This window comes from Francisella sp. SYW-9, from assembly GCF_008711465.1.
Taxonomy (GTDB): Bacteria; Pseudomonadota; Gammaproteobacteria; order Francisellales; family Francisellaceae; genus Francisella.
The window spans coordinates 57,672-115,342 of sequence record NZ_VXKQ01000005.1; the positions used below are offsets into that span (position 1 = coordinate 57,672).

Genomic DNA, 57,671 nt, shown 5'->3' on the forward strand with positions numbered 1-57,671 from the left:
GACTTAGCAAAATTCACAATTAAGAAGCATGGGTGGCGCCCTTTATTACTTGAAAGGGATAATTTTGTTCCAAAATTAAATGATCTTGTAGCAGAATTAAATAATATAACTAGTTTTATAGGTATTTAGATATGAATATCCCTGAAAGTATAAAAAATAAGATGAAAGCATTTACTCATGCTATACGTTATGGGAATTCAAGTGATAAAACTATACAAATGTATAGGGACTTTATAATACATAATATTTCGAGTGTTTTGGAGAATACTTTTCCATATTTTAGTTCCTATTCATCACATAATATGAAAAAACAGATTATAGAAATTTTCCTAGAACAAAACTCTTCTTTTGATCCTTCTTTTCACCAAATAGCAACTGAGTTATTAAGATGTTCAAGGAGTGTAGAAATGCCAGAACAACTATCTAAGTTGATGGAGTTTGAGTGGTTACTTTTTTCTATAGAAATATCTGAATCTAAAGTTATTAAAAGTAGTCGAATAAACGAAGATATTAATTTCTCTGATATAAAAGAAATCAATATAAATCCAACACTTGAGTTTATATTGTTACCATTTGATGCAAGTGCGCTTGACCGCAATCTAGATATTAGCAAAGAGCAAATTTATATCGCTTATCGTAATTCAGATCATTATATCTATTATCAAAACTTATCACAGATAGAGTTTGCAATGGTAAGTTCAATATCAGAGAAAAATGTTGAAACTTTCGAATTAGCAGATTTTAAAAGCCTAGATGATGATTATAAAAAATATCTTATGAAGCAGTTAGTAGCATGGAATAATCAGGATATAATTACCCTATCAATATGAGGTTATTTAAGTCCTAATTTTATAAGATCATGCATAGTTACAACTCCAAGAATATGATTGTTACTATCGACTACTGCAAGACTCATAATTTCAAACTCCTCCATCTTTTCTAAGGCTGTCATAGCCATATCATTTTTTGATACAGTTTTAGGGTGTTTACTCATTACATTAGAAATTGGAATATGTGAGTCAAAATTATCAGATTCAAATATTCTACGTAAATCACCATCTGTGAAAATACCAAGCAGTATGCCATCTTCGGAGGTAACAAGAGTATTTCCTATTCCTTTATTGCTTATCTCGAGTATAGCTTTACGAATTGTGTCAGAAGGGCTTATTTGAGGTATTTCAGATCCTTTACGCATAATATTTTCAACTCTTAAAATTAGTTTTCTTCCAAGAGCTCCACTTGGATGTGAGAATGCAAAATCTTCAGCAGAGAAATTTTTTGCTTTAAGTAAAGCAATAGCTAAAGCATCTCCTAATACTAAGGTAGCTGTTGTGCTAGATGTCGGAGCTAAGTTTAATGGACAAGCTTCTTTATCTACACCAAGATCCAAATACACATCACTATTTTTTGCCATTAGAGATTCAGGGTTACTAGTTATTGAAATAACAGGGATATTTAAATGTTTAATCATTGGCATTAATCCCATTATCTCACTTGAATTTCCGGAGTTAGATATAGCTATTAGTACATCATTAGAAGTGATCATACCAAAATCACCATGTCCAGCCTCACCAGGGTGTACAAAAAATGCTGGAGTTCCCGTACTAGCAAGAGTTGCTGCCATTTTTTTTCCGATATGGCCAGATTTCCCCATTCCTGTAACGACAACACGCCCTTTATTGTTTGCTAGAATGATATCACAAGCTTTTTTGAAGTTTTCGCTAATAGAATCTTTTAGATTTTGTAATGCTTCTATTTCCATTTCAAAGGTTTTTTTTGCATTCTCTATATGACTCATTTGGTAGTTATCCTCTATTTTAAAATGTGTATAAGTTAAGAATCTTTAAGTTTTAAAAATACTAATTTACTCAAATATTTTATACTGTTATGCTAAAATTATCTTTAATATTTTATACATAAAAAATAAAAATTATGACAAAGTTTCAAATTAATCCCTCTATTTTATCTGCAGATTTGGCTAGATTAGGTGATGATGTCAAGGATGTATTAGAAGCAGGCGCTGATAATATTCATTTTGATGTTATGGATAATCACTATGTACCAAACCTTACATTTGGTCCAATGGTACTAAAAGCATTGAGAGATTATGGAATTAATTCAGGTATGGATGTTCACCTTATGGTAAAGCCAGTAGATAGTCTTATAGAGAGCTTTGCTAAAGCAGGTGCTAGTAGTATAGTCTTTCATCCAGAAGCTAGTGAACATATAGATAGAAGCTTACAACTTATTAAATCATTTGGAATTGATGCAGGTCTTGCATTAAACCCTGCCACAAACATTGATTGTTTAAAATATGTTGAAAGTCATATTGATAGAGTTTTGATAATGTCTGTAAACCCTGGCTTTGGTGGACAAAAATTTATTCCTGCGATGCTTGATAAGTCTAAAGAAGTCTCCAAATGGATCAAATCTACAGGTAGAGATATTTTATTAGAGATAGATGGAGGCGTTAACCCAAATAATATTGCAGAAATCGCAAGTTGTGGAGTAAATGCTTTTGTCGCAGGTTCAGCTATTTTTAACTCCGAGAGCTATAAAAATACAATAGAGTCGATGAGGAGTGAGCTTGATAAAGTATAATAACTCGCTTATTAATTTAAAAATATTTGAGGTAATAGTTTCTGTAATAATAGTGTTGCTAAGCTATTTTATACCGTTGCATCTTTTAAACTATGAAACTAGTAACTTTAGTAGTTTTGACTTTTTAATTATTTTTATAATAGTTACTTCCTTATTTGTGTTCTTAACTGGTGAGTATACAAATGGGGAAAAAATATCAAAATCAAGAAATATTTTAAAAGTGTTTTTATGTTGTTGTTCAATAGCTATTATTGTAACAGCACTAGCCTTTTTCTTGAGAGGATTTTCTTTTCCAAGAAGTTTGATCTTATTCGGTTTTACTATCCAAGTAGTTTTATTATCTATGTCTAGAGTCTTTTTCAGATGCCTAATGAGAAGAACCATAGAAAACAATATACTTGTTTTGGGGCTAAATGAAGAAAGACAATGGATGTTTGAAAAAGCAAAAGATTGCAAGTTACCTAAAGAAGTTATATTAGGTTATCTAAGTTTAGATCATAGTGAGATTAGCTTGTCTGATATTATTGATAAATATACAAAGGTTTTTATTTCAGATAAAGGCTTGAAGAGGATGTTAGATACTGATCTATCATTATTAAGTAAATATAGTGTAGAAATAGTTCTTATTCCAAGAAAATATGAGATATCTATATGGGGAGCTGTACTTGTACCTTTGGGAGATAGTATGGCAATGAGTGTTAAAAATTTTGGATTATCTTTTGAAGCACAGGTTACAAAAAGAGTTTTTGATATTATTTTAAGCTGTTTTTTTATTTTAGTAACATCTCCGATAATGCTTATAACAGCATTAGCTATTTTTTTAGAAGATAGAAAATCTCCCTTCTTTGTCCAAGAGCGAGTCACTAAAGACAATGTGAAATTTAAGCTTGTTAAGTTCAGAAGTATGCAATTTAATGCAGAGTCTAGTATTGGGGCTGTTTGGGCATCTGAGTTTGATAGTAGAATCACAAAAGTTGGCAAAATAATTAGACCTATATGGATTGATGAGCTACCTCAGTTTTTTAATGTATTAATGGGAGATATGTCAATAGTTGGTCCTCGCCCAGAGAGACAGGAATTGATAGAGAAATTTACAAGAGATACTCCAGAATTTACGTATAGAACTAAAGTTAAAGCAGGTATTACAGGGTATGCTCAGGTTCTTACAAATTATGAAACACTGCCTGAAAATAAATTAAAACTAGATCTAATTTATATTCGTAGATGGAGTTTTATTTTTGATTTGCTTATTATTATTGAAACAGTAAGAGTAATTTGTAGAAAAGTTATAAGTTTCTTTTTACCTAAAAGAAAAGTTGAAAATATAAAAGTAAAAGAAATAAAAAATAAAAATTATATAGAGTATATTTATGAGTAAAAAAATATTAGTAACAGGTGGTGTAGGATATATAGGTAGTCATACTGTAGTAGAACTTCTAAATAGAGATTATGAAGTAATAGTGGTAGATAACCTTTCAAATAGTAAAATATCCGTAGTAGACAGAGTTAAGACTATAGCAAGTAGGGATTTTGATTTTTATCAAGTAGATCTGTTGGATAAGCCTAATTTAGAGAGTATTTTTCAAAAGCATAAAATTGATGCTGTAATACATTTTGCAGGCTTTAAAGCTGTTGGTGAGAGTGTAGAGAAACCTTTAGAGTATTATCATAATAATATTCAAGGAACTATAAATTTGCTTGAGCTGATGCAGGACTATAAAGTATATGATTTTGTCTTTAGTTCATCAGCAACTGTTTATGGGATGAATAATGAACCTCCATTTACAGAGAATATGCCTCTTAGCACTACAAATCCTTATGGTGCTACAAAATTGATGTTAGAGGAAATCTTGAAAGATCTTCAGAATGCTAATAATAAATTTAATATTACTTGCTTAAGGTATTTTAATCCTGTAGGAGCTCATAAGAGTGGAATGATAGGAGAAGATCCTCAAGGAATACCAAATAACCTTATGCCATATGTAGGTCTGGTTGGATCTGGTAAATTAGCTAAGCTTAGTATTTTTGGTGGAGATTATGCCACAATAGATGGTACTGGGGTAAGAGATTATATCCATGTGGTAGATTTAGCGATTGGTCATATTTTAGCATTAGAAAAATTAGCGCAAGCTAACCCTGCTTTGAGAGTTTATAATTTAGGTTCAGGTAATGGTTACTCTGTATTAGAGCTTGTTAAAGCTTATGAAAAAGCATTAGGTAAAGAAATACCATATCAAATAGTAAATAGGCGAGCAGGTGATATTGCTGCAAGTTTTGCAGATGTTTCTAAAGCTAAGAAAGAACTTGGTTTTGAAACAAAAAAAAGTATAGATGATATCTGTCAGGATATAGTTAGATGGCAGGAGTTTGCACATAAGAATGATGTCTAATATCTTGAAAAATAAGTTTTAAAGGCAATGTTAAGAAGTTTCTGCTATGTATGAAAGTGTATCAAGTCAGGAAAAATTACGATCTAATATAATGGAATCTATGGTTATCTTGACGTCTAACTATAAAAATAATACAGATTTAGTTGTAAAAGATTATTTATCTAAAGCAATTAAGGAACTTCTATGGCTCTTAATTTAAAGTTATCAGAAGGTTTTAAAAGGTATTCTGCTAATACTGGATGGTTGTTTATTGGCAATATATCAAGGATGCTAGCATCTTTAGTTGTTGGTATATGGGTTGCTAGATATTTAGGCCCAAAAGAATTTGGTGTCTTAAACTATGCTACAAGTTTTGTAGCTCTTTTTAGTATAATTACGACTTTGGGGTTAGATAGTATAGTTGTTAGAGAATTAGTAAAAGATTTAAGTAAATCAAATACTATTTTAGGGACTGCATTTGGTCTTAAATTTATAGGATTTTTTGCATTACTAATAATATTGTCTAGTGTCCTCTATCTCTCCGATGAAAGTATCTATACAAAAAGTATCATTTTAATAGTAGCCTTGTCTACTATGATGCAAAGTTTTAATGTATTAGATTTTTATTTTCAAAGTCAGGTAAAGAGTAAATTTGTTGCATTTGCAAATTTAATTTCCCTCGTAATATCATCAATTACAAAAATAGCACTTATATTGTGTGGTGCTAAATTAATCTATTTTGCTATGGTTGTTGTTCTAGATAGCTTTACTTTATCGTTAGGATTTATATATTTTTATCAATCTGAAAAATTTGGGAATATCAAGAAGTGGCGATTTAAGTTTGCAGTTGCAAAATCATTATTAAGAGATAGTTGGCCATTGATTTTGAGTGGTTTAGCAATATCTATATATATGAATATAGATCAGGTTATGATAAATCATATGTTAGGAGCAGAAGAAGTTGGACAATTTGCTGCGGCTGTAAAAATTAGTACAGTTTGGTATTTTGTGCCAACAGTTATATGTTCATCGTTGTTTCCTGCTATTATCAATGCAAAAAAAGTAAGTGAAGATCTGTATTATACTAGACTTCAGCGGCTTTATGATCTTATGGTATGGATGGCGATAGCTATTGCACTGCCAATGACATTTATGAGTGATTGGGTAGTTAATTTGCTCTATGGACAAGAGTATAATCAAGCAGGTAGTGTACTTATGATTCATATTTGGGCTGGGGTTTTTGTAGCTCTTGGGGTTGCTAGTAGCAGATGGCTTTTAACTGAGAATTTACAAATATTTTCTACGATAAATACTTTTATTGGAGCTCTTATTAATATTTTACTTAATTGTATTTTTATTAAAAATATTGGAATACAAGGAGCTGCACTAGCTACTTTAATATCATACTTTATGGCTGTGTATCTCAGTCTCTTATTTTGGCAAAAAACTAGAAAGAACTTTTTCTGTTTATCAAAAAGTTTTTTGATTTTGAGGATATTAAATGTTAAAAAAAATTGTTAAAGCGGTTTTACCTAAGATAGTTAAAGAGAAATTGAGCTATTTTAGAAACACTTACTTAGATGGGTATGCTACCAAATCATACTCGCAAGAGGGTGAAGATTTAATTTTAAAAAGGATTTTTGAATATAAAGAAAAAGGCTTTTATGTCGATGTTGGTGCTCATCATCCTAAAAGGTTCTCTAATACCTATCTTTTTTATAAAAAAGGTTGGAGTGGAATGAATATAGATGCTATGCCTGGTAGCATGAAGCTATTTAGCAAGCTGCGACCAAGAGATATAAATATAGAAAAGCCAATTTCGGATAAAATACAGACTCTAACTTATTATGCCTTTAATGAACCAGCATTAAATGGCTTCTCAAAAGAAATATCAGAAGAAAGAGGTGGTCAGAGCAATTACTTCATAAAATTTACAAAAGACCTTCAAACATTAACTCTAGCAGAAGTTCTTAATCAAAGCTTATCTGAGCATCAAAAAATAGATTTTTTGTCTATTGATGTTGAGGGTTTGGATTTTATTGTGCTTAAATCTCATGATTTTGAAAAATATAGACCAAAAGTTATATTGATTGAGATTCTAAAAAGTAATTTAACAGATGTTTTTGATAATGAGATAGTAAAATTTTTATATACTAAAAATTATTTAGTATATGCAAAATCAGTAAATACGGTATTTTTTATATGTGAAAATTTTTATAAAGAAAGGTATCTATGAAAATAACAATAGTTGGCTTAGGTTATGTAGGTTTAAGTAATGGTATATTACTGGCACAAAATAACGAAGTGTGCTTTTTGGATATTAATCAAAATAAGGTTGATTTGCTTAATAGTAAAATATCACCAATAAAAGATGAGTATATAGAGCATTATTTACAAGAAAAGGAGCTTAACTATATAGCGACTACTGATATGCACAAAGCATATCAAGATGCTGAATATATTGTTATATCTGTACCTACAGACTATGATGATACTACAGATACTTTTGATGTTTCTATTCTAAATGCTGTTATCAAAGATTGTATAGAAATATCGCCAAACTCCACTATTATAATTAAATCAACGGTTCCAATAGGGTTTACAAGTTTATTAAAGCAAGAATTAGGCGTAAGTAATATTATATTCTCACCAGAGTTCCTAAGAGAAGGAAAAGCTCTGTATGATAATCTATATCCTAGTCGGATAATAATGGGAGATAAGTCAAAGCAAGTCCAAGCTTTTGCTAACTTACTAAAAGAGGGAACTCTAAAAGAACATGTTCCTATATTGTGCATGGAATCAACAGAGGCAGAGGCTGTAAAGCTTTTTGCTAATACCTACTTAGCAATGCGAGTAGCATATTTTAACGAGCTTGATACCTATGCTGAATCACATAATTTGAATACTCAAGATATTATCAAAGGAGTTTGTTTAGATCCTAGAATAGGGGATTATTATAATAATCCTAGTTTTGGCTATGGAGGTTATTGTTTACCAAAAGATACTAAGCAGCTAAAAGCAAATTATTTAAACATACCTAATAATTTGATTAGTGCAATCGTACAGTCTAATCAAACACGCAAAGACTTTATCACACAGCAGATATTAGACAGAAATCCAAATGTTGTTGGCATATATAGGCTGGTAATGAAAGAAGGCAGTGATAATTTTAGGAAGTCTGCAGTTTTTGATATTATTGATAAATTAGTTAAATCTAATGTTAAAGTCATAGTATATGAGCCAATATTAAAAGTCATTGATAATAACTTTATTAAAGTTGATTGTTTAAAGACTTTTAAAAGTCTTTGTGATTTAATTATTACTAATAGAAATGATAAAGATCTACTTGATATAGAGCATAAAGTTTACACAAGAGATTTATTTAAAAAAGATTAGTCTAAAGAAAATGCAGAAATTAGCGCCTATAGTATTATTTGTTTATAATCGTCCATGGCATACACAACAAACAATTGAAGCTTTACAGAAGAATAAACTTGCTATAGATAGTGAATTATTTATATATTCTGATGCTCCTAAAAATGAATATGCTATAGAGAAAGTCCAACAGGTACGAAATTATATTAAAACTATCAAAGGTTTTAGAAAAGTAACTATTATAGAAAGAGAAAAAAACTGGGGACTTGCGGATTCTATAATTGACGGAGTTACTAAGATAGCTAATCAGTATGGCAGAATAATAGTTCTCGAAGATGATATTGTTGCAAGCCCATATTTTTTGAAATTTATGAATGATGCTTTGGAGTTTTATCAAAATGAAGATAAGGTTTGGCATATAAGTGGTTGGAACTACCCAATTAATACAGAAAGCTTAGATGATACATTTCTATGGAGAGTAATGAATTGCTGGGGTTGGGCTACTTGGGCAAATAGGTGGCAGCACTATGAAAAAAATGTCGATAAAATTACAGGCGAGTTTACTCATGAAGATATAAAAAGATTCAATCTTGATGGGGTTGAAAATTTTTGGGGACAAGTTGTTTCAAACAAAGAGGGCAAAATTAATACTTGGGCTATTTTCTGGTATGCTACTATTTTTAAAAATAGTGGTTTATGTTTAAATCCAGCAAAGACATTTGTTGAAAATATTGGGCATGATTCTTCAGGTGAACATTGTGGGGATTCAGATAGCTATCAAAATAACGATTTAAATCAAAAAGAGAGTATAGAATTTACAATAGAAATTAAAGAATTAATTTTTGCCTTATCTCAAGTGAAAAACTTTTATTTACTCTCAAGAAAGTCGTACTACAAAAGAGTAATAGATAAAATATTAAAACTATTTACAGGTAGAAAGGCTAGTTAATGAATATAGTTCTAAAAGATAAAAATTTAACAAATATAGAAAAAGATGAAATAGAAAAACTTCTTGAAAGAAAAAAAGAGAATTTTGATGATTTAGAACAAATGTGGTTTTTGATGGATCTTGTTTGGGATTATTATGGGTGTGATAGCAAAAATTTAGACTGGGAAAAAATAGGTAAGTTTTACTCTCATCCTGTATGGCTTTTAAATGGTCTCTTTATAGAACAACATAATGTTTCTATGGAGCATCGTCATGCTATAAGTGACTGGATAGTTCAAAATAAGTTTAAAGGTGTAGTTGATTATGGTGGTGGCTTTGGAACACTAGCAAGATTAATTGCTCAGAAAAATAAAACTATTAAAATGAATATATATGAACCACATCCTAGTGATTTTGGTTTGAGAAGAGCATCTGAGTTTAGTAATATTCATTTTGTTGATAAGCTAAGCGAGAGCTATGATTGCTTAGTTTCTACAGATGTTTTAGAGCATGTTCCAGATCCTTTAAAAGACTTTGCGTCTATGATTAAGAGCGTTAAGCAAGATGGATATTTAATTATAGCTAACTGTTTTTATCCCGTAATTAAGTGTCATTTACCACGAACTTTTCATTTTAGATATACATTTAATCAATTTGCTAAAATGATGGGGCTTGAAGTAGTAGGTTTACTTGAGGGTAGTCATGCAACTATTTATAAAAAAGTTGAAGAAAAAAAAACAAATTGGTTAAAAATTAGACTATTTGAAAAACTATCTAAAATAGTCTTTCCAATTATTGAACTTTTAAAAACTATTTTAAGACCTATAAAACGAGCTTTTAAAAAATGAAAATCTTAATAGTCAACTACACTGATATTTATGGAGGTGCTGGAAAAGCAGCTTATAGATTACATCAGTCTCTACTAGACATAGGTATTGATAGTCAGATGTTAGTTATGAATAAAAGAGGCGATGACTATACTGTATTAGCTCCAGAATCTAATCTTGAAAAACTGTCTGCATTTTTTAAGCCTAGAGTTGAGCAAGCACTTATAAAAAAAAGGTATAAAAATAAATTAAAAGAAGTCTTTAGTTCCGCAAATATTTCATCAAAGAATCTTGTAAAAAAAATTAATTCTATAAATCCAGATATTGTACATTTGCATTGGATTAATGGGGCAATGCTGAAAGTAGAAGATATAGCTAAGATCAAAGCTTCGATCGTGTGGTCACTTCATGATATGTGGGCTTTTACAGGAGGATGTCACTATACTAATGGATGTGAAAATTATATAAAAGGCTGTGGAAATTGTCCTATACTTTCTAGTGATAATAGAAAAGATTTAAGCAATAAAACATTCAAAAGAAAACAAAGGGTATATCAACATAAAAGTATGACTATTATTGGACTTAGTCAGTGGTTAAATAAAACTGCTAGTGAAAGTCCTTTGTTAAAAGAACAGGAGCATAAGAATTTACCTAACCCTATAAATACACAAAGCTATAAACAATTTGACAAATATATATCAAGACAACTTTGGAATTTACCCAGTAATAAGAAGTTAATACTTTTTGGAGCAATGAGTGCAACAAGTGATCCTAGAAAGGGGTTTGAAGAATTAAATCTTGCTCTAAAAGAAATGTTGGAGACATCAAATAATATTGAACTAGTAATAGTAGGTAGTAGTAAGCCTAAAAATCCACCACAGTTTAATTTTAAGACACACTATTTAGGAATACTAAGTGATGATGTTAGCCTGGCAACTTTGTATAGTGCTGTGGATGTAGCTGTTGTACCTAGTAAACAAGAGAATTTATCAAATATGATTATGGAAAACTTATCTTGTGGTACTCCTATTGTAGCTTTTGATATAGGTGGTAATAGTGATATGATAGAACATAAAAGTAATGGTTATTTAGCAAAAGCATTTGATAGCCATGATTTGGCCAATGGCATAGAGTGGGTTTTGAACAACGAGGGTTATGATAACCTTTGTAAAAATGCTCGAGCAAAAGTGTTAAACGAGTTTGATAATAGGATAGTGGTTAAGAAATATATTAGGTTATATCAAGAAGTACTAAGTGATGGAAAATAATAAGAGGAAGAGAGGCTGGCTACGACTTCAAAATATACAAAAACAATCACAAGAAAAAGAACCTTTAATTACAGTTATAACTGTTGTTTATAATGGTGAAAATCATCTAGAGGAAACCATTCAAAGTGTGATAAATCAAACATATAAACATGTTGAGTATATTATTATTGATGGGGGCTCTACAGATAGTACTCTTGATATTATCAAAAAATATGAGTCGCAAGTTGATTATTGGATAAGCGAGCCTGATGGTGGTATCTATGATGCCATGAATAAAGGTATTAGCCTAGCTAATGGTGATGTTATTGGACTAATTAACTCTGATGATTGGTATGAAGTTGATACAGTTGAAAAAGTTGTTCACGAATATATTGCTTCTGACAAACAAACTATTTTTTATGGGTATTTAAGAATTGTACCCGACAGTAAAAAATCTTTTATTTTAAATCAATCAAAAAACTTAAAGTTACTGAAAAAAGGAATGATTTTAGATCATCCAACTATATTTGTCCCTAAAAAAATATATATTAAGTATGGTCTTTTTTCAATAGATTATAAAATAGTTTCTGACTGGGACTTAATGCTGAGGTTTTATTTATTAGGGGTTACATTTGTGCAAGTTAAATCAATACTTGCAAATTTTAGATTAGGTGGAGTTAGTTTTACTATTGATAAAAATGCAATTGAAGAAAAACATAAAGTAAGGAAAAGTTATAAGCTATATCGCTTTATAGATAAGTATTATGTGTATGATTTATTAAAGTTAGTTTTTTTTGGAAAATATGTTTCAAAAGTATCTTTAATAAAACAATCTTTTTTTAGGAAGCTAAAGTGAAAATATCAACAATAATTCCACTCTATAATGCAAAAGATACGATTGTAGCTACGATAAATTCAGTTATAAATCAAAGCTACAGTGAATCGATTGAAATAATAGTAGTTAATGATGGCTCGACGGATGGGTGTGAAAAACTTGTAGAAAAGTTAATATCTGAGAATGATACAAATAGAATTATTAAACTTATAAATAAACCAAATGGTGGTGTTTCTAGTGCTAGAAATAGGGGCATTAAAGAAGCAAGTGGCAAGTGGATAGCATTTTTGGATAGCGATGATGTTTGGCATATTCAAAAGCTACAAATTGTTTTAGATATTTTAGAAGCAAACAGTATTGAAATATTGGGACATTCCTATACTTTAGACAATAATATAAATCGAAGATTTCAAAGTAAAATTCCAAAAGAAATTTCATTTATCTCTTTATTGATTAGAAACTTCGCAGTGACTCCTAGTGTTGTAGTTAAAAAGGATATCTTGGAATACTTTGATGAAAGTATGAGATATACTGAAGACCATGAGCTTTGGCTTAGATTAGCTTTGAAAAATAAAGTTTACTTTGTGGATCTTCCACTTGTTAGACTAGCTCGATCACAGCTTGCAAAAGGAGGGCTTAGTTCAAATAAGTGGCTTATGAGAAAAGGCGAGATAAAAATGTTTGTAAAAATAGCTAAACTCAAAAAGTGGTTAACTCCATTTATACCATTGTTGATATTTTTTTCATTACTAAAGCATCTTAGGGCGAGGCTAAAGAGTTTTCTATGAATATAGAAATATATTTTTTTGGAATTAATGAAATTTTATAAAAAGGTCCTGAAATAATGTTTAAAATAGCAGTCTTATTAGCAACATATAATGGTAGAGAATATATTAGTGAGCAAGTTGATAGTATTTTGAATCAAGTACGTGTTGATGTAACTATATTTGTAAGTGACGACCTGTCTACTGATGGAACAAAAAAAATATTAGAGAAGGTATCTGTAACGAACAGCAATGTTATAATACTTGAAGATGTTGGTAAATTTGGTGGGGCATCAAAAAATTTTTATAGACTTATTAAGGATGTAGATTTTTCTGATTTTGACTATATATCTTTAGCAGACCAAGATGATATTTGGTATGTAGATAAACTTATTAATTCTATAAATTGTATAAAGGAGCAAAATGTAGATGGTTATTCTGCAGATGTTTTAGCTTTTTGGGAAGATGGTAAAGAATTAATATTAAAAAAAGCAAATGCCCAAGCAAGGTATGACCATATATTTGAGCCAGCGGGTCCGGGATGCACTTATGTTTTAAGTCAAAAATTAGCAATGGAAGTAAAATTTTTTGTAGTAGATAAATGGCATGAGGTAAATAAAATAGATTTCCATGACTGGGTAATATATGCATTTGCAAGAGAAAATGGATATGGCTGGTATATAGACAAAAAAATTAGTATGCGATATAGGCAGCACAATTCTAATCAACTTGGTGCAAATAATGGTATAAAAGCTTTAACTAAGAGATTTAAGCTTGTTTTCTCTTCGTGGTATAGAAATGAGACAATAAAAATAATAAAGGTACTTAATCTCGAGCTTAAATATAAATTTTCACTGTATATTTTAGAAAAAAGTTACTTATATAACATACTTCTATCAAAATATGCTTTTAATTTTAGAAGAAATAAAAAAGAAAAAATAATTTTATTCATTTTAATTTTGATAGGTATTTATTAATAAAAATAGAGAATAATACTTGTGTAATGGTACTACGAAAAAATACCTACAACTGTAAAAAATGTCTCAAATTTACAAAAATAATATTATAAGTAAAATTATAAAATCATTAAATGGTAAATTATATAATATAGTTAATAAATATAGGAAACTTAGATATGAAAACCTACATATTTGACTTGGATAATACACTTTATCCTTATAATAATGGCTTATTTGATAGCCAAATGGCTAGAATGAGTGATTATATTAAACTTAAACTAAACATTTCAGATACTGAAAAAGCTAATGCAATCCGTGATGAGCTATATTATGAATTTGGTTCTACAATGCTGGGTATGATGAGATATCATAATATAGAGCCAAAAGAGTTTCTAGATTTTATAGATGATATAGAGATTAGTCACTTTAAACCAAATGAGAAGCTAAATAAATATATAAATGATCTAAGAAAAGAAAATCGTACTTATATTTTTACAAATGCTTCTAATTTTCATACAGATAGAGTATTAAAACAATTTGGTTTAAATAATAGTTTTGATGGGATCTTAACTATTGAAGATACAAGTCTAGTCTCTAAACCAAAAACAAAATATTTTGATATAGGTAGAGGTAAGTTTGATATCGACTTTACCAACTCTATCTTCTTTGAAGACTCTTCACACAATTTAGTGCCAGCTAAGTACCTAGGGATGAAAACTGTATTAGTCCATGCTGATGATCATAAATCAGAGGCTAATTTTTACGAAAATCAAGAAATAGACTACTATGTCAAAGATGTAGAGTCTTTTTTTGAAGGTAATTATTTAGCTAGAAGGTAGTTATATAGCTAATAACTTTGCTGTTTACCCACAGAGGTGGGTATTCTTTGGATTTGTGGCCTATGCTTATATAATTAAATTAATCCCTTAAATAGCTTTACCATGGCGTAACAGTTATCTTTTTATTTAAACCACAATTCATTTTTGATTTGATTCTTTCTAAGCTTTCAGACGTTTGTAATCCAGATTTTGCATCAGAGTATTGGATTACATGACTTGCATTAATCAAAGCAAATTTCATAGAGTCTTCGATACTATTTCCTTTATATATGTTGGCACAAAATGTTGAACTAAATGCATCACCAGCTCCTAGTGTATTTAGAACATTCTTAATGCGTAATGATTCACTATGGTATATTTTGTCTTTAGTAGCAGCATAGACGCCATTTGCACCATCTGTCACCATAATTAGCCTGACTCCAAGATCTAAACATATTTTAAAAAAGTCTTTTAGTCTAAAAGTAGCATTTAAAAAGTCTCTGCTATCTTCGGTATGAGTTGTTTCTAATCTATCTTTTGACTCAGCAATATCTTGATCATCAGTAGAAAGTAAAGAAAGCATAAGTTTTTGAGCCTCTTGATAGTTTAAAACTAATATGTCTATACCAAACATTGAGTCTTTTATAAAACTCTCTCCAACACTTAGTTGGCTTGAGCCAGGGTTAATAGCTACTTTTGTGTTATTCTCTGAGGCAAGTTTAACTATCTCAGGTAGTCTAGCTGCGGAAGACTTACTTAGAGAAGTTATATATATGAAGTCACTATCTATAATTGTCTGAGATGGTAAGTCATCTTTTAGTATATCTTTGTTTGCACCTCTATATGCAAAAATAGTTCTATCACCACTTAACGTTGGAATTACGTAAGATGTAGCTGTACCATAATTATTAGAGTATCTAATATTTGATATATCAATACCAAATTCTTTAAGTTCTTGAGATATTTTTTCGCCGGTAATATCTTTACCTATTTTTCCAAAGAAGCTAACGTCAATACCTTGCTTTTTGAAAGAAACAGCGGCATTAGTAGCGCCACCACCAGAAAAAGAGTTATGTTCTTTAACTTCTATTTTTGCACCTTCTTCAAGTAACATAAAAGACTGGGTAGTATCTTTTTTTTGCATGTTCATAGTGAACATTTCTTCATATTCAATAATTGTATCTAGTGTTGCACCACCAATAGTTAGGGCTTTTAGAGTTTTCATTTTATAAATTTATAGACAAATATATTATATTGGTAGATAGCATATCATCAAATAATAAATGCGTAAATATATTAAATACCTTAAAGATTTGAAAAAATAAACCTTTTTTATAGAAAAATTATTCATTAATTAGTATTATTTTATCAAAATGTTATTTTACTACATAATTTTTTATATATTATAGGGAGATTTTAAAAATGCCTTCTAAACCAGTCAAAAAGGATCATCGTGGATTTATTATGCCTATTGGAGGCGGAGAAGATAAGTTTGCAAGTCCTACAGTGTTAGAGAAGTTTATAGAGTTATCAGGTGGTGAGAATGCTAAAATAGCTGTTATACCTACTGCATCTAAATTACCAGATACGGGTGATATATATGTAGATATTTTTACAAAGATGGGTGTAAAAGATGTTTATAACCTAAAAATTGAGACACGTCTTGAAGCAACTTCTAATAAAGAGTATCAAGATTTACTTTCTCAATGCACGGGTATATTTATGACAGGAGGCAATCAGTTACTTCTTTCAACAACTCTTGGTGGTACTCCAATAGCCCAACTTATCCGTAGATTAAATGCAAAAGGTGTTAATGTTGCTGGTACATCAGCAGGCGCAGCGTTTATTTCAGGCTTTATGATTGCCGGAGGTCAGGCTGGATTAATGCCTAGATGTAATATGGTTAATCTAGCTCCAGGTCTTGGTCTGACAAATAAGCTTTTAGTTGACCAACATTTTTCGCAAAGAGATAGATTAGGTAGACTTCTTGCAGCATTATCATATAACCCATATATGGTGGGGGTAGGTATTGATGAAGATACTGCAGCGTTACTAAACTCTGATAACGTAATTGAAGTCGTCGGATCAGGTATGGTGACAATTATTGATTTCTCACACTTAAAGCATTCATCATTACATAATGCTCGTAATAATGCGCCAATTAGTTTAGTGGATATTCGTATGCACATGCTACTAGAAGGACAAAAATTTGATCTAAATACCTGCTTAGTTGAATACTAATCATAAAAATTCTTTTATAATCCCTATAAGTCAGTCAGATTATAATTATTAACATTAAATAGGGTGAAAATATGCAAAAAATTATAATTCATGGTGGTTGTGGTGCAAGAGAGGACAAAAATACTTCTTTTGTTGATTATCATCAACATTTATTACCAATAGTTGAAAAATCTTATGAGTATCTCAGACAAGTTGATGATGCTAATCAAGTAGCTGTATTTGCTGCAAAACTATTAGAAGATGATGAAATCTTTAATGCTGGTACAGGTTCTAGAGTACAGCAAGATGGCCAAATAAGAATGTCTGCATCTATTATAGATAGCCAAAATAAAAAATTTGCAGGTGTAATTAATATTCAAAATATTAAAAATCCAATAGAAGTTGCTAATCGTTTAATGCTACAGCATCACAGTGTATTAGCAGCAGATCAAGCTACTACATTTGCTCACGATATTATGAAGCTTCCTAAATACAACCCTATGACAGAAAAAAGATATCAAGAATATCTTGAGCTAAAAAAAGGTTATACAGGAACTATAGGCGTGGTTGTTTTAGATTCTAAAGGAAAAATATGTGCTGTGACTTCAACCGGTGGAGCTGGGTTTGAATATCCAGGTCGTGTAGGAGATAGTCCTACAGTTGCTGGTAACTTTGCAAATGAAGATATGGGTATATCTTGTACTGGTATCGGCGAACATATCCTAAATCAAGCTGTAGGAGCTAAAATTGCTACTAGAGTAAAAGATGGTATGGGCCTGTCTGAAGCAGTTGATAAATCAATAGCAGAAAGTAATAAGTTAGGTGACTACGTTGGTCTTATCGCGATAGATAAAAAAGGTAATATTTGCTCTGGATCTACATCAGTTGCACAAGCATTATATGCTTATGCAGATGGAGAAAAGATAAAAACTTTCTATGATGAAAAAATCTTATAAAAATATGTTGACTTAACAGCAAGAGTAAGTAATAATATACGTCATTGGCCTGATAGCTCAGTCGGTAGAGCAGAGGATTGAAAATCCTCGTGTCGGTGGTTCGATTCCGCCTCAGGCCACCATTAAATGAAATTGTCGGAGCATAGCGCAGCTTGGTAGCGCATCTGGTTTGGGACCAGAGGGTCGGGGGTTCAAATCCCTCTGCTCCGACCATTATTTGTGCGTCCGTAGCTCATCTGGATAGAGCATCGGCCTTCTAAGCCGAGGGTAGCAGGTTCGAATCCTGCCGGACGTGCCATTACAATTAGCAATTTGTAATGGTGGTTGTAGCTCAGTTGGTAGAGCCCCGGATTGTGATTCCGGTTGTCGTGGGTTCAAGTCCCATCAATCACCCCAGTTATTGCGGACGTGGCGAAATTGGTAGACGCACTGGATTTAGGTTCCAGCGGGCAACCGTGGGAGTTCGAGTCTCCCCGTCCGCACCACACTTTACTTTTACTCAAATAAAAATTATCTTGCAATGTTGTCTATCTGAGTATAAAGTACATTCTTTATAATACTCTCTCATTTTTGATTTAATGAATAAGCTTTCAAAAAAGCATATTATATTTGCTTCAGCTAGTACAATCGTCGAATGGTATGATTTTATGCTTTTTGCATATTTAACACCTGTTATTGCCCATATATTTTTTCCTGATGTTGGTAAATATACAGCTATATTAATGACTTTTGGAGTTTTTGCTGCAGGATTTTTTATGGGGCCTATTGGAAGTGTTGTAATGGGTAGTTTTGGTGACAGATTAGGTAGAAAGAAAGCTTTGGTTGTATCAATAGTTATGATGATAGTTCCAATGTTTGTTATTACCTGTTTACCAACGTACGGTAGTATAGGAGTTTTAGCCCCATTTGTATTAGTGATTATGAGGCTTCTTCAGGGATTTTCTATTGGTGGTTCTTATGGGGGCGTTATGGTTTTTATGATTGAGTCTGCCAAGCCAAACCGAAGAGCCTTTGTAGCAAGTTTTGCAACTATGTCATCAGGTACAGGAGTTTTTCTAGCATCTTTAGTTGCTATGTTAATATTTGGGGTATTTAGTCAAGATGCTCTAAATTTATGGGGTTGGAGATTAGGGTATGCTATAGGACTTATCTTAGCGCTAGTTTCTTTGCTTATGAGACTGTCAATCCCCGAGAGCTACTCTTTTGAAGAGCTCGAAAAGCAAGGCGAGATATGTAGCAAACCAGTCAGAGAGATGTTTAAAAAGCAGACAAAACCATTGTTTTTAGCTATCTCATTATCAGCATATGCAAATATTATTTACTATTTGGTTCTTTCATATTTACAATCTCATTTTACAGAATTACATTATTCTGAATTTACATCTTTAGCTATTGTTACAGTATTTAGTTTATTATTTTCATTTTTAGCACCCTTATGGGGGTTTATAAGTGATTGTATAGGTCGAAAGCCTCTAATAAAACTTTCTATACTTACTTATCTTTTCCTATCGTACCCAAGTTTTATAATAATGGAACAAGGCTTGTTTGGTTTAATTATTTCAATGGTAATATTAAGTATTCCTTTAATGGCTGTATGGGGAGCTTATGGTGCTTTTGCTCCAGAATTATTTAAAACAAAGTATCGCTATAGTGGTAATGCTCTAAGTTATAATATTGGGAATTCTTTTTTTGGAGGTACGATTCCTTTTATTGCGACATCACTAGTAGTTTCAACAGCGAATTTGCAAGCACCTGCATGGCTTTTAATTGTAGCGTCAATAGTAATGATTCCTATTGTCTATTTGATGCCTGAAACTAGGTAAAAAATATATTAAATCAAGATCTAATATAAATAATTTGTAAGCTTTGTATATAAAAATTTAAATGCTATACTTTTGTTAGATATGCTAGCTAAATAGGTGACTAATTTGGATTTTTGGTTAATTATAGGCGTTTTTATAATTCTATGTTTATATTTGATAATCGAGAATATAATTCACAATATCAGTATTAAGAGTATTCCTATTAGAATTCATGTAAATGGGACTAGAGGTAAATCAAGTGTAGCTAGGCTTATTGCTGCTGGAGTTAGAGCTGGTGGATATACAACTGTAGCGAAAACTACAGGAACTTTGGCAAGGTATATTGATGTAGATGGTTCAGAGACACCAGTTTTTAGAATAGGTTTTAGTAATATTGCCGAGCAAGTTAAGATTATGTTCAAGGCAAAAAGGGCAAAGGCAGATGCTATTATAATTGAATGCATGGCATTACAACCTTTGTTACAAGCTTTGTGTGAGCTTAAACTAATAAAAGCGACGCATGGTGTACTAACAAATGCTCGTCCTGATCACTTAGATGTTATGGGGCCTACAGAAAGAGATGTTGCTAAGGCATTAGCAGGAACAGTTCCAGTAAAATCAAAATATTTTACAGCCGAAGATATTCATTTGGATTTCTTTGACTATGTTTGTAAAGATAGAAACACTCAATTAATACCAGCTACAGCAGATGATGCTGAGAAGATATCTGATGATGAAATTAATAAATTTGTTTATTCAGAGTTTAAGATAAACGTTGCTTTAGCCTTAAAAGTTACAGATGATCTTGGTATTCCTCGTGATGTCGCACTTAAAGGTATGTGGGAAGCGACACCAGATCCAGGAGCGATGACTGAGTATAACTTTGATATCAAAGATTCTGAGATGAACTTTGCTAACGCTTTTGCTGCTAATGATCCTGTATCTACTAAAATGCTTTGGGATAAGCTTTTTGAAAAGTATCGTGACTGTGAGAAGAAGGTTCTTGTCGTAAACTGTAGAGCAGACAGAGAAGATAGATCTAAGCAAATTGCAGAAGCTATCTTAGGTTGGGAAAAGCCTGATTTAGTTGCTCTTATTGGTACAGGGACAGATGTTTTTGTATCTTTTTATAAAAAATATGCTAAGTCTTTAGGAGCAGAAACTTCGCAAGTTATAGTCTGCGAAGATATGAAGCCTATAGAGATACTTGAGAAAGTTTATGCTACGCAAAAAGCAAAGTCTTATATGCTTGTTGGCGTAGGAAATATTAAAGATATAGGTATGGATTTGGTTGATTATTGTGATCAAAGTCACAAAAATAAACATGATTTATAGTTTTTAGAATATACAGAGGAGAAAATATGGATCCATTAACGCTCTCGATCGGGATTGGTTTAATAGTTGGGCTAGTTTTTGTATCGCTTTTAGGTTTATCTACAGGTGGTATGGTTGTACCTGGGTATTTTGCTTTAGAAATGGGGGCTCCTGATAGGGTTATTGTCACTATTTTAATATCAATAGTAATATTTGGTATAGTTAGACTAATGTCAAAGTTTATGATTATATATGGTAGAAGAAGAATTGCTATTACAGTACTACTATCTTTCATACTAGGAACTATATGTAATGCTTTGTTCTCACAGTATTTAACTACTAGTTTTTATTCTAATAACCTTCAGGTAATAGGATATATTATTCCAGGGCTTATAACTTTATCTATAGATAGACAAGGACTGATTGAAACAATAGGTTCTTTGTTAATAGCTTCAATTGTTATACGTTTATTATTAATAGTTTTAATTGGACCTCAAATAGTAGGAATATAGTATGAGAACGATGTATTGGCACCGTAAATTTTTATCACGTTATATAATTGTGTTTTTAACAGTATTTATGATTATTTCATTGTATATTGTTGAAGGTAATCTAGTAGTTGAAACCAAAGGCTATACTCAGAAGCTACAAGCAGCAAAAATGACAGATTATGCTTTTGAACAAACTGAAAGACTATTTATGTCCAAAGGCTATTTATGTCCAAGAATGGGAGATATTTCTTGTACAGGTCTAATAGGTTTATCAATGACAGAAATAACTACAGATTCTGGTGATTTGTACGCAAAAAGATCTTCGGTAAACCCTAATATGGCAGCACTTTTTGTTGGCTGGTTAAGCCAGCTTAATTTGAAAGAGGGTGATACTGTTGCTGTTCAGGAAACAGGCTCTTATCCTGCTTTAGATATAGCAATGCTATCTGCGATAAAAACGTTAAAATTAAAACCTTTGATTATTTTCTCAGCTGGAGCCTCTCAGTTTGGTGCAAATAGACCAGATTTTACTTGGCCTGATATCTATCATAATCTAGTTGAAAAGGGGTTCTTCGATTACAAAGTATTAGGTGTAACTTTAGGTGGGTCTCATGATAATGGTTATGGGATGACTCCTAGAGCTATTTTAAAGCTTAATGATGCGATTAAGAGAAATGGTTATGAAGTGATAAATGTACCATATAAAGATGCAACGAATACCTCTGTTAAAAAACGTATGGATCTTTATAAAAAGGCTGCTGGAGATACTAAAATTAAAGCTTATATAAATGTTGGTGGTAATATGGCATCAATAGGTCTTAAGCAGGTTAAGCCAAAAACAGCTGATAAAAAAGATGATAAGGATAAGAAAACATCTAAAAGCGATAGCTCTGATAAAAGAATGATCAAGCTACGTAGCTTCCCTGCTGGGGTTACAAAAAACTTGCCTCCTGAATACAAGTATGTAAATTCTGTTGCTGTTAACTATTTGAAAGATGATGTACCTGTTATAAATGTTAGAGATATAAATAGTTCAATAATCAAAGACTATGGTTTAGCATATAATCCAACAACAGTTGTGCCTCCTGGTCAAGGCGCTATATTTTCTCAGAAAAAATACAACACAACTTTAGCTGCGATATTATTAATAATTGATATTGCTTTAATAGTTTTTATGGCATTTATTTCAAGAAAGTATCTAATTTCTTTTAAAACAAAGTAGTTATAAATTGCTTTGATTTTTAATTCAATTTATCATTTAGGTAATATATATCAATTTTTTAGTTAATATGTTTTGTTACTATGGTCTAAATAAGCTTATTTCAACTTATCTTCCCGATGAAGAAAGACAAAAAATATCTAAAGCTTTTATATTTGGTGCCGATGCTCATGAGACGCAAGTGCGAAGCTCAGGTGAACCGTACTTTACTCATCCTGTAGCTGTAGCATGTATATTAGCTGAGCTTAGGATGGATGTTGATACTGTCATTGCAGCACTATTACATGATGTTGTAGAAGATACAGAATATACGGCAGAAGATATTTCAGAGCGTTTTGGTGATAAAGTTGCCCAGCTTGTGGAAGGTGTAACGAAGCTTACTCAGATTCGTCATAAAAATAAAGCAGAACAGCAAGCTGAGAACTTTCGTAAATTACTTTTATCAGTAACAAAAGATGTTCGAGTTATTTTTATAAAACTAGCTGATAGATTACATAATATGCGAACTCTGGCACCTTTGAAGCCTGAGAAGAAAAGAAGGGTATCTAAAGAAACCTTAGATGTGTTTGCACCTTTAGCTCATAGATTAGGTATTAACACTTTAAAAGAGCAGCTAGAGACACTTGCATTTGAAGGAATGCATCCTTATCGATATCACATATTAGAAGAAAAGGTTAAAAAAGTAGAAAAGAATAAAGAAAAAGTTTTTTATCAAGTCAAGGAAGCTTTAGTTGAAAAGTTAGGTGATCTTGTTACTCCAGAAGATATAAAATCTAGAAAGAAAACTTTATATAGTATCTATAACAAAATGCGCAAAAAAGGTGTTTCTTTTGATGAGATCATGGATATGTATGCATATAAAGTCATAGTACCTAATAGAATTGATTGTTATGTTGCATTGGGTAAAGTTCATGAGTTATATAAGCCAATTCCTCAAAGGTTTAAAGATTATATAGCTACTCCAAAGGCAAATGGTTATAGATCAATACATACAGTAGTCTCAGGACCATATAATATTCCTTTAGAAATCCAGATTAAAACTGAGCAAATGGATCGCCAAGCTGAGTATGGTATTGCAGCTCATTGGAGTTATAAAATAGGTGAGAAAACTGATAAAGCTTTACAAAGATGGCTTAAAAAGATCTCTGATATTAATGTTTATACAGCGAGTTCAGTTGAGTTTTTAGAAAATGTTAAGGCCGATGTCTTTAATAACGATGTTTATGTATTTACTCCTCAAGGTGAAATTGTTGAGTTACCAATAAGCTCAACATGCGTTGATTTTGCTTATTTTATACATACAGACATTGGTAATAAGTGTATTTCTGCAAAAGTAAATAGAAAATCAGTACCTCTCAATTATAGGCTAAAACAAGGAGACCATGTTGAAATAGTTACTTCAGCTGTAGCTGATCCAAACCCTAGTTGGTTGAATTTTGTTGAGACAGGTAGAGCTAAGTCTGCTATTAAAGAGTTTTTAAAACAACAATATAAAAATACAGATTATATAAAAGGTAAAGAGCTTGTTGAAAATCGTCTTAGATCTTTAGAGGTAGAGTTAAAAGAAGTACCAAATGAGATTATAGATGGTGCATTATTTAATTATGAAGGAATTGATACTATAAATCGTTTTTATTTAGATACGGGTATAGGGTTAATAGATCCAAGTAATTTTATTGAATTTATTGCTAAATATTTTGATGATATACGTAACTCATATAACAAATCATCTGTGTCAAAAATACAAATTAGATATGGTGATGATCCTCGTATAGCAGATTGCTGCTTACCGTTACCAAATGATGAGATACTAGGTGTCGTTAATGATGATGGTAATGTTGAGGTTCATAGAAAAAGTTGTAATGAGCTATATGCAAAACTTAAACAAAAAAATGTTAAACAGATAGAAGCAGATTGGTTTGTAAATAGTGATGATGATCCGAGCTTTAAAACTCGGATTGCTATTACTCTTAAAAATATACCTGGATCAATTGCAAAAATTACAGCAACGTTAGCTAGAGAAGGTGTCGATATTAGAACTTTTGAAATGATGTCTGTAGATAATAAGCATGCAAAACTGGCATCTATTGTTGTTGTTAGAAATAGGCGAGAGCTTTATCTATTAATTCGTTTGATAAGAAAATTAGATACTTGTGAAAATGTAGAGAGAATTCTTAATATAGCTAAAGACTAAATATTAGTTCTAGCATTAAAAGCATGTAGTAATGTTTGTTGGTCTAGATATTCTAACTCTCCACCAAATGGCACACCAAAACCAATTCGAGAAATTTTAATATCACTGTTAATCATTTGAGAAATAAAATGAGCTGTAGTTTCACCTTCTACTGTAGGGCTTATAGCAAGTATTATTTCATCAATTTCACGAGATTCAATTATTTCAGATAAAATATCTAATTTAAGCTCGTTAGGACCAATTCCATCTAAGGGAGAAATTCTACCATTTAATATAAAGTATTTACCTTTAAAAATACCAGCTTCTTCAATAGCTATCATATCTAGCATACTTTCAACGATGCATAGCTTAGTATCATTACGGTTTAGATTATTACATATATCACAAATGGTATTCTCTGTTAATGCTTGACATTGCTGGCACTTTGTAATTGTTTGAGTTGCCTCTAAAAGCGAATTAGCAATAGCAATAGCTGTCTCAGGGGATTTGTCTAATAAATGTAATGCAAGTCGTTGCGATGACTTTTTACCAATAGTAGGTAATTTACGCAGAGATTCTATTACAGCTGTAATTTTGGGTGAGAATATCTTATTGCTCATTACTTGTTGAAAGGAAAGTTCATACCGTTTGGTAAATCAATACCAGCATCTTTTGCCATTTGTTGAATATCTGTAGAAGAAGAGTTTTCTTCAACTTTCTTAACAGCGCTATTAACCGCTGCTGCAATTAAATCTTCTAACATTTCTTTATCTTCGCTCATTAGAGAGTTATCTATGTTTACTGATTTAACATCATATTTTCCAGTCATTGTTATTTTTACAAGCCCGGCTCCAGACTCACCAGTGACTTCCATACTGTCACGTTGTTCTTGAGCTTTTTTCATTTGTTCTTGCATTTTTTGTGCTTGTTGCATTAGCTTTGACATATCAAAGTTCATTTTAGATCCTTAATTATTCTTATTTAAAATTTCTTTTACACATTCTAATATTTGTTCATTTGAGTCTTTTATCAATGTTTTTTTTGCAATTTGTGACATTTTTTCAAGTTGAGCTTTATCCTGTGATAGAGGCTTTATTATATCTATTAAATTTTCTAAAGTCATCTCTTGCTGTCTTAAGCAGAAACCTGCGCCATTTTTGACAATGTTTTGAGCATTAAAAAACTGATGATCATCAACTGCTGAGGGTAGTGGTATAAATATTGCAGGTAATCCTGCTACAGCGCATTCTGATACGGTTAGAGCTCCGGCTCTACAAATTATCAGATCTGCCCATTTATATGCAGCTTCCATATCAAATATAAATGCTGAAATATCTTTAATATTATCTGCAGGAATATTTTTGTAATTATCTTTAGTTTGCTCAAGTGTTAGCTTTCCTGTTTGATGCCAAATTTTTATATCAATATTTTGTTCTTTAGCTTTTGTAATTAAGTTTGGAATAATTTCATTTATTGCTTTTGCTCCTTGGCTACCTCCAAGGATTAGCAGTTTAAGTTGAGGGTTAGAGAAATCTTTAATTTTGTCATTTAACTCAACTATATCTTTTCTTACAGGATTACCAACAACTTTTGTTCTAGCTAGTTGTTTTTCAGAGAAATGATCTTTGATATTGTCTATATCAAAAGCTAAGCATATTTTGCTAGCTAGCTTTGCTAAGATCCTATTTGTCAGACCGATTTTTGCATTTTGCTCATGTATTATAATAGGGATTTTATTTTGAACTGCTGCTAGACATATCGGTCCAGAAACATAGCCACCGAATCCTATCACAAGATCAGTTTTGAATTTTTTTAATATTGATTTTGCTTTAATTGTGCTGATTATTAATTTTATAGGGAAAGAGATCTTTTTTATTATTCCTTTTCTTCGGACACCAGATGATTTTATAAATTGGATATTGAAATATTTAGGTACTATATTTGCTTCCATGCTATTTGGGGTGCTGCCGACCCAGGTTACATTAGCTTTGTGTTGCTTCAATAGCTCCGCTACAGCTAAAGCTGGATATATGTGACCACCTGTTCCACCTGCAGTAATAATTATATTTTTATTTTCAAGATTCATATACTTTAATGACTAAAAATTTGTTTTTTACAAATTAATTTTAAAGTATTTTTATGCTATTATCATCAATTAGCTAAAATAAAAAAACTCGGTTAGTCAAAGAGGGAATATGTCAGAAATTAATTACAATTATTTATATACAGAATCTAATGAGTGGGTAGAAATCAAAGAAAATATTGCAAGAGTAGGGATCGATGATTATTCGCAAAATGAATTTGGTGAAATTGTTTATGTAGATCTACCTAAAGTAGGTCAGCATTATTCTAAAGATGATGAGGTTTGTGTTATAGAGTCTGTTAAGACAGCTTCTGATATTTATTCACCTTTATCAGGTAGGGTTATTAAAGTTAATGAAGAATTAATTAGTAATCCTAAGCTTATTAATAAGTCATGCTATACAGATGGCTGGATATTTGAGATAGAGCTTAGTGATATACAAGAGATAAATAATCTTTTGAAGCCAGAAGATTATAAAAATTATGTTGAATAAAAATTACTTCATATTAATTCTTTTACTTTTTTTATCTTTTGACACCTTTGCCTCACAAAAGTATCTTGATTATTGTAAGATATACAACCCTAAAAAAGGTATTGAGTATGAAACTCATACAAAAATATCTATAGATTTTTGTAAATATTATCTAAGGTTGTGTAACGAAAAATATAATAATAAATGTAGGGCTGTAATGAACGGCTATCAAGGACTTTATAATACAAATAAAGTTATAGCAACAATGCATGTACTCTATAATGATGATTTTGATAGACTAAATAACTAAAAATTTATCAATATTTGATAGTTATTTATTATTTTTATTTAAAGTTTCTCACTCTACATACTAAGCATGATAAGTAATTTACATAACTGACTCTATACCATATAATATAGCTCGTGCGTAATTTTATATTAAATTAAAAAAAGAAGAAAAAACATGATAAACATTACATTTCCTGATGGCTCTATAAAAGAGTTTGAAAAAGGCGTTAATTCATTACAAGTTGCAAAATCTATCTCTCCAGGTTTAGCTAAAGCGACCGTAGGAGTGTATGTAAATGGTCAGTTAACAGATGCAAAAGATACTATTGAGAATGATTGTGAATTAAAACTTATTACGACAAAAGATACTGAAGGCTTAGAGATTTTACGTCATTCGTGTGCTCATCTTTTAGCTCATGCAGTTAAAGAGTTATATCCTAAAACGGAAGTTACTATAGGACCTGTTGTTGAAAATGGCTTTTATTATGATTTTTCTTTTAAAGATAATATTGGTGAGTCTGACTTACCAGAAATAGAAAAGAAAATGAAAGAGCTTGCTAAAAAAGGTACACCAGTTAGCTATAAAGTTGTTTCTAAAGATGAAGCTATAGCGTTTTTTAAAGCTCAAGGTGAAAATTATAAGGTTGATATAATTGATAGTATCCCAGCAGATCAGCAAATTAAAATCTATACTCAAGGTGAGTTTAGTGATCTATGTCGTGGTCCTCATATTCCAAGTACAGCAGTTTTAAAAGCATTTAAGTTAACTAAGCTAGCTGGAGCATACTGGAGAGGTGATTCTAGTAATGAAATGTTGACTAGAATTTATGGAACTTGTTGGGCTACTAAAGAAGATTTAGAGCAATATCTTCATATGATAGAAGAAGCAGAAAAACGTGATCATAGAAAGATTGGTAAGGCTTTAGATTTATTTCATTTCCAGGAAGAGTCTCCTGGGATAGCTTTTTGGCATGATAATGGAACTAGGATTTGGCGTGAAGTAGAAGACTATATGAGAGCTTCTAACAATAAATATGGTTGTGGTGAAATTCGTACGCCATTAATAGCAGATTTTAGTTTATGGGAAAAATCTGGACATGCTTCAAAATATGCTGAAAATATGTTCTCAACTAAATCAGAAAATAGAGATTTCGCAATTAGACCAATGAACTGCCCAACTTGTGTGCAGGTTTATAATACTAAATTACATAGTTATCGCGATTTACCTATTAGAATGGCTGAGTTTGGTATAGTACATAGAAATGAGCCATCAGGATCTTTGCATGGTTTGATGAGGGTTCGAAGCTTTACTCAAGATGATGGTCATATTTTTTGTTCACCTGAGCAAGTTGAAGAAGAAGTTATCCTAATGGTTAAGCAATGTTTTGAAGTCTATAAAGATTTTGGCTTTAATGATTTTGAGGTAAAGATTGCGCTAAGACCAGAAAATAGAATTGGTGATGATGAAACTTGGGATAAGTCTGAGCAAATGCTTAAAAATGCTCTAGAGGCTAATAATGTAGCTTATGAATTATTGCCAGGTGAGGGAGCCTTTTATGGACCTAAGATAGAGTTTCATTTAAAAGATGCTATTGGTAGAAGTTGGCAGTGTGGTACAATACAACTAGATTTTTCTATGCCACAAAGATTAGGCGCTACTTATATTGATAAGAATGGCGATAAGCAAGTTCCTGTAATGTTACATAGAGCAATAGTTGGATCTTTAGAGAGATTTATCGGCATGCTTATTGAGCATTATGCTGGCAATTTACCGTTATGGCTAACGCCTACTCAAGTTGTTGTAACTGGAATTAGTAATTATCAAGATGAATATTGTAGAGAAGTTTTTGAAACTTTAGAAAAAAATGGTATTCGCACAAAAATAGACTTGAGAAATGAGAAAATAGGGTTTAAAATACGTGAGCATACTCTTTTACGAGTTCCTTACCTTATTATTCTAGGTAAAAATGAGCAAGAGCAAAAAGTTGTAAATATAAGAAAGCATAATGGTGAAGCATTAGGACAGATGTCCGTAGATGATTTTTGTGTTTTTCTGAAAGAGCAAATAAAAGCGAAAAAATAATAATTTCTGTGGAGGAAAAAAGTTATTAAAACGGATAAAAAAGCGCCTATTAATGAGCAAATAAAAGCCAGAGAGGTGCGTCTAGTTGGTGTTGATGGAGAGCAAATAGGAATTGTATCGATCAATGAGGCTTTAGCATTAGCCGAACAGGCTGATGTTGATTTGGTTGAAATGGTAGCAAATGCTAAGCCACCAGTTTGTCGTTTGATGGACTATGGTAAGTACTTATTTGAACAAGGTAAGAAAAAAGCACAAGCTAAAAAGAACCAAAAACAGACACAGGTAAAAGAAGTAAAACTTAGACCAGTGACTGATGTAGGGGACTATCAGGTAAAACTACGCAACCTGATAAAGTTCTTAGAAAAAGGCGATAAAGTAAAAGTTACGCTGAGATTCAGAGGTAGAGAAATGTCACACAAAGAGCTAGGCATGGAAATGCTTAAGCGTATGGCAAATGATGCAGCTGAACACGGTGTAGTGGAACACCAACCTAAAATGGAAGGTCGTCAGATGATTATGGTTTTAGGACCTAAGAAAAAGTAGTAAATAAAAATAACAATTAATACAATGCGGAGTATTTAAAAATGCCTAAGTTAAAAACTAAGAGTGGTGCTGCTAAGCGCTTTAAAAAGACTGGTAAAGGTGGTTTCAAACACCGTTGTGCAAATCGTGCTCATATCAACACTAAAATGACAACTAAAAGAAAACGTCATTTAAGAGGTATGAATCAAGTAGCTAAGGTTGACGCACCTAGCTTAGTTCAACAAATGCCTTACGCATAATATTGAACGCAGATTTGTTTATCAATTTTTAAAGTGGAGATTAAATTATGTCAAGAGTAAAAAGAGGCGTAACAGCACGTGCACGTCATAAGAAAGTTTTAAATCAAGCTAAAGGTTACTACGGTGCTCGTTCAAGAGTATACAGAGTAGCTAAACAAGCTGTAATTAAAGCAGGTCAATATGCTTATAGAGACCGTAAAGTTAAGAAAAGAACATTCAGATCTCTTTGGATCGTTCGTATCAATGCTGCTGCTAGACAATACGATATTAGCTATAGCCAATTAATCAATGGCTTAAACAAAGCTGGTGTTGAGCTAGATAGAAAAGCATTAGCTGAACTAGCTGTATACAACAAAGATGCATTTGCTGCTGTTGTAGAAAAAGCAAAAGCTGCTTTAGCTTAATGAACTATTAATATTAATAATAATATTATATTCTAATTTTCAAAACTTAAGTGAAACACTTAAATCCTCTACTTATCAAAAGATTATCTCTTATAGTATTTTTTAGTCTAGGAATATTTATATTCTTTATTTTAGATGGATTTAAATATTTTAATTTAAATGAATTGCAGTTAGCTTATAATAGAGCAAACTTATATGTTAATGAGCATATTATAATATCGTCTTTTATATATGCTTTAATATATATACTTACAGTTTTTTTCTCAGTTCCTATAAAGCCATTTTTAAAGATATTAGCTGGGTTATTATTTGGATTATATCTAGGGTTTATAATCTCTTTATTGTCAGCTACAGCAGGAGCTATGCTAACATTCCTGATTATAAAATACTCTTGGGGTGAAAGCTCGGGTAATTCGAAAATAAAGGTTGTTTCAAAGTTTACATCTTTGGTAATTAAGCATCCTGTTTTAGTTTTATTTGTTGCTAGATTGATGCCTATGCCTTTTTTTATACCTAATGTATTAGCTGCTATTTTAAAAGTAAAAAATCGTATTTTCTTTTTTACAACTTTATTAGGGATAATTCCTTTTACATTTATATATGTTTGGTTTGGAGTGCATTTTAAAGATGCTATAGAAACGAATGCTTCTAATAGTTTTGTCGATTATAAATTTGTACTTGCTTTGAGTGTATTATGCCTAATGTCTTTAATACCTTTTATATTTAAGGCTTACTATAAAAAGGTGAAAAAATAGCAAATATCTAAGCGTACTTTGTTAGCCCATTTATCTTATAGACTTTTAGTTTAACATAGCGTAATAAGGATCTGTCTTGGATATGTAGTACTTCTTTAGCGTTTTTGGGTTGTACTTTTTCAATATCAATAATTGATCTATTTAGCATTAGTCCATGAGTGTGAGTTAAAAGTTTATTTTTACTAGCAAAAGGGTTGTTATATAAAACCGAAGATAGCTCTTTATTGACCTTTGTTAGTTTTTTGTCATGAAAGTTACTAACAACACCCATGATGGCAAAATTAACATCACTGTCTTTATATTCTTTTTCATCATAGTAATTATTAGAGTTATTAAATATATTTTCTCGATTTATTGGAGCCTTTGTTATTGCCTCAGCATTTACTGTTGAAAATTGCGCACAGCCAACTACTGCAAAAGGAGATTTTAATTGTTGATATATCTGTTTGTATATATCAGCTAAAGAGTATTCTTGATCAAAGGAAAAATATTTAACATAGTAGTTAACGGGAGTATTTTTGGGGATAAGAAAAATACCTGTAGTAACAAATTCAGGTCCCCACATTAAGGGATCGCGTTCTGTACGACTTATATCTGTTCGCGAGGAGTAGATCATATTATTAAGCAAAATACATTCGCCTAAGTTATAAACACTTTGTGGCGAACCAAGCTCAAAACCATAATCAAAATTACTAGCAAGAAAGCGCTTATTTTTAAGTTCTTCTGGAACAACACCTTGAATGACATTATCAACATGGCCGATATATGCTAGTGTTTCGGTATTATCATTTTGCTTTTCAAAGAAAATCATAATTAGTTACCTAAATTTGCCTCATGTGCTTTTGTAAATAGATCAATATTATCAGAATAATCTATTTCTATATCTATTACAGTAGGTTTGTTAGAATTTAAGTAATTATTATATACTTCTGTAATATCTTCTGGTCGTTTTATTTGATCTCCATTAGCACCAAAAGCGGTTGCAAACTTTGGTATATCAATTTTCCCAAGCTCGACAGAAGCTTCTCTCTTATATTTCATTTCTTGCTGTTCTTTTACCATATCATAACTACCATCTCTCCAGACAAAGTGGATTATATTGATATTTTCTCGAACTGCAGTTTCTAGCTCCATTGCTGAAAATAAGAAGCCACCATCACCAGAAATGCTTATTACTTTTTTATTAGGGTTTGATAGCTTCACAGCCATTGCCCAAGGTAGGCCAACACCTAAGGTTTGTTGTCCATTACTAAACAACAATTGATGAGGCTTATGAGATATTAGATATCTAGCTAACCACATATATACAGATCCTACATCACAGCAGATAATCGTATCATCATCTATAATCTTATTAAGTTCATAAATAAACCTAAGAGGATGTATGGTGTTATTTTTACCTATTTTATTTCTACCTTCTCTAATTTTATCAAATAATTCATCTTGAAGATTCTTATATGAGTGAATGCTAATATCTGTTATACGATTTGATAAGTGTTCAATATTCTCTTTTATATTACCAAGCAGCTCACATTCAGGTTGATATGTCGTATGTATATTTGCAGGATGGTAGTTTATATGAATTATTTTTTTAGATGAGTCTACGTTCCAGATCTCAGGATCGTACTCGCATAGATTGAATCCTACAGTTATTACTAAATCAGATTTTTGCAGAAGTTTATCACCAGGTTGATTTTTAAATAAGCCAACTCTACCATAAAAACAAAATAAAAGATTTTTAGGGATAACTCCAGCTCCTTGATATGTTGATATTGCTGGAATTTGATATTTACGTATAAGCTTAATAATAGCTTCTGTATTTTCAGGTCTCGATGCTTCTTGTCCTAAGAGTAAAATTGGTCTTTTAGCATCAGCAATATGTTGACAAGCTTTTATAACTTCTTCTTTATTTGCATGTCCATAATTAATATTTAGTAGATTAGAACATGGTATAGCTTGAGTTTGATTAGAAAGTATATCTTGAGGAAGGCTTATAAAGCATGATCCTGCTTGAGGAGATTTTGAAAGTCTAAAGGCATTTGCTATAGTTTCAGGAATAATATCAGCAGTTGTTACTTCAATAGATGATTTTGTAACAGTATCAAGTAGCTTTGCATTATCAGTATTTTGATGGGTTTCTCTAAACTTCATATTTAATGGGACATTACCTCCTAGAGCAACAACAGGATCTCCTTCTGTAGTTGCTGTTAGAAGTCCTGTAGCTAAGTTTGCTACACCTGGACCTGAAGTAACTAATACAACTCCTGGTTTGCCAGTAACTCTACCATATGCAGCAGCCATAAAAGCAGCATTTTGCTCATGTCTACACAAAATAACTTTAATATTTGAATCTACTAAAGCATCAAAAACGGCATCGATTTTTGCACCAGGTATACCAAAGATATATTCGACTTTTTGACTCTCTAGACATTTAACTACAAGTTGAGAACCTGATAACATAATGGTTTCTCCTAAATTTATAAAAATAATAGATTAATACATAATAAGATAGCTTAAAATAGCGGTATATACCATATACTATAAGCGAGTTTGTTTTAAAAGTTGAAAGGAATTTTTTATGTTAAAGTATAGTTTTATGGATGATTATAGTGAAGGATGCCATCCTAACATTCTTAGAGTGTTAAATGATACCAATTTTATTCAGCAGGTAGCTTATGGTAATGATGAGTATTCTTATCAGGCAAAAAAACTTATTACTAAATATTTTAATAAAAATGATGTTGATATACATTTTGTTGCAGGAGGTACGCTTGCTAATTTAATTTGTATTTCTAGTATTTTAAAACCATATGAGGCAATAATTTCTGCAAGTAGTGGGCATATCGCTTTGCGAGAGGCAGGAGCAATTGAAGCAACAGGACATAAAATAATTTCTGTTAGTTCAGCAAATGGAAAGTTAACCTCAAACGATATTAAAGAGGTGCTTAAAAATAACTCCCATGCTCCACATATGGCAAAACCGAAATTAGTATATATATCGAATTCAACAGAGCTTGGAACTATATATACAAAAGCTGAACTGCAAGAATTATCAAAAATATGTAAAGAAAATGACTTATTATTATTCGTTGATGGAGCAAGGTTAGGCGCTGCTCTGACAGCTAATAAAAGTGATTTAAATTTAGCAGATATTGTAGAGCTTGTAGATATATTTTGGATAGGAGGAACTAAAACAGGTATTTTATTTGGTGAGGCTATAGTTATTCCAAATAAAAAGCTAGCTTATGAGTTTGATTTTAATATTAAACAACGCGGAGCTTTATTAGCTAAAGGTAGGGTGTTAGGACTTCAGTTTAGAGAATTATTTTCTAATAATCTTTTCTTTGAACTAGCTAGTCATGCCAATAAAATGGCAGAAAAGCTTTCGCAAGGAATAATTGAGGCTGGTTTCAGATTATTGCAACCTACACAGAGTAATCAGATTTTTGCTATTTTGCCAAATACTCTAATTAAGTCTCTTCAAGAAAAGTTTATATTTTTTGTTATGGATGAAATCGATGAGCAAAACTCAATGGTACGATTAGTTACTTCTTGGGCTACAATAGAAGAGAAAGTAGATAGTTTCATAAAAGAAGTAGCTAAAGCCAAATAATGAGGAAGTCTATATGAAAATTAAACATATAATTAATGCAAAGACTAATAATATCGGTAGTTTGGAAGTTAGGCGACTTTTACCGACAGCAAAACAAAGAATGGTTGGACCATGGATATTTTTTGATCATTTTGGACCTGTAGAGTTACTTGCTGGTGATTGTATGGATGTTAAACCGCATCCTCATATTAGTTTAGTAACAGTTACGTATTTATTTAAAGGTGAGATTTATCATAGAGACTCTATAGGAAATGCACAGTTGATATCTCCAGGTGAGATAAACATTATGGTTGCTGGTAAGGGGATAACACACTCTGAACGTGAAAGAAATGAAGTAAAGTTAAAAAATCGTACTCTTCATGGTATACAGCTTTGGTATGCTTTACCTGAGCCTTATGAAGAGATTGAACCTGATTTTTATCATTATTCAAGTGAGCAATTACCCAGATTTACTATTAATAATGTAAGCTTTAAGCTTTTAATTGGCGGTGCTTATGGATATGAGTCTCCAGTTAAAACATATAGTCGAACTTTATATATTAAGATTAGTATTCCTCAGGCTAGCTCTATTGCACTACCAATTGAAGAAGAGCTAGCTATTTATGTAGTTAAAGGAAAGGTTGAATATGATAAAAATACAATAGAAAGCCACACAATGCTTATTATGGATACTCAAGGAATGTCAAGATTGACAGCATTATTGGACTCACAGATAGTTATAATTGGTGGAGATAAACTTTCGTATAGATTTATAGAGTGGAATTTTGTTTCAAGCAATAGAAAAAGAATTGATAAAGCAAAAGCTGATTGGTTAAACGGTAAATTTAAAAAGGTATATGGTGATGAGGAAGAGTTTATTCCTCTACCCAAGTTGAAAGACTAAAAGCTTTCAATCTCTCCACTTTTCTTAGCCATAATAACAGTATCCGCAGGTTTAAGAGCAAAGATACCGTTAGTCACAACGCCGGTTATTTGGTTTAATTGACTTTCAAGTTTTAAAGGATTATCAATTTTTAGATTATAGACATCTAGGATAACATTGCCATTATCCGTAACAGTTTGCTCTCTATATACAGGTTGACCACCTAGTTTAACTATTTCTCTAGCAACATAGCTTCTAGCCATAGGTATAACCTCAACTGGAAGAGGAAACTCACCTAGAGTATTTACTTTTTTAGACTCATCGATAATGCAAATGAATTTTTTTGCTGCAGCAACACATATTTTTTCACGTGTAAGAGCAGCCCCTCCACCTTTGATAAGTTCCTTATGATTATTGCATTCATCAGCACCATCAATATATAAGTCAATCTCTCCAGCATAGTTAAGATCAACTACTTCAAAGCCTAATTCTTTAAGCTTTTTTGTTGAGTCTTCAGAGCTTGATACAACTGTTTTTATTTTATCTTTATAATTGACTAGTTCCTGTATAAGAAAACCGACTGTACTGCCTGTACCAACACCTAAAGTGATTTCTGATTTTATATATTTTGCAGCTTCAATAGCAGCAGCTTTTTTTAATTCGTCTTGATTACTTTTTTTATTAAAAAACATTTTAAAATTTTCTCTGATTAAATTTGTTACTGAAAATACTTCCTTTTACAATATAGATAATTATACATGCAATAGCAGCTATAAACTGCCACATTATAGACATTGGTAAAAAGATATATCCAATAGTTACAAATATACAAATGAAAGGAATAACTATACGTAACATTATATTAAATAATGGTGAGAGTTTTGTATTTGTATGTTTTAAGATTTCATAACTTAATTTTTGAGCATCATATATCCATCCAATAACAAAAACATCAAATAAAAATAGAAAGATTATCAGAAGATGGAAGCCAAACATATCTGAAAAGTCTATATACGCTATTCCAGTTTCGATAAGTCCAATAGTCATTATTAGAGGTATTATTAGAAAAAGAAGTTTTGTATATATGTTATCACCTAATCTGTAAATATATTTTAAAGCAGCAATAAACACAACAAGGTTTAGAGTTGTAAATACAACTTCAAGTAGTAAATAGAATGTTGGTGAATTTGCTTTAACAATCTGGAATACTAATTCTATAGGCATTGTTTCATTTGGTTGAAAGTAGGTTCTATAGTTACCTAGCATTGAGTATATTGTTATACATATGATTAGTGAGAAAATAATATTATAAAAAGCACTCTTAAAAGCAGCAACTTTGAGTTTTTTATAGTCACTATCAACAATATTTATTATATTTTTATAAAAAGCTATAGATATAAAATTACTTAAAATAGCATAGACTAACGCAAGAGCAAGCATATTGCGAAGCTGTTCAGTATTTTGATAGTTTAGTTCAAATAAGAAATCATAAATCCCATTTATGCTTTGTGGTAAATATATTACCATTAGCATAAGAATTATGACCAAATATAAAGATATATGAGCAGCTGTTTTAAGTAGGTTATTAAGGTTTATTTTTTCAAAGTTAGTAAGAATAAATAATATAAAGATAATAATAAATACAGCCGCTAATGATGAGTATAATGGTAAATCTGTATTAAATTTTAAACTAGCGTCACTAAGTCTATCAATAGCTGGGATATTGTCAAAAAAATCTAGAACGTATGTTGCCATATTAAACATTACTAGTGAAACTAGAATTACCATAGCTCCAGCAAGCAGTATGCTTATTGGTTTAAGTTTAGATGTTCCAGTAATATGAGCAATTAATTTGCTATGTGAAGTCAGTTGTGGGACACTTTTTTGTAAGTATATTGCAACTAAGTTCATTGGATAGCAAAGTAGTATTAAAAAAGCCACATAAGCATAAAAAAATTCAAGCCCATTATATTTAAATACATTTGTAAAAAAGCTAAAGCTGAAGCAGGTGGCAGTTGAAACAAGACCTATAACTAAAGGAGTAGATGTTTGCTTAATATTCATTTATTTTCCTAATTTTTAGTTTATTGCGCAATAGTTTCCACGAAAAGTGATATTTTTAATAATTTTTGTATCTTTATTTACAGATACCCATGTTGTGCACATTAGTGCTCCAAATTGAACAAAACGAGGGTCTCTATTTGCCATAATTAAGCTATTCATAGGATTACCAGCTTGTTGTATTGATCCAGCATTTATAGCTTTTCTAATATATACATAGGTCTCAATATCAGGATTTGGAACAATTTGAATTACATTTTGAGGATATCCAAATTCCTTTATATATCCATTAACGCTTTTTCCAATCCATGCCTTTTGTTGATCTATATATTTTTGTCTAGTAGCACATGAAAATAAAGTAGCTATTAAACAAGTAAGAAAAATTATTCTAAAAAGCTTTTTTGTCATAGCCACTCCTATTTTATAAATCCTGTTTTTTTCATGTAAATAGTTAGTAGAGATATGGCAGCTGGTGTGATTCCTGGAATTCTTGATGCTTCACCTAATGTAGTAGGTTTTTGCTCTGTAAGTTTTTGTAAAACCTCATTTGATAATCCATTAACTTGAGAATAATCAAAATCTAAAGGTATTGGTTTTTGTTCAAAAACAGATAGCTTTGCTATATCTTTACTTTGACGTTCTATATATCCAGAGTATTTTGCTGAAATCTCTATTTGTTCTATTACGGCTTCATTATTTAAGTCTAGGCTTAGTTCAGGTATTTGCTGTAGTTTTTTATAATCTAACTCAGGGCGCTTTAATAAATCAAAAAGTGTGCTTTCTCGAGTCATTTTTTTATCTAAAAACTTTTCTAAATCACGAGCTTTTTGTGTTTGAGGTCCTATCCAAGTGTTTTTCATCATTTTAATATTTTCATTGATAGCATTTTTCTTATCAAGGAAATACTTTTCATCATATGAATTTAAAAGACCAAGCTTGCAAGCAGCATCTGATAAACGTAAATCAGCATTATCTTCACGTAGAATGAGTCTATATTCTGCACGAGAAGTAAACATTCTATATGGTTCTTTTGTTCCTTTAGTAATAAGATCATCGATAAGAACACCAATATAGCTATTTGCTCGAGTTGGATACCATGATTTATCACTATCAAGGCTTATGGCAGCATTAATACCAGCGACAAGACCTTGAGCTCCAGCTTCTTCGTAACCTGTAGTGCCGTTTATTTGACCTGCAAAATATAAATTTTTAATGTATTTAGTTTCTAAAGTTGGTTTTAAATCTCTTGGATCAAAAAAATCATATTCAATTGCATATCCAGGGCGCATAATAAAAGCATTTTCAAAGCCTTTTATTGAACGGATATATTCGCATTGAACTTCAAAAGGAAGACTTGTTGATAATCCATTTGGATATAGTTCTATACTGTTTAATCCTTCTGGCTCAACAAAGACTTGATGTCTATCCTTATCTGCAAATCTAACGACTTTATCCTCGATAGAAGGACAATAACGAGGCCCAATTCCTTCAATTAAGCCGCTATACATAGCAGATTTATCAAGGTTACTAGTTATGATTTCATGTGTCTTAGGGTTTGTATAAGTAATATGGCAAGGAACTTGCTCAGGATGATTTATTTTTCCTTTTGAGAAAAATGAAAAATAAGGTGCTGGGATATCCCCAGGTTGGGCATCCATAACACTAAAATCAACAGATCTTCTATCTATGCGTGGAGGAGTACCAGTTTTAAGCCTATCAACTCTAAAAGGGAGTACTCTTAAACGTTTTGCTAAAGCATTTGAAGGCTGATCGCCTGCACGTCCACCAGAGTTAGATATTTTACCAATATGTATTTTACCACCAAGAAATGTACCTACAGTTAGAATTACCTTTTTAGCTTTAAATGTGATTCCTGTTTTTGTTATAGCGCCTGTGACAACGTTATTTTCAACAACAAGATCATCAACAGAATCTTGAAAGATTTCTAGGTTATCTTGATTGTTTATTAAGGTATTTATTGCTTTTTTATACAAAACTCTATCAGCTTGAGCTCGAGTTGCTCTAACAGCAGGGCCTTTACGCGAGTTAAGGATTCTAAATTGGATGCCAGCCATATCAATAGCTTTGGCCATGATACCGCCCATAGCATCTATTTCTTTAACTAAGTGGCCTTTGCCAATGCCACCAATAGCAGGGTTGCATGACATTTGACCAATTGTATCAATGTTGTGAGTTAATAAGAGTGTTTTAGCACCTACTCTAGCTGATGCAGCAGCTGCCTCAACTCCTGCGTGGCCACCGCCAACAACTATAACATCGTAAGTATTACTATAAATCATAATCAAGTATAAGCAATTTTATATTATTTTTATCAATTAGATTCTACTACATTTTGTTATAAAAATAACTACCCTAATGATATTAATTATCCAACTTTTGCAATATAATTTGGAATATGTTTATAGTTTTTTGAAGTAGATCTATAGTGTTTCAACTTAGCCAAATTTATCATAAATATATAGATCAAGATCCTACTAGGGTTTTTCGTAATGGTGCACTTAAATCTGCATTAATCTTATTTATATTTTTAGCAATAACAATTTTTTTAGAGGTTGATAAAAATGTCATAATCCTAGGTATTTTGTTTATAGCAAATATGACTGCAGCGATATTAACAGGTAGTATTGAATCAAAGAAAAAAGCATTTTTCCTATATGTGTTTTTCTCTGTGATAGCAATAAATATTTCTCCTTATGTACATTTGTTATTGGAAAAAAATGTATTGTTATTTTTGCCTATCGTATTTATTGCATTCTGGATTCGCCGGTTTGGAGAGGCTTTTTTAATTTTTCCGGTAATGCTTGTTATTATGATGAGTATTTGTTTTTTTAGATTTCCTCTAGAAGCAGATAAGCATATTGAGTTTACTTTTACTGCATTGTTGATTGTTTTAGCATTTTATATTTTGGTTATAAGTCAGTATAAGGTTATAAACTATAGTGAAATACAAGCAATAATAAGTAGTTTTTTTAAAGTTTTTAATAAGAGCTATCTCGAAGAATTTGAAAGTGTAAAATATCGTAATTTTACCAAAGCAAAAATAATAAAATTTAGCCAAGAGAAAATGAAAACAATCATTTCTCTACAAAACCATGGTCTTATGTCATTAAAAAAAGCTGATCATGAGCGTTGGAGATACTTCTGTCATAATATAATACTTTTAAATAGACTATATGAGAAGTTTATACTTAGTTATAAAAGAATTAGCTTGAAATATATGAGTTTAGCTTTTAATGATACGAAACAAGAGCAAGCCTTAATACATAGATTAGAAGATTTATTTAAAGAGACTATTAGATTAACAAACTATGTAGTTTATGATGAGAAGATATTAGATAGAAAGATAGCAAAAGTAGTAGAATTACAATCTGAATTTAAGAATTTTTATACTATGAAATATCTAGATAATAAAAATAAGAGTAAATTATTATTTGACAGTATTTTACTCTTAGAGAATATGTTGATTGGCTTACAGAATATAAAAGAGGCGTATTTTGAAATCATTGAAAATCAGATTTAATTTATCTGACACAACTTTGTTATCAGTAAGAGTGTTGATCGCTACAACTATAGGTTTATCATTCTCTTATATACTTTTTACATTAATCGGTCAGCATGAGTTTTTAATCAGAATATATTGGGTTGTGATAGCTATAGCAAGTGTATCTGCTAGTAGTAGTACAAATGTGATATATACAAGAGCAAAATATATTATTATGTTTTGTATTTTAGGTACTACTTTTGGCTCAGCAATACTTTTTCTAATACAGAAAGATATTCATGGAGATTTTTATTTTCTTACAGTTGCTATTATGTGCATAATAGGACTCTGTTTAAATATGTATACAGCATTTATAAATTATGCAACAAGTGTATTTTTTATCCACGTTTATATAGTGATGTTCTTTGGATTACTAGAAAGCTGGAATAAATATACTTTTATAGCAAGAGTATTATGTATTTTAATTGGTACATCAAGCATTGTATTAGTTACATACCTGACACGAGGGCGTAAGTTTCTACATATTGTTGTTAAGGAAATGGAGGAGTCATATCTACGCCTAAAAAATATAGTAGAGAATATAGATGAAACTATCTCAAATCGTAAAATTATGCCTCTAATAGAAAGAAGTATTAAACTTAATGATATGTTATATGATGCAAAGTATGAGTTCTTAAGCAAGGAAAATTACCGTGAATGTAAAAGGGTTTTGTTGCTTATGGATGAACTGTTATTGAGTTTAAGAAGCTATCGTGTCTTAGATCTTAAAAGAGAAAATTATGCTCCTGATTTGTATAAAGATATGAATCAATATACTAGAGATAAGATTAAAAAAAATTTTAAGAATATAACTATTCGTTATCAAAGATTAACTTTAAAAGATTAGTATATGTTGATTTAAGTTTTTGTTCATGGAGCCTAGCTTGAATATACAGGAATAACACCCAAAAGTTTTGTTGTCGTTGTACAGTGATATAAATCTAGAGTATTTTTTCCATTGGCTTCTTTTATTGTAGGGCATTGATGTATTGAAGAACAAGAAGTCAAGAGTAAGACTGCTATGAAAGTCATAAGTATTTTTTTCATATTTTATACCTTTTAGCTCGCAGTTTGAGAGCTTGGTGTATCAGCTGAATTAGGAGCTGCTTCATATTTTGTATAACACGATGAAAGTAATAGTGTTATAAATATTGCGACAATTGCTTTTTTCATATTAAATATACCTCATTAGTTATTTACTATCTTCTATTTTGGATAATATATTTTTTTTGAAAAAAATCAATGCTTATACAGCAATCTCTAATGTCTAGAGATTATTATATCTTTTATTAAAGTGTTGCTTTATATATTTTATTAAAGAACTAATTCTTTTTAATTGATATTTTACTGGTAGAGATACTATAGAAAGTTGTGTAGTTTCTGCATATTCAGGCAATATTTCAATGAGGTTTTTATTTTTAATATCAGCATCTACATATATATCTACTAATCTAGTAATCCCAAGACCTAATAAGGCTGCTTGCTTCATTACTTTACCATTAGCAACATAAGTACCGTTATTATGGATGTGTAGAGTGTAGTTATCTTTATTTGAAATAAAAGACCACTGTTTAACGCTTCCATAAATTAGTGGGATTTTTTCAAGTTGTCTTGGGTGTATGATTTGACCATATTGTTTTATAAAACCATTGCTGGCAATGTATTTTGTTGAAACTTTTCGTAAAGGAGATATTATTAAGTTTGAATCAGGTAGATTACCCATGCGGATAACTAAGTCATAATCACTATCTAAAAGATTTATTCTATTGCTTGAAAAGTCTAAATGTATATTTACATTTGGATTTTGCTGTTGAAACTTAAGCAATATTGGAGCTATTACATCTTCACCAATAATACCGCCTACACAATTTATTTTAATACTTCCATTTAATTCACTATTTTCTTGTGTAGCAAGCTGTGTTGCAATATCTAGATCATGAAAAGCTTTTTTGCATTTTTGATAATATTCTCGTCCTATTTCCGTAAGTCTAACATGCCGAGTACTTCTATATAGAAGCTGAACTTTTAGCTGACTTTCTAAATCTTTTATACTCTGACTAAGATTTGATTTGGCTATGCCAAGTATATCAGCAGCCTTGGTAAAACTTTGTTGTTCTGCAACATAGATAAAAGATTGAATGCCTCTCCACTGAATATTGTTCATTATTTTATAACAATGTTTTATTATTATTGGTATTTATTAGTCTAATAATTTTATATAGAATTTACAATCAACAAAACGATACAAAAACAAGTTAATTAAAAAAGGAGAATTAAAATGACAAAATCACTAGTAGTAATAACAGGAGCTAGTTCAGGAATCGGTGCTGCAATTGCTAAGCGTTTTTCAGAGGCTGGACATTCTCTTTTACTTATTGGTAGAAGAATAGAAAAAATTCAAGAGCTAAACTTGCCTAATACAATGATTCGTAAAGTAGATGTAACAGATTCACAAGCTTTGAAAGCAGCTATAAAAGATGCTGAGGCTGAGTATGGGCCTGTTGATTGTTTAGTAAATAATGCTGGGTTAATGCTTCTAGGTCAGGTTGATACACAAGATCCAATTGAATGGCAAAAAATGTATGATGTAAATGTATTGGCTTTACTTAATGGTATTCAGGCGGTACTAGGTGATATGAAAGCTAGAAAAAATGGAACAATTATAAATGTAAGTTCTATTGCAGGTAAAAAATCATTCCCAAATCATGCTGCTTATGTAGGTACAAAGTTTGCTGTTTCTTCAATGAGTGAGAATGTACGTGAAGAAGTTGCGGATGATAATGTGAGAGTTATGACAATTTGTCCAGGAGCTGTTGAAACTGAATTACTAAGCCATACAACTTCTGACAAAATCAAAGAGGATTATGAAGGTTGGAAAGAGTCAATGGGCGGCGTATTAGTTGCAGATGATATAGCTAGAGCTGCTATGTTTATGTATAGCCAACCTCAAAATATTAATATTCGTGAAGTTGTGATTGCTGCAACTAGACAGCCAGCATAATTAACTGTTGCTTGAGTTGTTTTGAATAGACTTGTAGATTTTGTTTAAAACTACAGGAATTTCTAAAAATGCTCTAACTAGCCCTAGACTAATAGAGTACTTTAGTAAATAAACTATACCAGTAATAACAAAAGTATCTGTAGATATTACTCCTAGCTTAAACATACTACTTAGGACGTATAAGTGCAGAACTAGAAATAATGTTATTAATATAAATATTATTTTAAACAAGCTACTTATATATTTTTCTATATCAATATTAGAAAAGTTAAATAAATTTACTGTACAAGATCTCATTTTCATAAATATTAACTCCTATCTTATTTTTTCAAAGTTTCAATAGTTTTTATACCATTAATATCATTCTATCATTTTTTAGATCTTTTATCTTATATAAAATATTGAATCAACTGGCTTAAATATCTATTTAAGAGTCTTATTTGCTTACTATTTCCATTAATAATAGTTACAAAGGTATGTTAAAATCATAGAATTGAAATAATTTAAAGTAATTTAAATAGCCGATATATTATGTTTGATAATCAGACTTTCTTATTCTATGACTTAGAGACAAGTGGTATTAACAACTCTTTTGATCAGGTTTTACAATTTGCTGCAATCAGAACTGATTTGGATTTTAATGAAATTCAAAGGGTTAATTTTTTTGTTAAACTGAATCCAGATACTACACCTTCACCTATGGCGACAATCACGCATCATATATCTATTGCTCAGGCAAATACAGGAATATCGGAATATGATGCTATTAGAAAAATTCACAAAATAATAAATACTCCAGGAACTATAAGTCTTGGTTATAATACTCTTGGCTTTGATGATGAGTTTTTAAGGTTTGCTTTTTATAAAAATATGCTGCCACCATACACACATCAATTTAAAAATAATTGTTCAAGAGCGGATTTATTTCCGATAGTTGCTTGCTATAGTGCCTTTTTTAAACAAGGATTAAAGTGGCCTAAAGTTATAGATAATGAAGGTCAAGAAAAGATATCTTTAAAATTAGAAAATCTAAATCAAGAAAATAAATTCTATAGTGGTGGTCGAGCACATGATGCAATTACAGATGTAATTGTGACTGTAGAGTTAGCTAAAAAATTAAAATCAGCAAATCCAAAAATGTGGCAGTTTTTATTGGACAAATTTAATAAACAAAATGATGAGAATACATTGTCACAACTAGATGTTGGTATTGAAATAGAGAATCATGGATATAGACAAGCAATAGCTATAAGTGGTATTTTTGGTTCTAAAAATAATTTTACATCAGCAATTGTAGATTTAGGTCAACATAGACATTATAAAAATCAAGAAATATTCTTGCGTTTAGATAGTTATCTTTTTAGTGAATTTATAGAGGAGTTTGGAAGTTTAGAGGTAGAGCATTGGCGTTTGACGATTAATAAAAAGTGGGGTGATATCCCATTAATTTTACCTGCAAAGACACGTTTTGTAGGTAAACTACCACAAGAAAGATTAGAGCTTATAAAAGCAAATAAAGAGTTTATAAAAAGTAATCCTGAAACTTTTGCTAATTTTGTTGATTATGTATTGGAATATAAGTATTCAGAGATTGAGAATATCGATGTGGATGCTGCTATTTATCAAAGTGATTTTATGACTAGTGCTGATGAGAGAGGCTGTGATAAGTTTCACAGTTCTATTATATATCAAAAAGCCCAGATGCTTAATCAATTACCAAGTAAGTTTTATGATAGAGCAGTGCGTATAATTGGTAGGTTAGATTTCTCAAAATTACCTGAAAAAGCGCAGATGAAGTTTCAAGAATATCTAAATAAGATTGTAAGTTTAGATAATGATGAGTTATTGGTCGATCATCGTGGTAAAACTCGTAAGACATTAGAAGATATTTATCAAGAAATGCAAGATGTTCGTATAAATCGAGATCTAACAGAAGAGCAACAGGCTTTGCTGTATGAGTTAGAGGAGTATCTTTTTTAGATGGAGTCAATAGAGTTTGAACAGCAACATGAACTTGTTAAAGAATTATTTAACAATGATAAAAATACTTTTGATACATTTAAAGATTTATATTTTTTAAGTCATAATCTTTGGATTTATGCGCATTTTTTGTATACACACATGTTATATGAGAGTGAAATAAAAACATATTCTCAATTTTTTATTTATGAGAGTTGCATGAGGCATCTTACTATAGGTTTAGGTATGATATTTACAGAAAAAGATGGTGCTAAAAAAGATACTGGCTGTAAATTGTTGGAATCTATATTTAAGAACGAAAATTGTCTTAACAAAGAAGTTTTTACCTATCAATTATTAGGGGATTTTAATTGTAGTCTTAAAGGGTTTAATGAACAAAAAGATGAAGTAGAAAAGATTTATACAGATAAAATTAAAGTATATAGAGATAAAAGGTATGCTCATTTAGATTCTAATCTTTTTTCTCACATTAAAAAAAATGAGAAAGTTGATATTAATGATATTAAAACAATAGAAAAATTTTGTCATCAAATAAAAGAAATGTGTACTTATATTTTTAATAATAAACAAGGAAATATTGTAGTTGGCTGCGAAATGAATGATAGCTGTCAATTACTAGAGTTATATAACCAAGCAGGAGATATAACTTATGGATAAATTTAACTTAGTAACAAAATATAGTCCAAGTGGAGATCAGCCAGAGGCGATACAATCTTTAGTAAATGGTATTGAAACAGGTTTGCATCATCAAGTTTTATTAGGGGTTACAGGTTCTGGTAAGACTTACACTATGGCAAATGTAATTCAGCAGACTCAAAAACCATGTTTAATTGTTGCTCATAATAAAACTTTAGCAGCACAGTTATATTCTGAATTTAAACAGTATTTTCCTGATAATGCAGTTGAGTATTTTGTTTCTTATTATGATTATTATCAACCAGAGGCTTATGTAGCAGCATCTGATACGTATATAGAAAAAGATTCATCTGTGAATGAGCATATTGAGCAAATGCGCTTATCTGCGACAAAAGCAATTTTAGAGCGAAATGATGTGATAATAGTGGCAACAGTTTCTGCAATCTATGGTTTAGGCGATCCTGAGCAATATATGCAAATGCTTTTGCATTTAAAGGTAGGTGAAGAGTTGGGGCTTAAAAAAGCTCAAACAAAATTGATTGAGATGCAGTATTCACGTAATGATATGGATTTTAGTCGCGGAAGTTTTCGTGTTAGAGGTGAAATATTAGATATATTCCCGGCAGATTCTGAAAAAGACGCCATTAGAGTAGAGTTCTTTGATGATGAAATAGAGGCAATTAGTATTATTGATTCATTAACTTCAAAAAAAATAAAGTCTATCCATAGAGCAACTATATTTCCAAGTACTCACTATGTAGCCTCTAAAGAGCGTAAAGAAATCGTAATAGAAGAAATAAAGGAAGAATTAAAAGAGAGAGTTAAGTATTTTGAAGAAGAAGGTAAACTTCTTGAAGCTCAAAGAATTGAGCAAAGAACAAAATATGATATTGAAATGATTCAGGAGCTGGGCTATTGTACAGGTATCGAGAATTACTCAAGGCTTCTTTCTGGTCGCGAGCCGGGAGATCCACCACCTACATTAATAGACTATCTGCCAGAGAATGCATTAGTTATTGTTGATGAGTCTCATGCAACATTACCTCAATTTGGTGGTATGTATAAAGGAGATCTATCGCGAAAGTCAAACTTAGTAAATTACGGTTTTAGGTTGCCGTCTGCATTGGATAATAGACCTCTAAAGTTTGCTGAATTTGAGAAACTTTTACCACAGACAGTTTATGTTTCAGCAACTCCAGCAAACTATGAGCTAGATAGGTCTGAAAATACGGTTGAGCAGATTATCCGTCCTACAGGACTGCTTGATCCTGAGGTTTTTGTACGCCCTGTTGCAATACAGGTTGAAGATGCTTTATCTGAGATAAATAAAGCAATTGCAAAAGGTGAAAGAGTGTTAATCACCACCTTAACAAAAAAAATGGCAGAAAACCTTACGGAATATTTATCTGAGCATGGAGTTAATGTTAGATATTTACACTCAGATATAGATACTGTTGAGCGTGTCCAGATCATTCATGATCTACGTCATGGGGTGTTTGATGTGCTTGTAGGTATAAACCTTTTAAGAGAAGGCTTGGATATGCCTGAAGTGGGGGTATTGCTTATTTTTGATGCAGATAAAGAGGGCTTCTTACGTTCAGAAAAATCACTTATACAGACTATAGGTAGAGTTGCAAGAAATCAAAATGGTCGAGCAATTTTATATGCTGATGTAGTTACAAAATCAATGAAAAAAGCTATGGATGAAACTCTGCGTCGTCGCCATCTCCAAGATGAATATAATAAAAAACATAATATTACACCTAAAACAATTATTAAAAATATTGATGATATGCTTGATAGCTCACCAGAGATGCAAAAACGAGCATATAAAAATAATTCGCGTTTAAAGGTTGATGATGTCGATGTTTCGGCTATACTAGGTATGACAGAAGCTAGTAAGGTTATTAGAGCTTTAGAGAAACGTATGCGTGCTCACGCGAAAGAACTAGAGTTTGAAAAAGCAACCTTAATTAGAGATAAAATTTCTGAAATAAAACAAAAGTTTATTAATTTATAATTTTTAAGAAGAAGTAATTATTATATTATGGCGATAGAAAGTAAGTTAAAAAAAGATCGGCTTTTTTTGCGTTTTACTTGGGCAAGGTTAAGAAACTACTTGATCAGGGCAAGAAAGAGCTTATATTCATCGATTATACTTTGTGGCTTAATCGTTGGAGTTGATTTATATTTAGGTAATGTTGAGTTTGTAGCACAGTCTTTACAAATAGCTTTAACTTTGGGAGTTATACTGTTTGTATTTTTCTTTTTGATAACAAAAGATGATAATCCTGTCGATATTATTATTTCTGGAGCAGAAGGTGAAACAACTGTTTTAGATGAGCTAAAGAAGTTAGATAATAACTTTGTCTTGTTTAATAGAGTTATTTTACCAGATCAAAAATCGACTGTAGGAAATCGTGAATTAGACTTTATCGCAATATCACGTAAAGGTATATATATTGTTGAGGTGAAAAATAATCGCGGTTACATTCAAGTTGAGAATATGGCTGAGAGATGGCAAGTCTCAAAGACTTCACAGAATAATAAAGTGTATGCAAAAACCATAAAGAACCCGATTAGACAAACTTTTGCTCAAAAAAAAGTATTACAAACATATTTGTATAAGCAAAGGATCTATATAAAAGGTATACCTGTTGTAACTATTGTTATCTTTGCAAATGATGATGCTCAATTGAGTGAGAATTTTATTGCAGATGATGCAAACCAAGCAGTACTATCTTTGAAAAATCTATTACCTTTCATTAAGGCAAAAGAAGAATATCTTGAGAAAATGCCATCTCGCTCACGTAAGAAAATCATTAGAAAGCTTGAGAAAAAGTAATGCAAAATAACAGGCCTATAGGTGTATTTGACTCTGGGATTGGAGGGTTAACAGTAGTTAAAAACCTAATGGAGATATTACCAAATGAAAATATTATTTATTTTGGCGATATTGCGAGGATTCCCTATGGCACTAAATCACGAGCAACTATTCAAAAGTTTGCGGCTCAAACGGCAAGGTTTCTGATTGCTCAAGAAGTTAAAGCTATAATAATAGCCTGTAATACAATATCTGCACTTGCTAAAGATATTGTTCAGGATATTGCTAAAGACATTCCAGTTATCGATGTCATAAGTGCAGGAGTCAGCTTAGTTAGTGATCTAAATGCCGTAGGTGTTATTGCGACACCAGCAACAATAAATAGTAATGCATATGCTTTGCAGATTCATAAAAATAATCCTGAAACAGGAGTTTATAGTACACCTTGTGGTCTTTTTGTATCAATGATAGAAGAAGGCTTTATTGAAGGACAAATAGTTGAATTAGTTGCAAAGCAGTACCTTGAGTATTTTAATGATAAAGATATTCAAGCACTTATTTTAGGCTGTACGCATTATCCTATTATCAAGCAAAGTATATCAGATATTTTAAATGTTGATTTAATAGATCCTTCTCAGCAAGCTAGTAAAATTTTGAAAGATTTACTCATTGATAAAAAGATTCAAAATACATCTCAACTAGATGCAGAATATCGATTTTACGTTACAGATATCCCTGTAAAATTTAAGTCTGTGGGCGAGATGTTTTTACAGACACAGATGCAATATCTTGAAATAGTTAATTTAGATTCTTGATAAGTTTTTTTATAGTTTTTCCATTTAGATTCTTGACATAGTCATGGATATAATATTTACTTTAGTTTTGAAGCACAGGGGTGCATAGTTTATTTGGGCTATGCTGAGAGGATTTTTTCTAACCCTTTGAACCTGATCTAGTTAATACTAGTGTAGGAAGTGTAATTTGATTTTGATTATAACTATTTGTATCTATAGTTGTATCAATTATATTCTTAATACTCATCTACCTATACTAGTTTGAATTGATAAAATAGGAGATGAAAATGAATAACTCTAAAAATCAAGATATTCAAACTAATACACAAAAATCAACGCTATCTATAGAATATTTTAGCTCTGAGAAATGTTATATTGAATATCCAAATAAGCTAATAAAAGTTCCATTTAGAAAGATTAAACAAACTGACACTGACATAAATGGAAATATTAATAAAAATCCTGATATCTTCATATATGATACTTCTGGGGAGTATTCTTCAGAAACACCAGTTGATATAGAAAAAGGCTTGAGTAGACATAGACTAGAGTGGCTTAAGCAAAATAAAGATATAGATCAATTAAATAGTTTTTCTTCAAAATACACAAATTCTCAGTTTAAAGAAGAAAAGTTGAATTTTAAAAATAGACATATCCCTTTTAAAGCGAAAGCTGGCAAGAACGTATCACAAATGCATTATGCAAGAAAGGGCATCATAACACCTGAGATGTATTATGTTGCAATGAGGGAAAATATCCTAAGAGCAAATCTTCACCTTGATAGTGAGTATAAAAACCAACATCAAGGAATATCATTTGGTGCAAATATTCAAAAAGAAATCACTCCAGAGTTTGTTCGAGATGAGATAGCCGCAGGTAGAGCTATTATTCCAGCAAATATTAATCACCCCGAGTTAGAGCCTATGATTATAGGTAGAAACTTTTTAGTTAAAGTTAATGCAAATATTGGTACATCAGCAGTGACATCATCAATGTTAGAAGAAGTTGAAAAAATGGTGATATCCATAAAGTGGGGTGCTGATACTGTAATGGATCTCTCAACAGGGAAGCATATCCATCAAACCCGCGAATGGATTATCAGAAACAGCCCAGTACCAGTAGGTACAGTTCCGATCTATCAAGCTTTGGAGAAGGTTAATGGTAAAGTTGAAGATCTAACTTGGGAGATCTATAGAGATACATTGATTGAGCAAGCTGAACAAGGAGTAAGCTATTTTACAATCCATGCAGGAGTTAGAAAAGCATTTGTAACACTAGCTAGTAACCGAATTACAGGTATTGTTTCACGAGGTGGATCAATCCTAGCTAAATGGTGCTTACATCATAATCAAGAAAACTTTTTATATACACATTTTGAAGAGATTTGTGAGATCATGAAAACATATGATGTAAGTTTCTCACTTGGTGATGGGCTTCGACCTGGGTCTATAAATGATGCAAATGATAGTGCTCAATTATCTGAACTAAGAACTCTGGGGGAGTTGACTAAAATTGCTTGGCAGCATGATGTGCAAGTTATGATAGAAGGTCCAGGACATGTACCAATGCAACTTATCAAAGAAAATATGGATTATGAGTTAAAAGATTGTTTTGAAGCACCATTTTATACTTTAGGTCCATTAGTTACAGATATAGCACCAGGGTATGATCATATTACATCTGCGATAGGTGCTGCACAAATAGCTTGGTATGGAACAGCTATGTTATGTTATGTAACACCCAAAGAACATCTTGGATTGCCAAATAAAGATGATGTTAGAGAGGGGATTGTTACTTATAAACTAGCAGCACATGCTGCTGATCTTGCTAAAGGTTTTCCAGGAGCCCAGATTAGAGATAATGCCTTATCAAAAGCAAGATTTGAGTTTAGATGGGATGATCAGTTTAATTTAGGTCTAGATCCTGAGAAAGCTAGATATTTTCACGATCAAACATTACCAAAAGAAGGGCATAAATTTGCACATTTTTGTTCTATGTGTGGGCCTAGCTTTTGCTCTATGAAGCTTTCTCAAGATCTTAAAAATCTAGAACATACAAATGAGTAAAGTAGCAATTATTGGATCTGGTGTTATGGGTCGAGTCTTGGCAATATCTTTAGCTAAGACTTATCCTGAGCTGCAGATCGATATATATGATAAAAGCTCTAGCTATAAGCATAGTTGTAGTTATTGTGCTGGAGGAATGCTATCTCCTTTATCTGAGCTTATTACATGTGAGAAGCATGCTTATGAGATAGGGCATAATAGTTATAAACTATGGAGCAGTTTAAATAGTTTTATTAATAAACAGTTAAATATTACAGATATATTTGTAAAAGAAGCAAATACCTATGTAATAGCGCATAACCAAGATAGATATGAGTTAGATCTTGCGATTAGAAATATTGATTTAAGGGTTGATAAGTTATCTAAAACATCACATCAAACAGTACGAGAAGATTTTAAGACTTGTGATAAGCAAAACATCCTTTCTAAAGAGCTAGGAATATGTCTATCTAATAGTATTAGTGATAATGTAATAAAACTTAAAGAAGCTTTAGTCAATGTGCCAGAGTTTTTTAAGTTGTCTGAGCAGCTTTTTAAAGAGTACAAAAATATAAAAACTTTAGTGTTATCTAAAGAAGATTTTTATGTAAAAGAGCTTGATGAAAGCTATCAACAGGTATTTGACTGTATTGGTTTTCCGAATAATCAACTAAATAATTTATATGGATCTAGAGGCGAAGCTTTAGTCATAAAGGCTAATAATATTAAGTTAAATAGTGTAATTAGATTATTACATCCACACCACTCTATTTATCTGATCCCAAGAGGTAATGGTATTTTTTATATAGGAGCTACATCAATTGAGAGTCAAGATTATTCTAAAATTTCAGTCCAAGGTGTTTTAGAGCTACTTAGTTCACTAATGATAATAGATAAACGGTTTGCTGAGGCTCGAATTATAAAAACATTAACCAACGTTCGTCCAGTAAGTAGTGATGATGTGCCTATATTGAAGAATCTTGGAAAGGTTACATATTTAAATGGGCTATCAAGGCATGGATATTTATTTGCTCCAGCATTAGCTAATAAGGTAATACAACAAATTAATATTTTTTAGAGGTAAAAATGCAGATTATTTTTAATCAAAAAAAATTAGAATTAGAAAATAGCTTAAATATTGAAGAGTTGCTAAAACAGCAAGAGTTTCAGCAGCAATGTTTTGCTGTAATGCTGAATAGTAAGTTTGTTGCTAAAGATAGTTATGCTAGCACTTTTTTAAATGATAATGATAGCGTTATGACTATACAACCAATGCAGGGAGGATAAGCTAATGTTAGATTTATATGGTGAAAAGTTTAGTTCGCGATTTATCCTTGGTACGGCATTATATCCAAATCTTGATGTAATGCTCAAAGCTATCTGTCAATCAGAGTCACAATTGCTAACAGTATCTTTAAAAAAATCAGTTACAAATGGAAATTCACAAAATCAATTTTGGAATAAATTAAATCAAATTGGATGTGAATTTTTACCTAATACAGCTGGATGTAGGAATGCTAATGAAGCAATAGAAATAGCAGAGGTATCTCGAGAGGTTTTTGAAACAAATTTTATAAAGGTTGAAGTTATAGGAGATGATTATAATCTTCAGCCAGATACTATAGAGCTAGTTAAGGCATCTAAAGAGCTTATAAAAAGAGGCTTTTATGTTTTACCTTATACTACAGATGACTTAGTAGTTGCTAAATATTTAGTGGATGTGGGATGTAAAGTATTGATGCCTTGGGCTGCTCCAATAGGAAGTGGTAAGGGACTTGTTAATCCATATGCATTAAAAGTATTAAGAGAGCGTTTTAGTGATATTGAACTAATAGTTGATGCGGGTATAGGTGTTCCATCTCAAGCTTGTGAGGTTATGGAGATGGGTTATGATGGGGTTTTATTAAATAGTGCGGTCGCATTAGCTGGTGATCCTATACTTATGGCTAGTGCATTTAAACTTGCAATAGAGTCTGGAAGGGAAGCCTTTAAATCAAAGAGAATGATAGAAAGAGAACTATCTTCACCTTCAACAAGCTTGTTTGAAACTCCATTTTGGCATCAGGATTAAATCTCATGAAAGGTATTTTTTTAACAATAGGGGGCTCAGATAGCTCATCTGGTGCGGGAATCCAAGCAGACATTAAGATTGCTAGTGATATTGGCGTAAATATAACTACAGTTATTAGTTGTGTTACAGCTCAAAACTCTATGACTATTTTAGATATTCAAGAAGTTAGTGCAAAGAGCTTTTCACAACAGCTCAATGCAATTGTAGATGATTTTCATATTAAAGTTATTAAAAGTTCTGTTTTAGTCTCAATCGAGCAGGTTGATATACTTATAAACTTTATAAAAACATTTAAAGAAGTTATTTATATCTGTGATCCTATAATGTTTTCAACAACAGGGAAACAGCTAGTTTCAAGAGATGTTATTGAGTATGCTAGATTAAATTTATATCCTTTAGCAGATATTTTGACACCGAATTTAGATGAAGCAAAGATATTACTAGGAGATATAGATTTTTCAGTTTTGGGAAGTCCTGATAATATAGCCAAAGCACTACAGAAAAAGTATCACTGTAAGAATGTTTTTCTCAAAGGAGGACATAGTATAGAGAAGAATATCTGTATTGATTTTTATTGTAGTAATAATGATTTTAACTATAGTTTAGTTTCATCAAAATATAAAGTAAATACTAGAATTAGAGGTACAGGCTGTGCATTATCAAGTGCTATTGCAAGCTTTTTAGTGTTGGGGTTTGATATTAATAATTCTTTAGTCTTAGCTAAAGCATATATCACTAATGCTATTAAAAACTCTCAAAGAATAACTATAGGAGCAAATCATTTAGCTATTAAAGATTCTTTTAGCTTTAATAGTGATTTTCCGAGGATTTATTTTGATAAGCCTTTTTCTAATTTAAAGTTTAGATCAATTAATAAAGTTGGCTTTTATCCAATAGTTGATGATGCTGATAAAATTCCTCGTTTAGCTAAGCTAGGCGTCAAAACAATCCAACTTAGAATTAAGTCAAAAGATACTGTGTATGTAGAGAAAAATATTGTAAAAGCTATTGAGTATCAAAATAAATATCAGTTACAGCTTTTTATAAATGATCATTATCAGCTTGCTATTAAGCATAATGCTTTTGGTATACATCTAGGCCATGAAGATCTACTTAAGTTATTTTACTCAGATAGTGAGACTTTATTTAAAATTAGTAAATCAAGTATAGCTTTAGGATTAAGTACTCATGATTACTATGAGTTAGCGATAGCCTTAGCCATTAATCCTAGTTATATAGCTTTAGGACCTATTTATCCTACAACAACAAAGCAAATGAAATTTAAGCCTCAAGGTTTGAGTAAGATTCATCAATGGTTATATATATTAGATGTACCTCTAGTTGCAATTGGAGGTATTAAACAAGAGCATTTAAATGATATAAAAAATATTGGGGTTGATGGTATTTCTGTAGTTAGTTTAGTAGATGAAATTTCAGATAATAAGTTAGAAGAAATAGTGAAGTTTTTAAGGTAGTAATATATGAATCTAAATGAAAAATTATCACAGCAAGAGCATGACTATTATACAAGACAGTTGATGTTAAAAGATTTTGGAGTTGAGAGTCAGATAAAGTTAAAAGAATCATCTATTTTGCTTATAGGAGTAGGAGGTGTAGGATCACCTGTTGCTACTTATTTAGCTGGTCTAGGAATAGGTTCATTAACAATAGTTGATAATGATGTTGTAAGCTTTTCAAATTTACATAGGCAAGTGTTATTTGATATTGATAGCATAGGTGAATCTAAAGCAACTATAGCTAAAAATAAGCTAGAAAAGTTAAACCCATATATACATATAAATACTATTACAGATAGATTAACACTAGAAAATTCTTCTGAGCTTAATATTCGTGAATTTGATTTGATTATAGATACAAGTGATAACTTTGAAACTAAAGTCTTATTAAATAAGCTTTCTATAGCAAATAAAGTTACTTTGCTATCTGGAGGCGTTCAGGGACTTAATTTTCAAGCAGGGATCTTTAATATAAATAATCATGCAGCATGTTTGAATTGTTTATATCCAAAGATGAATCAACTAACAAATAGTCAAAAAGTTGGAGTATTAGGTGTTACAGCAGGGTTAGAGGGTATGATGTTAGTTAATATTGCTAGTAATTTTTTGCTAAATAGAGATAATTTTTTAGATTCTACTTTATATACATATGATTTAAGAAATATAGAACTAAAAAAATATACCTTATCTAAAAATATAGATTGTAATGTATGTTTTTCAAATACTCTTCTAAATTAAAAGAAAAGTTTGTATGATGTTTAAAATATTAAATTGAGGAATTATAAAAAATGTATGATAAGGATAGTAGAAATGTAATTTTGTTGGCAGGAATAGGAGCAATTTTAGAGTTCTATGATTTTGTTTTATATATGATTTTCTCTAAGGAAATATCAGCAACTTTTTTTGCAGAAATTACCAACCCAACAATTAAAGCTTTTTT

The 57,671-nt window shown here is 31.2% G+C and carries 61 protein-coding genes, 5 tRNA genes and 1 riboswitch (2 of these 67 cut by a window edge); of the genes, 51 read left to right on the forward strand and 15 right to left on the reverse strand.

The window, feature by feature from the left end; translation table 11 throughout:
• Together F3D62_RS01245 and F3D62_RS01250 are read left to right on the forward strand one after the other, a co-directional pair.
• Window positions 1-129 carry the end of a DUF692 domain-containing protein gene (locus F3D62_RS01245; protein WP_191092507.1) on the forward strand. 678 nt of this gene lie to the left of the window's left edge, so 129 of the gene's 807 nt are visible here — the last part of the coding sequence; its start codon lies off the left edge, out of view; the stop codon is at window positions 127-129.
• 2 nt (window positions 130-131) lie between these two features.
• Window positions 132-830: a putative DNA-binding domain-containing protein gene (locus F3D62_RS01250; protein WP_150466443.1), complete on the forward strand. Its 699-nt coding sequence runs from the start codon at window positions 132-134 to the stop codon at window positions 828-830.
• A gap of 2 nt (window positions 831-832) precedes the next feature.
• Here F3D62_RS01250 and F3D62_RS01255 read toward each other — a convergent pair whose 3' ends face one another.
• Window positions 833-1,798 carry an SIS domain-containing protein gene (locus F3D62_RS01255; RefSeq protein ID WP_150466444.1) on the reverse strand — a complete coding sequence of 322 codons (966 nt, stop codon included), beginning with the start codon at window positions 1,796-1,798 and terminating at the stop codon, window positions 833-835.
• A 134-nt stretch (window positions 1,799-1,932) separates the two neighbouring features.
• On the opposite strand from F3D62_RS01255, the gene rpe reads away from it, so the two are divergent.
• From rpe to F3D62_RS01320, 13 genes are all read left to right on the forward strand, one after another.
• A complete protein-coding gene (rpe, locus tag F3D62_RS01260; protein WP_150466445.1) occupies window positions 1,933-2,601 on the forward strand; it encodes a ribulose-phosphate 3-epimerase in 669 nt (222 codons plus the stop codon).
• Window positions 2,582-3,979: a sugar transferase gene (locus tag F3D62_RS01265; RefSeq protein ID WP_150466446.1), complete on the forward strand. Its 1,398-nt coding sequence runs from the start codon at window positions 2,582-2,584 to the stop codon at window positions 3,977-3,979. The genes rpe and F3D62_RS01265 overlap by 20 nt, the downstream gene beginning before the upstream one ends.
• On the forward strand, window positions 3,972-4,991 hold the full coding sequence (galE, locus tag F3D62_RS01270) for a UDP-glucose 4-epimerase GalE (RefSeq protein WP_150466447.1): 1,020 nt from the start codon (window positions 3,972-3,974) through the stop codon (window positions 4,989-4,991). Before F3D62_RS01265 ends, galE begins: the two co-directional genes overlap by 8 nt.
• A gap of 183 nt (window positions 4,992-5,174) precedes the next feature.
• Entirely contained in the window at window positions 5,175-6,491 is a 1,317-nt protein-coding gene (locus tag F3D62_RS01275; RefSeq protein ID WP_150466448.1) for a flippase, read from the forward strand.
• On the forward strand, window positions 6,472-7,206 hold the full coding sequence (locus F3D62_RS01280) for an FkbM family methyltransferase (RefSeq protein ID WP_150466449.1): 735 nt from the start codon (window positions 6,472-6,474) through the stop codon (window positions 7,204-7,206). The genes F3D62_RS01275 and F3D62_RS01280 overlap by 20 nt, the downstream gene beginning before the upstream one ends.
• Window positions 7,203-8,366 carry a nucleotide sugar dehydrogenase gene (locus F3D62_RS01285; RefSeq protein WP_150466450.1) on the forward strand — a complete coding sequence of 388 codons (1,164 nt, stop codon included), beginning with the start codon at window positions 7,203-7,205 and terminating at the stop codon, window positions 8,364-8,366. The genes F3D62_RS01280 and F3D62_RS01285 overlap by 4 nt, the downstream gene beginning before the upstream one ends.
• Window positions 8,367-8,376: 10 nt before the next feature.
• Window positions 8,377-9,294, forward strand: a complete 918-nt coding sequence (locus F3D62_RS01290) for a glycosyltransferase (protein WP_150466451.1) — start codon at window positions 8,377-8,379, stop codon at window positions 9,292-9,294.
• Complete coding sequence (locus tag F3D62_RS01295) at window positions 9,294-10,121, forward strand: class I SAM-dependent methyltransferase (RefSeq protein ID WP_150466452.1); 828 nt, start codon at window positions 9,294-9,296, stop codon at window positions 10,119-10,121. Before F3D62_RS01290 ends, F3D62_RS01295 begins: the two co-directional genes overlap by 1 nt.
• Complete coding sequence (locus tag F3D62_RS01300) at window positions 10,118-11,368, forward strand: glycosyltransferase family 4 protein (protein ID WP_150466453.1); 1,251 nt, start codon at window positions 10,118-10,120, stop codon at window positions 11,366-11,368. The genes F3D62_RS01295 and F3D62_RS01300 overlap by 4 nt, the downstream gene beginning before the upstream one ends.
• The gene (locus F3D62_RS01305; protein WP_150466454.1) at window positions 11,358-12,203 is read left to right on the forward strand and encodes a glycosyltransferase family 2 protein; all 846 of its coding nucleotides are present in this window, start codon (window positions 11,358-11,360) and stop codon (window positions 12,201-12,203) included. Before F3D62_RS01300 ends, F3D62_RS01305 begins: the two co-directional genes overlap by 11 nt.
• The gene (locus F3D62_RS01310; RefSeq protein ID WP_150466455.1) at window positions 12,200-12,970 is read left to right on the forward strand and encodes a glycosyltransferase family 2 protein; all 771 of its coding nucleotides are present in this window, start codon (window positions 12,200-12,202) and stop codon (window positions 12,968-12,970) included. The genes F3D62_RS01305 and F3D62_RS01310 overlap by 4 nt, the downstream gene beginning before the upstream one ends.
• A 56-nt stretch (window positions 12,971-13,026) precedes the next feature.
• Entirely contained in the window at window positions 13,027-13,923 is an 897-nt protein-coding gene (locus F3D62_RS01315) for a glycosyltransferase (RefSeq protein WP_150466456.1), read from the forward strand.
• A 158-nt stretch (window positions 13,924-14,081) separates the two neighbouring features.
• Window positions 14,082-14,744 carry a pyrimidine 5'-nucleotidase gene (locus F3D62_RS01320; protein WP_150466457.1) on the forward strand — a complete coding sequence of 221 codons (663 nt, stop codon included), beginning with the start codon at window positions 14,082-14,084 and terminating at the stop codon, window positions 14,742-14,744.
• A gap of 97 nt (window positions 14,745-14,841) precedes the next feature.
• Here F3D62_RS01320 and F3D62_RS01325 read toward each other — a convergent pair whose 3' ends face one another.
• Window positions 14,842-15,948 carry a carbohydrate kinase family protein gene (locus tag F3D62_RS01325; RefSeq protein WP_150466458.1) on the reverse strand — a complete coding sequence of 369 codons (1,107 nt, stop codon included), beginning with the start codon at window positions 15,946-15,948 and terminating at the stop codon, window positions 14,842-14,844.
• Window positions 15,949-16,145: 197 nt separating this feature from the next.
• Here F3D62_RS01325 and F3D62_RS01330 point away from each other — a divergent pair, with 197 nt between their 5' ends.
• From F3D62_RS01330 to F3D62_RS01385, 12 genes are all read left to right on the forward strand, one after another.
• On the forward strand, window positions 16,146-16,964 hold the full coding sequence (locus F3D62_RS01330) for a cyanophycinase (RefSeq protein ID WP_150466459.1): 819 nt from the start codon (window positions 16,146-16,148) through the stop codon (window positions 16,962-16,964).
• A gap of 71 nt (window positions 16,965-17,035) precedes the next feature.
• Window positions 17,036-17,899, forward strand: coding sequence for an isoaspartyl peptidase/L-asparaginase (locus tag F3D62_RS01335; protein WP_150466460.1), 864 nt, complete (start codon window positions 17,036-17,038; stop codon window positions 17,897-17,899).
• Window positions 17,900-17,945: 46 nt separating this feature from the next.
• A tRNA-Phe gene (locus F3D62_RS01340) sits at window positions 17,946-18,021 on the forward strand.
• Window positions 18,022-18,035: 14 nt separating this feature from the next.
• Window positions 18,036-18,112, forward strand: a tRNA-Pro gene (locus tag F3D62_RS01345).
• Window positions 18,113-18,120: 8 nt separating this feature from the next.
• A tRNA-Arg gene (locus F3D62_RS01350) sits at window positions 18,121-18,197 on the forward strand.
• A 22-nt stretch (window positions 18,198-18,219) separates the two neighbouring features.
• A tRNA-His gene (locus F3D62_RS01355) sits at window positions 18,220-18,295 on the forward strand.
• A gap of 6 nt (window positions 18,296-18,301) precedes the next feature.
• A tRNA-Leu gene (locus tag F3D62_RS01360) sits at window positions 18,302-18,384 on the forward strand.
• Between the two features lie 93 nt (window positions 18,385-18,477).
• On the forward strand, window positions 18,478-19,722 hold the full coding sequence (locus F3D62_RS01365) for an MFS transporter (RefSeq protein ID WP_150466461.1): 1,245 nt from the start codon (window positions 18,478-18,480) through the stop codon (window positions 19,720-19,722).
• Between the two features lie 96 nt (window positions 19,723-19,818).
• On the forward strand, window positions 19,819-21,036 hold the full coding sequence (pgsB, locus tag F3D62_RS01370; protein ID WP_150466462.1) for a poly-gamma-glutamate synthase PgsB: 1,218 nt from the start codon (window positions 19,819-19,821) through the stop codon (window positions 21,034-21,036).
• A 26-nt stretch (window positions 21,037-21,062) separates the two neighbouring features.
• Window positions 21,063-21,527 (forward strand): poly-gamma-glutamate biosynthesis protein PgsC, encoded by a 465-nt coding sequence (gene pgsC, locus F3D62_RS01375; protein ID WP_072712710.1) that lies wholly within the window; start codon window positions 21,063-21,065, stop codon window positions 21,525-21,527.
• A 1-nt stretch (window position 21,528) separates the two neighbouring features.
• Window positions 21,529-22,728: a poly-gamma-glutamate system protein gene (gene pgsW / locus F3D62_RS01380; protein ID WP_150466463.1), complete on the forward strand. Its 1,200-nt coding sequence runs from the start codon at window positions 21,529-21,531 to the stop codon at window positions 22,726-22,728.
• Window positions 22,729-22,795: 67 nt separating this feature from the next.
• Window positions 22,796-24,919 carry a RelA/SpoT family protein gene (locus F3D62_RS01385; protein WP_150466464.1) on the forward strand — a complete coding sequence of 708 codons (2,124 nt, stop codon included), beginning with the start codon at window positions 22,796-22,798 and terminating at the stop codon, window positions 24,917-24,919.
• Here F3D62_RS01385 and recR read toward each other — a convergent pair.
• Genes recR through murG form a run of 3 tightly spaced genes read right to left on the reverse strand, consistent with a single transcriptional unit; the run spans window position 24,916 to window position 26,984 of the window.
• Window positions 24,916-25,518 carry a recombination mediator RecR gene (gene recR / locus F3D62_RS01390; RefSeq protein WP_150466465.1) on the reverse strand — a complete coding sequence of 201 codons (603 nt, stop codon included), beginning with the start codon at window positions 25,516-25,518 and terminating at the stop codon, window positions 24,916-24,918. The genes F3D62_RS01385 and recR overlap by 4 nt on opposite strands.
• On the reverse strand, window positions 25,518-25,856 hold the full coding sequence (locus F3D62_RS01395) for a YbaB/EbfC family nucleoid-associated protein (protein WP_150466466.1): 339 nt from the start codon (window positions 25,854-25,856) through the stop codon (window positions 25,518-25,520). The genes recR and F3D62_RS01395 overlap by 1 nt, the downstream gene beginning before the upstream one ends.
• Window positions 25,857-25,865: 9 nt before the next feature.
• Complete coding sequence (gene murG, locus F3D62_RS01400; RefSeq protein WP_150466467.1) at window positions 25,866-26,984, reverse strand: undecaprenyldiphospho-muramoylpentapeptide beta-N-acetylglucosaminyltransferase; 1,119 nt, start codon at window positions 26,982-26,984, stop codon at window positions 25,866-25,868.
• A 109-nt stretch (window positions 26,985-27,093) separates the two neighbouring features.
• Here murG and gcvH point away from each other — a divergent pair, with 109 nt between their 5' ends.
• The 7 genes from gcvH to F3D62_RS01435 all read left to right on the forward strand — a co-directional run bounded on the left by gcvH (window position 27,094) and on the right by F3D62_RS01435 (window position 31,765).
• A complete protein-coding gene (gcvH, locus tag F3D62_RS01405; protein ID WP_150466468.1) occupies window positions 27,094-27,474 on the forward strand; it encodes a glycine cleavage system protein GcvH in 381 nt (126 codons plus the stop codon).
• Window positions 27,464-27,763 carry a hypothetical protein gene (locus F3D62_RS01410; protein ID WP_150466469.1) on the forward strand — a complete coding sequence of 100 codons (300 nt, stop codon included), beginning with the start codon at window positions 27,464-27,466 and terminating at the stop codon, window positions 27,761-27,763. The genes gcvH and F3D62_RS01410 overlap by 11 nt, the downstream gene beginning before the upstream one ends.
• A gap of 153 nt (window positions 27,764-27,916) precedes the next feature.
• Window positions 27,917-29,824, forward strand: coding sequence for a threonine--tRNA ligase (thrS, locus tag F3D62_RS01415; protein WP_150466470.1), 1,908 nt, complete (start codon window positions 27,917-27,919; stop codon window positions 29,822-29,824).
• Window positions 29,825-29,830: 6 nt separating this feature from the next.
• Window positions 29,831-30,367 (forward strand): translation initiation factor IF-3, encoded by a 537-nt coding sequence (gene infC / locus F3D62_RS01420; protein ID WP_150466471.1) that lies wholly within the window; start codon window positions 29,831-29,833, stop codon window positions 30,365-30,367.
• A 41-nt stretch (window positions 30,368-30,408) separates the two neighbouring features.
• Complete coding sequence (gene rpmI, locus F3D62_RS01425; RefSeq protein WP_072712699.1) at window positions 30,409-30,606, forward strand: 50S ribosomal protein L35; 198 nt, start codon at window positions 30,409-30,411, stop codon at window positions 30,604-30,606.
• 47 nt (window positions 30,607-30,653) lie between these two features.
• Window positions 30,654-31,010 (forward strand): 50S ribosomal protein L20, encoded by a 357-nt coding sequence (gene rplT / locus F3D62_RS01430; protein WP_150466472.1) that lies wholly within the window; start codon window positions 30,654-30,656, stop codon window positions 31,008-31,010.
• Between the two features lie 50 nt (window positions 31,011-31,060).
• The gene (locus F3D62_RS01435; protein ID WP_150466473.1) at window positions 31,061-31,765 is read left to right on the forward strand and encodes a TVP38/TMEM64 family protein; all 705 of its coding nucleotides are present in this window, start codon (window positions 31,061-31,063) and stop codon (window positions 31,763-31,765) included.
• A 7-nt stretch (window positions 31,766-31,772) separates the two neighbouring features.
• On the opposite strand, the gene F3D62_RS01440 is transcribed toward F3D62_RS01435, so the two are convergent.
• Window positions 31,773-32,576 (reverse strand): hypothetical protein, encoded by an 804-nt coding sequence (locus F3D62_RS01440; RefSeq protein WP_150466474.1) that lies wholly within the window; start codon window positions 32,574-32,576, stop codon window positions 31,773-31,775.
• 2 nt (window positions 32,577-32,578) lie between these two features.
• On the reverse strand, window positions 32,579-34,225 hold the full coding sequence (gene alsS, locus F3D62_RS01445) for an acetolactate synthase AlsS (RefSeq protein WP_150466475.1): 1,647 nt from the start codon (window positions 34,223-34,225) through the stop codon (window positions 32,579-32,581).
• Window positions 34,226-34,343: 118 nt separating this feature from the next.
• Between alsS and F3D62_RS01450 the strand changes: the two genes are divergently transcribed.
• Window positions 34,344-35,378, forward strand: coding sequence for a threonine aldolase family protein (locus tag F3D62_RS01450; protein ID WP_150466476.1), 1,035 nt, complete (start codon window positions 34,344-34,346; stop codon window positions 35,376-35,378).
• 13 nt (window positions 35,379-35,391) lie between these two features.
• Window positions 35,392-36,261, forward strand: a complete 870-nt coding sequence (locus tag F3D62_RS01455) for a pirin family protein (protein ID WP_150466477.1) — start codon at window positions 35,392-35,394, stop codon at window positions 36,259-36,261.
• Here the strand turns inward: F3D62_RS01455 and rpiA are convergent.
• From rpiA to mnmG, 4 genes are read right to left on the reverse strand one after another with little or no spacing between them, the layout of a single operon-like run.
• Complete coding sequence (rpiA, locus tag F3D62_RS01460) at window positions 36,258-36,932, reverse strand: ribose-5-phosphate isomerase RpiA (protein WP_150466478.1); 675 nt, start codon at window positions 36,930-36,932, stop codon at window positions 36,258-36,260. The two genes, F3D62_RS01455 and rpiA, sit on opposite strands and share 4 nt — an antisense overlap.
• A gap of 1 nt (window position 36,933) precedes the next feature.
• Complete coding sequence (locus F3D62_RS01465; RefSeq protein ID WP_150466479.1) at window positions 36,934-38,304, reverse strand: hypothetical protein; 1,371 nt, start codon at window positions 38,302-38,304, stop codon at window positions 36,934-36,936.
• A gap of 15 nt (window positions 38,305-38,319) precedes the next feature.
• Entirely contained in the window at window positions 38,320-38,709 is a 390-nt protein-coding gene (locus tag F3D62_RS01470; protein ID WP_150466480.1) for a hypothetical protein, read from the reverse strand.
• 8 nt (window positions 38,710-38,717) lie between these two features.
• On the reverse strand, window positions 38,718-40,601 hold the full coding sequence (gene mnmG / locus F3D62_RS01475) for a tRNA uridine-5-carboxymethylaminomethyl(34) synthesis enzyme MnmG (RefSeq protein WP_150466481.1): 1,884 nt from the start codon (window positions 40,599-40,601) through the stop codon (window positions 38,718-38,720).
• Between the two features lie 146 nt (window positions 40,602-40,747).
• Between mnmG and F3D62_RS01480 the strand changes: the two genes are divergently transcribed.
• The gene (locus F3D62_RS01480; RefSeq protein WP_150466482.1) at window positions 40,748-41,842 is read left to right on the forward strand and encodes a hypothetical protein; all 1,095 of its coding nucleotides are present in this window, start codon (window positions 40,748-40,750) and stop codon (window positions 41,840-41,842) included.
• Complete coding sequence (locus tag F3D62_RS01485; RefSeq protein ID WP_224732612.1) at window positions 41,817-42,710, forward strand: FUSC family protein; 894 nt, start codon at window positions 41,817-41,819, stop codon at window positions 42,708-42,710. The genes F3D62_RS01480 and F3D62_RS01485 overlap by 26 nt, the downstream gene beginning before the upstream one ends.
• A gap of 32 nt (window positions 42,711-42,742) precedes the next feature.
• Here F3D62_RS01485 and F3D62_RS13220 read toward each other — a convergent pair whose 3' ends face one another.
• The 3 genes from F3D62_RS13220 to F3D62_RS01490 all read right to left on the reverse strand — a co-directional run bounded on the left by F3D62_RS13220 (window position 42,743) and on the right by F3D62_RS01490 (window position 44,027).
• Entirely contained in the window at window positions 42,743-42,910 is a 168-nt protein-coding gene (locus F3D62_RS13220) for a lipoprotein (RefSeq protein ID WP_224732613.1), read from the reverse strand.
• 12 nt (window positions 42,911-42,922) lie between these two features.
• On the reverse strand, window positions 42,923-43,036 hold the full coding sequence (locus F3D62_RS12690; RefSeq protein ID WP_191092509.1) for a lipoprotein: 114 nt from the start codon (window positions 43,034-43,036) through the stop codon (window positions 42,923-42,925).
• Window positions 43,037-43,130: 94 nt separating this feature from the next.
• Window positions 43,131-44,027: a LysR family transcriptional regulator gene (locus F3D62_RS01490; RefSeq protein ID WP_150466484.1), complete on the reverse strand. Its 897-nt coding sequence runs from the start codon at window positions 44,025-44,027 to the stop codon at window positions 43,131-43,133.
• Window positions 44,028-44,141: 114 nt separating this feature from the next.
• On the opposite strand from F3D62_RS01490, the gene F3D62_RS01495 reads away from it, so the two are divergent.
• A complete protein-coding gene (locus F3D62_RS01495) occupies window positions 44,142-44,864 on the forward strand; it encodes an SDR family oxidoreductase (RefSeq protein ID WP_150466485.1) in 723 nt (240 codons plus the stop codon).
• Here F3D62_RS01495 and F3D62_RS01500 read toward each other — a convergent pair whose 3' ends face one another.
• Window positions 44,865-45,167 (reverse strand): hypothetical protein, encoded by a 303-nt coding sequence (locus F3D62_RS01500; RefSeq protein ID WP_150466486.1) that lies wholly within the window; start codon window positions 45,165-45,167, stop codon window positions 44,865-44,867. It lies immediately after the preceding gene.
• Between the two features lie 228 nt (window positions 45,168-45,395).
• Here F3D62_RS01500 and F3D62_RS01505 point away from each other — a divergent pair, with 228 nt between their 5' ends.
• The 12 genes from F3D62_RS01505 to F3D62_RS01560 form a co-directional block, all read left to right on the forward strand.
• Entirely contained in the window at window positions 45,396-46,844 is a 1,449-nt protein-coding gene (locus tag F3D62_RS01505; RefSeq protein ID WP_150466487.1) for an exodeoxyribonuclease I, read from the forward strand.
• Complete coding sequence (locus F3D62_RS01510) at window positions 46,845-47,501, forward strand: hypothetical protein (protein ID WP_150466488.1); 657 nt, start codon at window positions 46,845-46,847, stop codon at window positions 47,499-47,501.
• The gene (gene uvrB / locus F3D62_RS01515) at window positions 47,494-49,500 is read left to right on the forward strand and encodes an excinuclease ABC subunit UvrB (RefSeq protein WP_150466489.1); all 2,007 of its coding nucleotides are present in this window, start codon (window positions 47,494-47,496) and stop codon (window positions 49,498-49,500) included. Before F3D62_RS01510 ends, uvrB begins: the two co-directional genes overlap by 8 nt.
• A 27-nt stretch (window positions 49,501-49,527) precedes the next feature.
• Entirely contained in the window at window positions 49,528-50,325 is a 798-nt protein-coding gene (locus tag F3D62_RS01520) for a nuclease-related domain-containing protein (RefSeq protein ID WP_150466490.1), read from the forward strand.
• Entirely contained in the window at window positions 50,325-51,119 is a 795-nt protein-coding gene (gene murI, locus F3D62_RS01525) for a glutamate racemase (protein WP_150466491.1), read from the forward strand. The genes F3D62_RS01520 and murI overlap by 1 nt, the downstream gene beginning before the upstream one ends.
• Window positions 51,120-51,185: 66 nt before the next feature.
• A riboswitch (TPP riboswitch) is annotated at window positions 51,186-51,295 on the forward strand.
• A 90-nt stretch (window positions 51,296-51,385) separates the two neighbouring features.
• Window positions 51,386-53,164 carry a phosphomethylpyrimidine synthase ThiC gene (gene thiC, locus F3D62_RS01530; protein ID WP_150466492.1) on the forward strand — a complete coding sequence of 593 codons (1,779 nt, stop codon included), beginning with the start codon at window positions 51,386-51,388 and terminating at the stop codon, window positions 53,162-53,164.
• Window positions 53,157-54,221 (forward strand): FAD-dependent oxidoreductase, encoded by a 1,065-nt coding sequence (locus F3D62_RS01535; protein ID WP_150466493.1) that lies wholly within the window; start codon window positions 53,157-53,159, stop codon window positions 54,219-54,221. The genes thiC and F3D62_RS01535 overlap by 8 nt, the downstream gene beginning before the upstream one ends.
• Window positions 54,222-54,229: 8 nt before the next feature.
• The gene (gene thiS / locus F3D62_RS01540; protein ID WP_150466494.1) at window positions 54,230-54,430 is read left to right on the forward strand and encodes a sulfur carrier protein ThiS; all 201 of its coding nucleotides are present in this window, start codon (window positions 54,230-54,232) and stop codon (window positions 54,428-54,430) included.
• Window positions 54,431-54,434: 4 nt separating this feature from the next.
• Entirely contained in the window at window positions 54,435-55,214 is a 780-nt protein-coding gene (locus F3D62_RS01545) for a thiazole synthase (protein ID WP_150466495.1), read from the forward strand.
• Between the two features lie 5 nt (window positions 55,215-55,219).
• Window positions 55,220-56,689, forward strand: coding sequence for a bifunctional hydroxymethylpyrimidine kinase/phosphomethylpyrimidine kinase (locus F3D62_RS01550; protein WP_150466496.1), 1,470 nt, complete (start codon window positions 55,220-55,222; stop codon window positions 56,687-56,689).
• 6 nt (window positions 56,690-56,695) lie between these two features.
• On the forward strand, window positions 56,696-57,469 hold the full coding sequence (locus F3D62_RS01555) for a HesA/MoeB/ThiF family protein (protein WP_150466497.1): 774 nt from the start codon (window positions 56,696-56,698) through the stop codon (window positions 57,467-57,469).
• A gap of 50 nt (window positions 57,470-57,519) precedes the next feature.
• Window positions 57,520-57,671, forward strand: the start of a protein-coding gene (locus F3D62_RS01560) for an MFS transporter (protein ID WP_150466498.1). Its footprint extends 1,126 nt past the window's final position; only the first 152 of its 1,278 coding nucleotides appear in the window; it begins with the start codon at window positions 57,520-57,522; its stop codon lies off the right edge, out of view.

What these genes read in the sequence shown, in the direction of transcription:
- F3D62_RS01255 (WP_150466444.1), bottom strand. Translation starts at nt 1,798, where the DNA reads ATGAGTCATATAGAGAATGCAAAAAAAACCTTTGAAATGGAAATAGAA.
- F3D62_RS01440 (WP_150466474.1), bottom strand. Translation starts at nt 32,576, where the DNA reads ATGATTTTCTTTGAAAAGCAAAATGATAATACCGAAACACTAGCATAT.
- alsS (WP_150466475.1), bottom strand. Translation starts at nt 34,225, where the DNA reads ATGTTATCAGGTTCTCAACTTGTAGTTAAATGTCTAGAGAGTCAAAAA.
- F3D62_RS01465 (WP_150466479.1), bottom strand. Translation starts at nt 38,304, where the DNA reads ATGAATATTAAGCAAACATCTACTCCTTTAGTTATAGGTCTTGTTTCA.
- F3D62_RS01450 (WP_150466476.1), top strand. Translation starts at nt 34,344, where the DNA reads ATGTTAAAGTATAGTTTTATGGATGATTATAGTGAAGGATGCCATCCT.
- pgsC (WP_072712710.1), top strand. Translation starts at nt 21,063, where the DNA reads ATGGATCCATTAACGCTCTCGATCGGGATTGGTTTAATAGTTGGGCTA.
- F3D62_RS01280 (WP_150466449.1), top strand. Translation starts at nt 6,472, where the DNA reads ATGTTAAAAAAAATTGTTAAAGCGGTTTTACCTAAGATAGTTAAAGAG.
- rpe (WP_150466445.1), top strand. Translation starts at nt 1,933, where the DNA reads ATGACAAAGTTTCAAATTAATCCCTCTATTTTATCTGCAGATTTGGCT.
- F3D62_RS01535 (WP_150466493.1), top strand. Translation starts at nt 53,157, where the DNA reads ATGAGTAAAGTAGCAATTATTGGATCTGGTGTTATGGGTCGAGTCTTG.
- F3D62_RS01550 (WP_150466496.1), top strand. Translation starts at nt 55,220, where the DNA reads ATGAAAGGTATTTTTTTAACAATAGGGGGCTCAGATAGCTCATCTGGT.
- rplT (WP_150466472.1), top strand. Translation starts at nt 30,654, where the DNA reads ATGTCAAGAGTAAAAAGAGGCGTAACAGCACGTGCACGTCATAAGAAA.
- uvrB (WP_150466489.1), top strand. Translation starts at nt 47,494, where the DNA reads ATGGATAAATTTAACTTAGTAACAAAATATAGTCCAAGTGGAGATCAG.
- F3D62_RS01385 (WP_150466464.1), top strand. Translation starts at nt 22,796, where the DNA reads ATGTTTTGTTACTATGGTCTAAATAAGCTTATTTCAACTTATCTTCCC.
- F3D62_RS01490 (WP_150466484.1), bottom strand. Translation starts at nt 44,027, where the DNA reads ATGAACAATATTCAGTGGAGAGGCATTCAATCTTTTATCTATGTTGCA.
- F3D62_RS01325 (WP_150466458.1), bottom strand. Translation starts at nt 15,948, where the DNA reads ATGAAAACTCTAAAAGCCCTAACTATTGGTGGTGCAACACTAGATACA.
- F3D62_RS01455 (WP_150466477.1), top strand. Translation starts at nt 35,392, where the DNA reads ATGAAAATTAAACATATAATTAATGCAAAGACTAATAATATCGGTAGT.
- F3D62_RS01365 (WP_150466461.1), top strand. Translation starts at nt 18,478, where the DNA reads ATGAATAAGCTTTCAAAAAAGCATATTATATTTGCTTCAGCTAGTACA.
- F3D62_RS01470 (WP_150466480.1), bottom strand. Translation starts at nt 38,709, where the DNA reads ATGACAAAAAAGCTTTTTAGAATAATTTTTCTTACTTGTTTAATAGCT.
- galE (WP_150466447.1), top strand. Translation starts at nt 3,972, where the DNA reads ATGAGTAAAAAAATATTAGTAACAGGTGGTGTAGGATATATAGGTAGT.
- F3D62_RS01295 (WP_150466452.1), top strand. Translation starts at nt 9,294, where the DNA reads ATGAATATAGTTCTAAAAGATAAAAATTTAACAAATATAGAAAAAGAT.
- F3D62_RS01500 (WP_150466486.1), bottom strand. Translation starts at nt 45,167, where the DNA reads ATGAAAATGAGATCTTGTACAGTAAATTTATTTAACTTTTCTAATATT.
- F3D62_RS01290 (WP_150466451.1), top strand. Translation starts at nt 8,377, where the DNA reads ATGCAGAAATTAGCGCCTATAGTATTATTTGTTTATAATCGTCCATGG.
- murI (WP_150466491.1), top strand. Translation starts at nt 50,325, where the DNA reads ATGCAAAATAACAGGCCTATAGGTGTATTTGACTCTGGGATTGGAGGG.
- F3D62_RS01320 (WP_150466457.1), top strand. Translation starts at nt 14,082, where the DNA reads ATGAAAACCTACATATTTGACTTGGATAATACACTTTATCCTTATAAT.
- thiS (WP_150466494.1), top strand. Translation starts at nt 54,230, where the DNA reads ATGCAGATTATTTTTAATCAAAAAAAATTAGAATTAGAAAATAGCTTA.
- mnmG (WP_150466481.1), bottom strand. Translation starts at nt 40,601, where the DNA reads ATGATTTATAGTAATACTTACGATGTTATAGTTGTTGGCGGTGGCCAC.
- murG (WP_150466467.1), bottom strand. Translation starts at nt 26,984, where the DNA reads ATGAATCTTGAAAATAAAAATATAATTATTACTGCAGGTGGAACAGGT.
- F3D62_RS01250 (WP_150466443.1), top strand. Translation starts at nt 132, where the DNA reads ATGAATATCCCTGAAAGTATAAAAAATAAGATGAAAGCATTTACTCAT.
- gcvH (WP_150466468.1), top strand. Translation starts at nt 27,094, where the DNA reads ATGTCAGAAATTAATTACAATTATTTATATACAGAATCTAATGAGTGG.
- F3D62_RS01545 (WP_150466495.1), top strand. Translation starts at nt 54,435, where the DNA reads ATGTTAGATTTATATGGTGAAAAGTTTAGTTCGCGATTTATCCTTGGT.
- recR (WP_150466465.1), bottom strand. Translation starts at nt 25,518, where the DNA reads ATGAGCAATAAGATATTCTCACCCAAAATTACAGCTGTAATAGAATCT.
- pgsW (WP_150466463.1), top strand. Translation starts at nt 21,529, where the DNA reads ATGAGAACGATGTATTGGCACCGTAAATTTTTATCACGTTATATAATT.
- F3D62_RS01305 (WP_150466454.1), top strand. Translation starts at nt 11,358, where the DNA reads ATGGAAAATAATAAGAGGAAGAGAGGCTGGCTACGACTTCAAAATATA.
- F3D62_RS01555 (WP_150466497.1), top strand. Translation starts at nt 56,696, where the DNA reads ATGAATCTAAATGAAAAATTATCACAGCAAGAGCATGACTATTATACA.
- rpmI (WP_072712699.1), top strand. Translation starts at nt 30,409, where the DNA reads ATGCCTAAGTTAAAAACTAAGAGTGGTGCTGCTAAGCGCTTTAAAAAG.
- F3D62_RS01330 (WP_150466459.1), top strand. Translation starts at nt 16,146, where the DNA reads ATGCCTTCTAAACCAGTCAAAAAGGATCATCGTGGATTTATTATGCCT.
- F3D62_RS01275 (WP_150466448.1), top strand. Translation starts at nt 5,175, where the DNA reads ATGGCTCTTAATTTAAAGTTATCAGAAGGTTTTAAAAGGTATTCTGCT.
- F3D62_RS01315 (WP_150466456.1), top strand. Translation starts at nt 13,027, where the DNA reads ATGTTTAAAATAGCAGTCTTATTAGCAACATATAATGGTAGAGAATAT.
- F3D62_RS01505 (WP_150466487.1), top strand. Translation starts at nt 45,396, where the DNA reads ATGTTTGATAATCAGACTTTCTTATTCTATGACTTAGAGACAAGTGGT.
- F3D62_RS01510 (WP_150466488.1), top strand. Translation starts at nt 46,845, where the DNA reads ATGGAGTCAATAGAGTTTGAACAGCAACATGAACTTGTTAAAGAATTA.
- F3D62_RS01395 (WP_150466466.1), bottom strand. Translation starts at nt 25,856, where the DNA reads ATGAACTTTGATATGTCAAAGCTAATGCAACAAGCACAAAAAATGCAA.
- F3D62_RS13220 (WP_224732613.1), bottom strand. Translation starts at nt 42,910, where the DNA reads ATGAAAAAAATACTTATGACTTTCATAGCAGTCTTACTCTTGACTTCT.
- F3D62_RS01520 (WP_150466490.1), top strand. Translation starts at nt 49,528, where the DNA reads ATGGCGATAGAAAGTAAGTTAAAAAAAGATCGGCTTTTTTTGCGTTTT.
- thrS (WP_150466470.1), top strand. Translation starts at nt 27,917, where the DNA reads ATGATAAACATTACATTTCCTGATGGCTCTATAAAAGAGTTTGAAAAA.
- rpiA (WP_150466478.1), bottom strand. Translation starts at nt 36,932, where the DNA reads ATGTTTTTTAATAAAAAAAGTAATCAAGACGAATTAAAAAAAGCTGCT.
- F3D62_RS01300 (WP_150466453.1), top strand. Translation starts at nt 10,118, where the DNA reads ATGAAAATCTTAATAGTCAACTACACTGATATTTATGGAGGTGCTGGA.
- F3D62_RS01410 (WP_150466469.1), top strand. Translation starts at nt 27,464, where the DNA reads ATGTTGAATAAAAATTACTTCATATTAATTCTTTTACTTTTTTTATCT.
- F3D62_RS01335 (WP_150466460.1), top strand. Translation starts at nt 17,036, where the DNA reads ATGCAAAAAATTATAATTCATGGTGGTTGTGGTGCAAGAGAGGACAAA.
- F3D62_RS01495 (WP_150466485.1), top strand. Translation starts at nt 44,142, where the DNA reads ATGACAAAATCACTAGTAGTAATAACAGGAGCTAGTTCAGGAATCGGT.
- F3D62_RS01285 (WP_150466450.1), top strand. Translation starts at nt 7,203, where the DNA reads ATGAAAATAACAATAGTTGGCTTAGGTTATGTAGGTTTAAGTAATGGT.
- F3D62_RS12690 (WP_191092509.1), bottom strand. Translation starts at nt 43,036, where the DNA reads ATGAAAAAAGCAATTGTCGCAATATTTATAACACTATTACTTTCATCG.
- thiC (WP_150466492.1), top strand. Translation starts at nt 51,386, where the DNA reads ATGAATAACTCTAAAAATCAAGATATTCAAACTAATACACAAAAATCA.